The 56,861-nt window shown below is 66.9% G+C and carries 50 protein-coding genes and 2 tRNA genes (1 of these 52 cut by a window edge); 34 read left to right on the top strand and 18 right to left on the bottom strand.

Translation table 11 applies throughout. The annotated features are described in order from the left end of the window. A protein-coding gene (hpt, locus tag AAF481_11690; GenBank protein MEM7481828.1) for a hypoxanthine phosphoribosyltransferase crosses the window boundary here: on the bottom strand, positions 1–67 show its 5' portion. The gene continues 509 nt to the left of window position 1, outside the view; 67 of the gene's 576 nt are visible here — the first part of the coding sequence; it begins with the start codon at positions 65–67; its stop codon lies beyond the left edge, outside the window. Positions 68–88: 21 nt separating this feature from the next. On the opposite strand from hpt, the gene AAF481_11695 reads away from it, so the two are divergent. Continuing rightward, complete coding sequence (locus AAF481_11695) at positions 89–1,711, top strand: hypothetical protein (GenBank protein MEM7481829.1); 1,623 nt, start codon at positions 89–91, stop codon at positions 1,709–1,711. A 9-nt stretch (positions 1,712–1,720) separates the two neighbouring features. Here the strand turns inward: AAF481_11695 and AAF481_11700 are convergent, their stop codons facing one another. Then, entirely contained in the window at positions 1,721–2,581 is an 861-nt protein-coding gene (locus AAF481_11700) for a purine-nucleoside phosphorylase (GenBank protein ID MEM7481830.1), read from the bottom strand. Between the two features lie 137 nt (positions 2,582–2,718). Here AAF481_11700 and AAF481_11705 point away from each other — a divergent pair, with 137 nt between their 5' ends. From AAF481_11705 to AAF481_11775, 15 genes are all read left to right on the top strand, one after another. Then, the gene (locus tag AAF481_11705; GenBank protein ID MEM7481831.1) at positions 2,719–3,876 is read left to right on the top strand and encodes an FtsX-like permease family protein; all 1,158 of its coding nucleotides are present in this window, start codon (positions 2,719–2,721) and stop codon (positions 3,874–3,876) included. Between the two features lie 42 nt (positions 3,877–3,918). Continuing rightward, entirely contained in the window at positions 3,919–4,611 is a 693-nt protein-coding gene (locus AAF481_11710; GenBank protein ID MEM7481832.1) for an ABC transporter ATP-binding protein, read from the top strand. A 138-nt stretch (positions 4,612–4,749) separates the two neighbouring features. Next, positions 4,750–7,173 carry an ATP-dependent Clp protease ATP-binding subunit gene (locus AAF481_11715; protein ID MEM7481833.1) on the top strand — a complete coding sequence of 808 codons (2,424 nt, stop codon included), beginning with the start codon at positions 4,750–4,752 and terminating at the stop codon, positions 7,171–7,173. 473 nt (positions 7,174–7,646) lie between these two features. Next, positions 7,647–10,079, top strand: coding sequence for an outer membrane protein assembly factor BamA (bamA, locus tag AAF481_11720; protein ID MEM7481834.1), 2,433 nt, complete (start codon positions 7,647–7,649; stop codon positions 10,077–10,079). A 17-nt stretch (positions 10,080–10,096) separates the two neighbouring features. Then, positions 10,097–10,630, top strand: coding sequence for an OmpH family outer membrane protein (locus AAF481_11725; GenBank protein MEM7481835.1), 534 nt, complete (start codon positions 10,097–10,099; stop codon positions 10,628–10,630). Between the two features lie 184 nt (positions 10,631–10,814). Then, positions 10,815–11,894 (top strand): UDP-3-O-(3-hydroxymyristoyl)glucosamine N-acyltransferase, encoded by a 1,080-nt coding sequence (lpxD, locus tag AAF481_11730; protein MEM7481836.1) that lies wholly within the window; start codon positions 10,815–10,817, stop codon positions 11,892–11,894. Then, positions 11,891–12,340 (top strand): 3-hydroxyacyl-ACP dehydratase FabZ, encoded by a 450-nt coding sequence (fabZ, locus tag AAF481_11735; GenBank protein MEM7481837.1) that lies wholly within the window; start codon positions 11,891–11,893, stop codon positions 12,338–12,340. Before lpxD ends, fabZ begins: the two co-directional genes overlap by 4 nt. 12 nt (positions 12,341–12,352) lie before the next feature. Further along, positions 12,353–13,246 (top strand): acyl-ACP--UDP-N-acetylglucosamine O-acyltransferase, encoded by an 894-nt coding sequence (gene lpxA / locus AAF481_11740; GenBank protein MEM7481838.1) that lies wholly within the window; start codon positions 12,353–12,355, stop codon positions 13,244–13,246. Between the two features lie 4 nt (positions 13,247–13,250). Beyond that, a complete protein-coding gene (locus AAF481_11745; protein MEM7481839.1) occupies positions 13,251–14,183 on the top strand; it encodes a Gfo/Idh/MocA family oxidoreductase in 933 nt (310 codons plus the stop codon). Next, positions 14,180–15,058, top strand: a complete 879-nt coding sequence (gene mtnP / locus AAF481_11750; protein ID MEM7481840.1) for an S-methyl-5'-thioadenosine phosphorylase — start codon at positions 14,180–14,182, stop codon at positions 15,056–15,058. The genes AAF481_11745 and mtnP overlap by 4 nt, the downstream gene beginning before the upstream one ends. Before the next feature lie 22 nt (positions 15,059–15,080). Further along, entirely contained in the window at positions 15,081–15,890 is an 810-nt protein-coding gene (gene surE, locus AAF481_11755; protein ID MEM7481841.1) for a 5'/3'-nucleotidase SurE, read from the top strand. Further along, positions 15,890–16,558 (top strand): protein-L-isoaspartate(D-aspartate) O-methyltransferase, encoded by a 669-nt coding sequence (locus AAF481_11760; GenBank protein MEM7481842.1) that lies wholly within the window; start codon positions 15,890–15,892, stop codon positions 16,556–16,558. The genes surE and AAF481_11760 overlap by 1 nt, the downstream gene beginning before the upstream one ends. A 1-nt stretch (position 16,559) precedes the next feature. After that, positions 16,560–17,231: a YqaA family protein gene (locus tag AAF481_11765; GenBank protein MEM7481843.1), complete on the top strand. Its 672-nt coding sequence runs from the start codon at positions 16,560–16,562 to the stop codon at positions 17,229–17,231. Next, complete coding sequence (locus AAF481_11770; GenBank protein ID MEM7481844.1) at positions 17,228–17,524, top strand: acylphosphatase; 297 nt, start codon at positions 17,228–17,230, stop codon at positions 17,522–17,524. Before AAF481_11765 ends, AAF481_11770 begins: the two co-directional genes overlap by 4 nt. A 41-nt stretch (positions 17,525–17,565) precedes the next feature. Next, entirely contained in the window at positions 17,566–18,087 is a 522-nt protein-coding gene (locus AAF481_11775) for an adenine phosphoribosyltransferase (GenBank protein ID MEM7481845.1), read from the top strand. Between the two features lie 9 nt (positions 18,088–18,096). Here the strand turns inward: AAF481_11775 and AAF481_11780 are convergent, their stop codons facing one another. The 4 genes from AAF481_11780 to AAF481_11795 are packed head-to-tail and all read right to left on the bottom strand — an operon-like array spanning position 18,097 to position 25,524. Next, positions 18,097–20,145: an asparagine synthase-related protein gene (locus AAF481_11780; protein MEM7481846.1), complete on the bottom strand. Its 2,049-nt coding sequence runs from the start codon at positions 20,143–20,145 to the stop codon at positions 18,097–18,099. Continuing rightward, positions 20,142–24,341 (bottom strand): C25 family cysteine peptidase, encoded by a 4,200-nt coding sequence (locus AAF481_11785; GenBank protein MEM7481847.1) that lies wholly within the window; start codon positions 24,339–24,341, stop codon positions 20,142–20,144. Before AAF481_11785 ends, AAF481_11780 begins: the two co-directional genes overlap by 4 nt. Before the next feature lie 11 nt (positions 24,342–24,352). After that, positions 24,353–24,805 (bottom strand): PqqD family protein, encoded by a 453-nt coding sequence (locus AAF481_11790; protein ID MEM7481848.1) that lies wholly within the window; start codon positions 24,803–24,805, stop codon positions 24,353–24,355. After that, positions 24,802–25,524 (bottom strand): hypothetical protein, encoded by a 723-nt coding sequence (locus tag AAF481_11795; GenBank protein MEM7481849.1) that lies wholly within the window; start codon positions 25,522–25,524, stop codon positions 24,802–24,804. The genes AAF481_11790 and AAF481_11795 overlap by 4 nt, the downstream gene beginning before the upstream one ends. Positions 25,525–25,787: 263 nt before the next feature. Between AAF481_11795 and AAF481_11800 the strand changes: the two genes are divergently transcribed. The 4 genes from AAF481_11800 (at position 25,788) to AAF481_11815 (ending at position 29,361) form a co-directional block, all read left to right on the top strand. Next, positions 25,788–25,864 (top strand) — tRNA-Lys (locus AAF481_11800). A 145-nt stretch (positions 25,865–26,009) separates the two neighbouring features. Then, on the top strand, positions 26,010–26,195 hold the full coding sequence (locus AAF481_11805) for an aroma-sacti cluster domain-containing protein (protein ID MEM7481850.1): 186 nt from the start codon (positions 26,010–26,012) through the stop codon (positions 26,193–26,195). Positions 26,196–26,333: 138 nt separating this feature from the next. After that, a complete protein-coding gene (locus tag AAF481_11810) occupies positions 26,334–27,047 on the top strand; it encodes an iron-containing redox enzyme family protein (protein ID MEM7481851.1) in 714 nt (237 codons plus the stop codon). Further along, positions 27,010–29,361 carry a protein kinase gene (locus tag AAF481_11815; protein MEM7481852.1) on the top strand — a complete coding sequence of 784 codons (2,352 nt, stop codon included), beginning with the start codon at positions 27,010–27,012 and terminating at the stop codon, positions 29,359–29,361. The genes AAF481_11810 and AAF481_11815 overlap by 38 nt, the downstream gene beginning before the upstream one ends. Positions 29,362–29,399: 38 nt before the next feature. Here AAF481_11815 and AAF481_11820 read toward each other — a convergent pair whose 3' ends face one another. The 3 genes from AAF481_11820 to epmB all read right to left on the bottom strand — a co-directional run bounded on the left by AAF481_11820 (position 29,400) and on the right by epmB (position 32,162). Then, the gene (locus AAF481_11820; GenBank protein ID MEM7481853.1) at positions 29,400–29,963 is read right to left on the bottom strand and encodes a helix-turn-helix transcriptional regulator; all 564 of its coding nucleotides are present in this window, start codon (positions 29,961–29,963) and stop codon (positions 29,400–29,402) included. A 382-nt stretch (positions 29,964–30,345) separates the two neighbouring features. Continuing rightward, entirely contained in the window at positions 30,346–31,098 is a 753-nt protein-coding gene (locus AAF481_11825; GenBank protein MEM7481854.1) for a thioesterase domain-containing protein, read from the bottom strand. Positions 31,099–31,103: 5 nt separating this feature from the next. Beyond that, positions 31,104–32,162, bottom strand: a complete 1,059-nt coding sequence (gene epmB / locus AAF481_11830) for an EF-P beta-lysylation protein EpmB (GenBank protein MEM7481855.1) — start codon at positions 32,160–32,162, stop codon at positions 31,104–31,106. A 61-nt stretch (positions 32,163–32,223) separates the two neighbouring features. On the opposite strand from epmB, the gene efp reads away from it, so the two are divergent. The 3 genes from efp (at position 32,224) to AAF481_11845 (ending at position 35,010) form a co-directional block, all read left to right on the top strand. Next, positions 32,224–32,793, top strand: a complete 570-nt coding sequence (efp, locus tag AAF481_11835) for an elongation factor P (GenBank protein ID MEM7481856.1) — start codon at positions 32,224–32,226, stop codon at positions 32,791–32,793. Positions 32,794–32,985: 192 nt separating this feature from the next. Beyond that, positions 32,986–33,843 carry a metallophosphoesterase gene (locus AAF481_11840; protein MEM7481857.1) on the top strand — a complete coding sequence of 286 codons (858 nt, stop codon included), beginning with the start codon at positions 32,986–32,988 and terminating at the stop codon, positions 33,841–33,843. Positions 33,844–33,969: 126 nt separating this feature from the next. After that, positions 33,970–35,010 carry a putative sulfate exporter family transporter gene (locus AAF481_11845; protein MEM7481858.1) on the top strand — a complete coding sequence of 347 codons (1,041 nt, stop codon included), beginning with the start codon at positions 33,970–33,972 and terminating at the stop codon, positions 35,008–35,010. On the opposite strand, the gene aroC is transcribed toward AAF481_11845, so the two are convergent. Next, positions 35,007–36,188, bottom strand: a complete 1,182-nt coding sequence (gene aroC / locus AAF481_11850) for a chorismate synthase (protein ID MEM7481859.1) — start codon at positions 36,186–36,188, stop codon at positions 35,007–35,009. The genes AAF481_11845 and aroC overlap by 4 nt on opposite strands. A gap of 82 nt (positions 36,189–36,270) precedes the next feature. Between aroC and AAF481_11855 the strand changes: the two genes are divergently transcribed. After that, on the top strand, positions 36,271–36,726 hold the full coding sequence (locus AAF481_11855; GenBank protein ID MEM7481860.1) for a DUF6572 domain-containing protein: 456 nt from the start codon (positions 36,271–36,273) through the stop codon (positions 36,724–36,726). Here the strand turns inward: AAF481_11855 and AAF481_11860 are convergent. The 3 genes from AAF481_11860 to AAF481_11870 are packed head-to-tail and all read right to left on the bottom strand — an operon-like array spanning position 36,723 to position 40,461. Then, on the bottom strand, positions 36,723–39,257 hold the full coding sequence (locus tag AAF481_11860; protein ID MEM7481861.1) for a hypothetical protein: 2,535 nt from the start codon (positions 39,255–39,257) through the stop codon (positions 36,723–36,725). The genes AAF481_11855 and AAF481_11860 overlap by 4 nt on opposite strands. Then, complete coding sequence (locus AAF481_11865; GenBank protein ID MEM7481862.1) at positions 39,254–39,703, bottom strand: thioesterase family protein; 450 nt, start codon at positions 39,701–39,703, stop codon at positions 39,254–39,256. Before AAF481_11865 ends, AAF481_11860 begins: the two co-directional genes overlap by 4 nt. Beyond that, positions 39,700–40,461 (bottom strand): glycosyltransferase family 2 protein, encoded by a 762-nt coding sequence (locus tag AAF481_11870; protein ID MEM7481863.1) that lies wholly within the window; start codon positions 40,459–40,461, stop codon positions 39,700–39,702. Before AAF481_11870 ends, AAF481_11865 begins: the two co-directional genes overlap by 4 nt. 65 nt (positions 40,462–40,526) lie before the next feature. Here AAF481_11870 and AAF481_11875 point away from each other — a divergent pair, with 65 nt between their 5' ends. The 7 genes from AAF481_11875 to AAF481_11905 all read left to right on the top strand — a co-directional run bounded on the left by AAF481_11875 (position 40,527) and on the right by AAF481_11905 (position 48,278). Next, entirely contained in the window at positions 40,527–41,069 is a 543-nt protein-coding gene (locus AAF481_11875; GenBank protein MEM7481864.1) for a gamma carbonic anhydrase family protein, read from the top strand. Continuing rightward, on the top strand, positions 41,066–42,340 hold the full coding sequence (hisS, locus tag AAF481_11880; GenBank protein MEM7481865.1) for a histidine--tRNA ligase: 1,275 nt from the start codon (positions 41,066–41,068) through the stop codon (positions 42,338–42,340). The genes AAF481_11875 and hisS overlap by 4 nt, the downstream gene beginning before the upstream one ends. Next, positions 42,337–43,446, top strand: a complete 1,110-nt coding sequence (gene aroB, locus AAF481_11885; GenBank protein ID MEM7481866.1) for a 3-dehydroquinate synthase — start codon at positions 42,337–42,339, stop codon at positions 43,444–43,446. The genes hisS and aroB overlap by 4 nt, the downstream gene beginning before the upstream one ends. Before the next feature lie 162 nt (positions 43,447–43,608). Beyond that, positions 43,609–45,474, top strand: coding sequence for an HD domain-containing phosphohydrolase (locus AAF481_11890; GenBank protein MEM7481867.1), 1,866 nt, complete (start codon positions 43,609–43,611; stop codon positions 45,472–45,474). Positions 45,475–45,661: 187 nt separating this feature from the next. Further along, a complete protein-coding gene (locus AAF481_11895; GenBank protein ID MEM7481868.1) occupies positions 45,662–46,033 on the top strand; it encodes a hypothetical protein in 372 nt (123 codons plus the stop codon). Positions 46,034–46,043: 10 nt separating this feature from the next. Then, positions 46,044–46,670, top strand: a complete 627-nt coding sequence (locus AAF481_11900; protein MEM7481869.1) for a hypothetical protein — start codon at positions 46,044–46,046, stop codon at positions 46,668–46,670. Between the two features lie 48 nt (positions 46,671–46,718). Beyond that, positions 46,719–48,278, top strand: coding sequence for an AbgT family transporter (locus AAF481_11905; GenBank protein ID MEM7481870.1), 1,560 nt, complete (start codon positions 46,719–46,721; stop codon positions 48,276–48,278). Between the two features lie 109 nt (positions 48,279–48,387). On the opposite strand, the gene AAF481_11910 is transcribed toward AAF481_11905, so the two are convergent. From AAF481_11910 to ccsA, 5 genes are all read right to left on the bottom strand, one after another. Beyond that, positions 48,388–49,131, bottom strand: a complete 744-nt coding sequence (locus AAF481_11910) for a formate/nitrite transporter family protein (GenBank protein ID MEM7481871.1) — start codon at positions 49,129–49,131, stop codon at positions 48,388–48,390. Between the two features lie 274 nt (positions 49,132–49,405). After that, entirely contained in the window at positions 49,406–50,170 is a 765-nt protein-coding gene (locus tag AAF481_11915) for a uroporphyrinogen-III synthase (protein ID MEM7481872.1), read from the bottom strand. After that, complete coding sequence (gene hemC, locus AAF481_11920) at positions 50,167–51,120, bottom strand: hydroxymethylbilane synthase (GenBank protein ID MEM7481873.1); 954 nt, start codon at positions 51,118–51,120, stop codon at positions 50,167–50,169. Before hemC ends, AAF481_11915 begins: the two co-directional genes overlap by 4 nt. Positions 51,121–51,186: 66 nt before the next feature. Beyond that, positions 51,187–52,440 (bottom strand): glutamyl-tRNA reductase, encoded by a 1,254-nt coding sequence (gene hemA / locus AAF481_11925; GenBank protein MEM7481874.1) that lies wholly within the window; start codon positions 52,438–52,440, stop codon positions 51,187–51,189. Between the two features lie 12 nt (positions 52,441–52,452). Then, positions 52,453–53,238, bottom strand: a complete 786-nt coding sequence (ccsA, locus tag AAF481_11930) for a cytochrome c biogenesis protein CcsA (GenBank protein ID MEM7481875.1) — start codon at positions 53,236–53,238, stop codon at positions 52,453–52,455. 378 nt (positions 53,239–53,616) lie between these two features. Between ccsA and AAF481_11935 the strand changes: the two genes are divergently transcribed. The 3 genes from AAF481_11935 (at position 53,617) to AAF481_11945 (ending at position 56,274) form a co-directional block, all read left to right on the top strand. Then, positions 53,617–54,960, top strand: a complete 1,344-nt coding sequence (locus AAF481_11935) for an adenylosuccinate synthase (protein MEM7481876.1) — start codon at positions 53,617–53,619, stop codon at positions 54,958–54,960. Between the two features lie 164 nt (positions 54,961–55,124). Next, positions 55,125–56,126: a hypothetical protein gene (locus AAF481_11940; GenBank protein MEM7481877.1), complete on the top strand. Its 1,002-nt coding sequence runs from the start codon at positions 55,125–55,127 to the stop codon at positions 56,124–56,126. 71 nt (positions 56,127–56,197) lie between these two features. Next, positions 56,198–56,274 (top strand) — tRNA-Arg (locus AAF481_11945). Positions 56,275–56,861: the final 587 nt, after the last annotated feature.

A 56,861-nucleotide genomic window follows, 5' to 3' on the forward strand; every position in this document is an offset into this window, starting at 1 on the left:
CGCGGGCTTCCAGCCGCTCCCGGGAGATGAGGACTCGGGGACTCGAATTCGGGTTTTGGTCAGCCATCATCTAGAATGGGCCTCTCCTATGAAGGTCGAAGACAGCATGTCCGTCGAGCAACTCAATGTGCTTCACCGGCGCTACGTATCGCTCTCTCAGCGCTTCCGGGCCGCCTGGGTTTTTCATCAGTTCTTGCAGAGTCTTGCGAAGCTGTTCTTCGAAGGCTTCGACGATCGGTATCCGGCGGAATTCCAGCACCTTTACGGCCGATTGAAGGACATTTCCCAGAACCTCAACGCCTCCGAGGCGGGAGGCCTGGCGAACCAGATGGACGCCGTGGATCGGCAGCTTCGGGAGCTGATGGGTGCGCTGCTGGCGGAGGATAGCAGAGTCGATCCGTCCTTCCTGCGGCAGTTCTTCATGCGCTTCCGGAAGTACGACGAGAAGATTCTGATGCAGCTCGTGCGGTTCTACCTCTATTCCCATCCGGGGGAGGCCTGGCAGGCGGACCGCATCGACAAGATCGACTTTCTCTTGAGCCGCATGGGCGAAGAAGAGTCGGACGGCAAGGGGCCCGTGCGGCTGCGCGATCGCCGCCGCCTGGAAGAGGTCTATCGCAATCTGCGCAGCCTGCTGCCGGGTTCGCCCAAGGACCCGGAGGTGGTGGTCAAGCGGCGCCAGCGGATTCAGGATCTGGCGGAAGAGGTGACCGCCATCGATGATCTCGACAAGCTCAACGAAGAGCGTCTGGTGCAGCGCTATCGCACCTTGAAGCACAGCCTGGGTGAATTGTTCTTCGAGCCGGAGATGTTGATGGCAATGGTCGAGGCCAATCTCGCTTTCAAGAATAAAGTGCGCGACCTCTACAGCCGCGAGGAGCGGCGCATCTTCACGGACTACCAGCAGATCTTCGATCTCGAACGGCAGGTGGAGACGGACGCCTCGATGGAGTCGGATCTCGATCAGCTACGCAGCGAAGTCGAGCGCTTCGAAGAGCATCTGCAGCGGGACGACCTGCGCCTCGACGACCTGGCGCACATTCGCAAGCGGGTGCGGTCCCTGATGCCGCGCCTGTCGCCGTCCCAAGCGGAGGCGCCGGACCTCGACGCCGTCGCCCTCGACCCCTTCGGCCGGGACGAAGAGGATTCCGCCGCGGCGCAGCCCGATCTCGCTCCGGCGGAGGCGGTGGACGACGACGGCCAGTGGGTTGCCGAACACCTGGAGCGGCTGATCGAGGCTTTGAGCGGCACCACCCTGGGCGCGCCGCCGAAGGCGGTGAGCCTGACGCCGGACGTCTTCCACCTGGCCCTCGAAGAGCGCGAGGTGGTCGCCTTCCGCAACCTGCTGCAGGCGGACCGCCTGCATGCTCGGTCCGGCGGCGGCGGGGATGCCCAGATGGACCGATTCATCCTGCGCGCCGCAGCCTTGCGGCAGCGTTTGGCGGAGGAGCTGGAACGCGTGCGCGAGACCCTCGACGACACGGTGGTGGACGGCACCTCGCCGGTGGCCATCGCCCGCACCAGCGTGCGCATCGCCGACGAAATGCTCGGGCGCTTCGAGTCCATCGGCCGCAACCTCGTCCGCCAGGGAAGGGCGCAGGAGGCGCGCGGCGTGGAGTTGCTCAAAATGCGCTTGATGCGCGAGTACGTCTCGCTCTGGCTGCTGGTCTACCGGGACGGGGCGTCGAATAGCGCCGCGACGGAGTCCTAACCGCCGAGCCTACCCAGGGATCAAGTCGGGATCCGCGATCATCGCTGCCAGCAGTCGCGACACGTCCCGGGCGGCGACCTTGCCGGCTTCCACCACCTCGTCGTGATCCAAGGCCTCACCGGTATCGCCGGCGGCGGCGTTGGTGACCAGCGACATGACGAAGCAGCGGCACCCCAGGTGGTTCGCCGCGATCACCTCCAGCACCGACGACATTCCCACCAAGTCCGCTCCCAGGGCGCGCAGCATGCGCACTTCTGCCGGCGTTTCGTAGCTCGGACCGGGTAGGCCGGCGTAGGTGCCGCTCGTCAGCTCGATACCCAACTCCTCGCCGTGATGCCGGGCGAGGGCCCGTAGGGCTGGGTCGTAGGCCTGGGTCATGTCCGGGAACTGCGGTCCCCAGGCCGCCGGTAGGGCGCCACGGAGGGGATTCATACCGATCAGGTTGAGGTGATCCTCGACCACCACCAGGTCACCCGGCGCCAGGCCGCGCCGCAGTCCGCCGGCGGCGTTGGTCATCAACAGTGCCCGGGCACCGAGGAACCAGCCCAGGCGGGTCATGAACACCGTTTGATGGGCATCGAATCCCTGGTAGCTGTGCAATCGCCCGCGCACGTACAGCACGTGGCGTTCAGGCGCCGGTTGCAGCAGCTCGATGGAGAGCGGGTGGCCCTCGATCGCCGCCACCTCGAAGGGCAGTAGGCGGGTCAACGGCTGCGGCCCGTACACCACCTCGCCGAGGTCCACCGCCAGACCGGATCCGGACACCACCAGGGCGTCCGGCCGGGGCCAGCCGAGGGCGTCGTAGCGGGCGACTCCTCGGTCGATGGCCTGCTCGGCGGAGAGTTCGCCAGTGTGGCTGGGCTCGTTCATGGGAGGGGTATCGTAGCAGTCCGGGGAGCTGCTATGTTTCCCATCGGAGGCACCCCATCGGATGCCCGTTTTCGTCTGCTCGCCCTGATTCAGCTTCCATTCATGGAGATGCCCTGATCGAAGCTTCGTTTCCCTGGTTGCTCGCCCGGCGCTACCTGAGGAGCACACGCCGCGACGCCTTCGTGCGCTTTCTGTCGCGGGTGGCCTCCTGGGGGATCGCTGTCGGTGTGGCGGCGCTGGTGCTTTCCTTGGCCGCTCTCTCCGGGCTGCAGCGGGTGCTGCGGACGGAGGTGCTGGCGCGCACTCCCCAAATCGAGATTGAGCTGCCGGCGTCGGCCGAACCGGTGGCCGTCGAGCAAGCGGTCTCCGACCATCCCGAGGTGGTGGACGCGCAGATCACCGCCGAGGGCCGCGGCTGGCTGGTCTCCGAATCCGGCCTGGTGGAGGCGGTGCAGGTAGTGGGCTTCGCCGGCTCCGTGCCGGCCTCCTTCCCGCAGGCCGCCGGTGGTCCGGAGGGTCTCTATGTGGACACCTTTCTGGCCAACGGCTGGGGCCTGGAGGTCGGCGACATCGCCCGGGTGGTGTCGCCCAAACCCACCCTCATGCCCTTCGGGCCGCCGCAGCCGCGGGTGCGCAGCCTGCCGCTCGCCGGCACCTTTCCGAAACCCCGCACCCAGGAAGACCGCAGCCGTATCGCGGTACCGGTGGCGGTGGCCGAGGCGCTCTTCGGAGTGCGGGCCCGGCGCCTACAGGTGGATGCCGGCGGTCTCGAAGAGGCCATCGACCTCGCGTCCCGCCTCACACCGCTGCTGCCCGAGGGCAACCGGTTGCGCACCTGGCGCGAGATCAACCGGCCGCTTTTTTTCGTCCTGCGGCTGGAGAAGGCGATGATGTTCGTCGCCGTGTCGCTGGTGGTGCTGGTGGCTTCCTTGTCGCTGGTGTCGTCCCTGTCGCTGGTGATCGCGAACAAGAAGGGGGAGATCGGCATGCTCGGTGCGATGGGGGCGTCCGGCCCCTCGCTCTCCCGCGCCTTTTTGCTTCTCGGCGGTTTGCTCGCCGGTCGCGGCTTGCTGGCGGGCACCCTGTGCGGGGTGGTGGGCGCTTGGCTACTCGATCGCTTCCGGATGATCCGCATGCCCGGCGACGTCTTCGTGTTCGACTACATTCCGTTTCTGGTGCGCTCCGCCGATGTGGCGGCGGTTGTGGGGCTGACCCTGTTCCTCGCGCTGACCTTCTCGTTGATCGCGGCGCGCCGGGCGGCGGCGGTGCAGCCGGTGGCGGCCCTGACCCAATAGCGCGATGGACGATTTCTCGATTCCTCGGCCGGTGGACCCCCGATGAGCGTCGGCCTCACTGCCCGCGCTCTCGCGAAGAGCTACCGCGATGGCTTCCGTCAGGTGGAGGTTCTGCGCGGCGCCGATCTCGACGTCGCGGCCGGCGAACTGGTGGCGGTGGTGGGGCCATCCGGCTCCGGCAAGTCCACCCTACTGCATCTCTTGGGCACCCTCGACCGACCGGACTCCGGGGTACTCGAAATCGGTGGGCTGGATCCCACCCAGTTCTCCGGCAAGCGGTTGGCGGCCTTCCGCAACCGCTCCATTGGTTTTGTCTTCCAGTTCTATCAGTTGCTGCCGGACTTCACGGCGCTCGAAAACGTGATGATGCCCGGGCGCATCGCCGGTGAGGCGCCGGGCACTTTGGCTGGGCGCGCCCGCGCGCTGCTCGACGAGGTGGGGCTGTCGCATCGCCTGGAGCACTTCCCATCGCAGCTCTCCGGCGGCGAGCGGCAGCGGGTAGCCCTGTGCCGCGCTCTCCTCCTCGAACCGCCGCTGCTGCTGGCCGACGAGCCGACGGGCAATCTCGACCCGGAGTCGAGCGAGCAGGTTTTCGATCTGCTGCTGGAACTTCGGGAACGCCGGGGAACGACCGCCGTGCTGGTCACCCACAACCCGTCCCTGGCCGCTCGATGTGGTAGGATTTTATCCCTCGACGGCGGTGTTCTCGAAGAGACTAAGTCCATTCTTTACTAGGGCTTGGCTCCGTTCTTGAGGGCTCTGATCGACGAACCCGCAGCCGAAGCAAGAGTGCCCCGGGGTCTCTTCCGTGAGGGAGGGGCCAGATGCCCGAACCGCACGAGGCCCTGAACTGCAAGAGGCTAGAATCGCGCAATGTTTGAGAAGTACAACGAGAAGGCCCGCCGAGCTCTGTTCTTTGCCCGCTACGAGGCGTCGAAGCTCGGCAGCCGGGTGATCGAGTCGGAGCACATCCTGCTGGGCATCCTGCGCGAAGGTGAAGAGACCGTCAATGAACTCTTTCGGCGCTTCCAGATCAAGGCCGACGACGTCCGCAAAGAGATCGAGGGCGAGCGGGTGTTCGTCGAGCGCATCTCCTCGACGGCGGAGCTGCCGCTGTCCGAGGAGTCCAAAAAGATTCTGGCCTACGCCGCTCACGAGTCCGAGAGCATGCTGCATCAGGCGGTGGGCTCCGAACACCTGCTGATCGGCATTCTGCGGGTCGAGGGCTCCCTCGCCATGCGCATCCTGGCGCAGCACGGTTTGGACGTGTACACCGTGCGCGAGGAGGTGTTGACCATCGCCAAGGAACAAGAGGCGACCCAGCAAAAGAAGGAGATGCCGTTTCTCGCCGAATACAGCCGCGATTTGACAGCGCTGGCGGCGGAGGGCACCTTCGATCCGCTGATCGGTCGCGAAGATGAGGTCGACCGCATCATCCAGATCCTGTCGCGGCGCACCAAGAACAATCCCATCCTGCTCGGCGAACCGGGGGTGGGGAAGACCGCCATCGTCGAAGGGCTGGCGCAACGCATCGTGGCCGGGGAAGTGCCGATTTTCCTGGCGAGCCGGCGCATCGTCGCTCTCGACCTGTCGCTGATCGTCGCCGGCACCAAGTACCGCGGCCAGTTTGAGGAGCGTTTGAAGGGCATCCTCAAAGAGCTGCGCGACTGTCAGGACGTGATCGTCTTCATCGACGAGATCCATTCGCTGATCGGCGCCGGCTCCGCCGAGGGTTCGCTGGACGCCGCCAACATCCTGAAGCCGGCGCTGTCCCGCGGCGAGATCTCGTGCATTGGGGCGACCACCCTCAAGGAGTACCGCAAGTACATCGAGAAGGACCGCTCGTTGCTGCGGCGCTTCCAGTCGATCCAGGTGGCGCCGCCGACCAACGAAGAGACGCTGGCGATTCTCGAAGGGGTCAAGGACCGCTACGAAGACTTCCACAAGGTGCGCTACTCGGCGGATTCGCTGCGCTCGGCGATCTACCAGTCCTCCCGCTACATCACCGACCGCCATCACCCGGACAAGGCGATCGACGTGATCGACGAGGCCGGCGCCCGGGTGAAGCTGCGGCGGGTGCGCGACACCCAGAACCTGCGGCGCCTGGAGGCGGAGATCCGCCAGGTGGTGCGCGACATGAAAACGGCGATTTCGGACAAGGACTTCGAGAAAGCTGTCTATCTGCGCGAGCGGGAGATCGAGCTGCGCGAGGACCTGGAGTCGATGGGCGTGCCGGAAGACGGTGCAGACCTGGTGGTCCGCCGCCTGGACATCGAGCAGGTGATCTCCTCCTGGACCGGCATTCCGGTGTCCAGCCTGGCGACCATCGAAGCCGAGAAGCTGATGAACATGGAGGCCAGCCTGCGCCGCTGGGTGGTGGGGCAGGATCGCGCCATCAGTTCCATCAGCCGGGCCATCCGCCGCTCCCGCCTGGGGGTGAGCAACCCGCAGCGGCCGGTGGGCTCGTTCATCTTCCTGGGCCCCTCCGGGGTGGGCAAGACGGAGGTCTCCCGGCGGCTGTCGGAATTCCTCTTCGGCTCGCAGAAGGCCCTGCTGCGCTTCGACATGAGCGAGTACATGGAGAAGCATGCGGTGTCCAAGCTGATCGGTTCGCCACCGGGCTATGTCGGCCACGAGGAGGGCGGTCAACTCACCGAGCAGGTGCGCCGCCACCCGTATTCGCTGATCCTCTTCGACGAGATCGAGAAGGCGCACCCGGATGTCGCCAATCTGCTGCTGCAGATCCTCGAGGACGGCACTTTGACGGACTCCTACGGCAACCACGTCGACTTCAAGAACACGCTGGTGCTGATGACTTCGAATCTAGGCAGCAAACTGGTGCTGCGCGGCGGCCGCATGGGGTTCGGCGAGGGCGACGCCGATGCGAGCTTCGACCGCCTACAGGAAGAGATCCTGGCGGAGTTGCGGCGCGGATTCAGCCCGGAGTTCATCAACCGCCTGGACGAGGTGATCGTCTTCCGGCCGCTGTCCCGGGAGAGCCTGCGGGAGATCGTCGACATCTTGCTCGTCGACGTCAATGAAACCCTCGCCGAACGCCGCTTGCGGGTGCGGGTGGACGCTCCCGCCAAGGACTGGCTGCTCGACCAGGCGGGCATCGATCCGTCGACCGGCGCCCGTCCGCTGCGCCGGACGATCCAGCGCCACATTCAGGACGCCATCTCCGAGATCCTCATCCATCAGCACGGTGAACCGATCGAAGAGATCGCGGTGACCCTGGCCGATGGCGAACTCGACTTCCAGACCCGGAAGCCCGAAATGGCGGCTCAGGAGCACTAGCCCGCCTTTCTGACCGGCGACCTACTGCGAGTCCATATGCCACTGAATCTGCTGCTTTATCCGCAGAACCTGTTCCTCAACGTACTGCCGGTACGCCTTCGTCTCAGGAGCTGCGGATGCCTTGCATCTTCAGCGACCTATGGCCTCTCGCTACGGTCGCTGGTGAGAAAGGCAGGCTCAGCCACGATCTGAGAACAATCCTTGCATCCCAGGGGTGAGGGGCGCCGTACCTGTGCAGGAGGGTAGGGACGGCGGCGGGGTCCCTTGTCGGGGCCGAGCGGACTCTTGTGGATGAAGGTCGCGGCACGGCCGCGCGTTGCGTGAAGCCCGAAAAGAGCATACTTTTGGCAGCCGCGCACCGCTGAGGGCGGGTCCCGCTGGATTCCCGAGTCCCGACGACACCGCAAACGAGCCGGTACGACGCAATGAATGGGAAACGGGTCTGATGAAAAATGACTTCAAGGGGTGCTGACATGACACCAACCCGCCGATCTGGCCGCGCCCGAGGCGTGGTTCGCTCCTTCGCGGTGCTGCCGGCGCTGATGTGGCTCGCTCTATCGTGGATCGCCGGGCCGCCGCTCGCGGCGCAGCTTCGGATTCCCGACAGTCAGGTGATCCGGTCGATCGAGATCCAAGGCCTCCAGTCCTTGACTCCCGAGACGGTGCGCTACTACCTGGGGGTGGAAGAAGGGCAAGAGCTCGATCAGGAAGAACTGAACCGAAATATCCAAGCCCTTTGGCAGCGCGACCTGATCGGCGACATCGAGATCGACAGCGTGGCCGAAGGCGACGGCATTCGCTTGATCGTGAAGATCGAAGAGCGGCCGGTCCTGCGCTCCATCGACTACCAGGGCCTCAAGAAGCTCAAACGCGGCGACATTCGCGAAGTGATCGTCACCGAGCGCATCGATGTGCGCGAGGGCGGTCCGCTGAAGCGCGGCGAGCTGAATCGCCTGGCGGCGGCCATCCAGCAGGCCTACAAGGACAAGGGCTATCGCTTCGCGGCGGTGCGCTTCGAGATCGAGGAGATCTCGCCGGGAGAGCGCCGGGCGGTTTACACCATCGACGAAGGAGATCGCGTCCGCATCCAGGAGATCGACTTCGAGGGCAACACCGTCTACAGCGACCTGCGGCTACGCTCCCGCATGCGCAAGGTGCGCGAGAGCGGTCCCCTGTCGCGCCTGTTGCGGCGAGACATCTACAACCCTGCGGGCCTCGAAGAAGACCTCGACAAAGTCAAGACCCTCTACCGCAACTCCGGTTACAAGAACGTGCTGCTGGGCGAGCCTGAGATCCGGGTGGACGAGGTCGGCGGCAACGAGGATAAACGGCGCATTTTTCTGACCGTGCCGGTGGAGGAAGGGGAGCGTTGGCGCTTCGGCGAGATCACCATCGAGGGCAACGAAACCTACTCCGATCAGGCGCTCCTCAGGGTGTTCCAGAACAAATCCGGCAGTTGGTTGAAGGCCAATCTGATCGACGACGGAATCGAGTCGGTGACGGACCTTTACAAGAACACCGGCTACATGTTCGCTTCCATCGAGCCGGAACTGCGCGAGCGCGACAACAACGTCGCGGACGTGCGGGTGAAAATCGACGAAGGCGAGCAGTTCACCGTCGGCCGGGTGGAATTCAAGGGCAACACCCGCACCAAGGACAAGGTGCTGCGGCGCGAGGTGCGGCTACAGGAAGGCTTCGTAATGAACCTCGGCGCCTTGCGTTCCAGCGTCTACAAGGTCAACCAGCTCGGCTACTTCCAGCTCGACGAGGAAGACCCGGTGCAGGTGGACGTGGACTCCGAAGAGCAGAAAGTCAATCTGACCTTCGAAGGCGAAGAGGCGGACCGCACGGAGCTACAGTTCGGTGGCGGTTGGAGCGAGTTCGACGGCTTCTTTGGCCAGTTCGCCATCCGCACCCAGAACTTCCTCGGCCGCGGCGAGTCGGTACAGGCCTCGTTCCAGTCCGGCCGCCTGCGCACCCAGTTCGACCTCGGTTATTTCGTGCCCTACTTCCTCGACAAGCCGCAGACGGTGGGTATCCGGATCTTCAAGAGCGAGCAGGACTTCAGCTCCCTGTCGGAGTTTCGTGACTTCCGGCAGGATCAGGAGGGCATCCAGCTCACCTACGGCCGCAACCTGAGCCTCTTCCAGTCCTTCGCCGTCAACTACACCTTCGCCACCTTCGAGGACACCCAGTCCTTTTTCGTCCCCGGCAACCCGGACGGCGATCCGCCGACGGAGGACGAATTCATCACCCTCGACCGCGATATCGAGAGTTCCTCCATCCGGCCGGTCTGGTCCTTCAACAGCATCGACAACCGCTTCGAACCGACCCGCGGCCGGCGGATCTCGTTCTCCACTGAATATTCCGGTGGCGCCCTCGGCGGCAACAACGAATTCGTGCGCCCGGAGGCGTCTTTCAGCCTGTTCAAGCCGCTCAACGACTATCCGACCAAGCACGTCTTCGCGATGAACGCCGAGATCGGCTACATCGAACCCTTCGGTGACGGCCTGCTGTCGGTCTTCGAGTACTACGTCCTCGGCGGCGAACGCTCGATCCGCGGCCACGCCCGGCGCTCGCTGTTTCCGCGCGACGAAACCGGCAACCTGTTCCGCGACAGCTCCGGCCTGGTCATCGGCGGGGATCGCTTCGCCCAGCTCAACCTGGAGTACCACTACCTCGCCGGCGGTCCGTTCCGGATGATCTTGTTCGCCGACGCGGCTCAGGCCTGGGCGCCGGGTGCGACCATCGACGCCGGCGATCTGCGCTACACGGCCGGCGCCGAACTGCGCGTGCTGGTGCCGGTGTTCGGTGCCCCGCTGCGCTTTATCTACGCCTTCAATCTCAACCCCGAACCGTTCGACCAGTTCGAATCGTTCCAGTTCACCATTGGAAGTAGCTTCTAGCCATGAAGGAGAATCCCATGTCTTCTACCCGTACCCAAGTTCGTCGCCTGCTGCTCGCGGCGCTCATCGTTGCTCTCGTTGTTCCTGTTGCGGCGAGCGCGCAGGAGATGAAGTACGCCGTCATCGATACCGAAGAAGTTCTTCGATCCTCCGCCGTCGGCAAGGCCGCTCTGGCCGAGTTGCAGACCCTGCAGGAGGCCAAGCAGACTGAGGGTGAGGCGCTGGCAAAAGAGATTCAGGACCTCCAGAAGCGCATCACCGAGGGTCAGCTCTCCCTAGCCGATGACAAGCTGGCGGAGTTGGAGACGGAGTTCGAGCAAAAGGGCATCGCCCTGCGCCGTTTCCAGGACGACGCCAACCGCGAACTCAACAAGAAGCGCGAAGAGGTGCTCGGCAAGATCGACCAGCAGGTGATGCCGCTGATTGCCTCCTACGGCCAGGAGCAGGGCTACGCGATGATCTTCCGGAAGTACGAAAGCGGCTTGGTCTTCGCCTCGGACGAGGTCGACATCACCCAAGACATCATTCAGCGGCTCGACTCGGCGAACTAGCAGGCCGCTGAAGAAGCGCCTAGCGCATGCTTTCAGTAGGCCTGCTAGTTTCTCGTTCGAGGGGGGCTGGGCGCCCCCCTCGAACGAGAACTATGTTCTCAGCCTCACCGCCATCCACGGCGACCACGTCGCCGCCTCGCCCTTTGGGCTCGGGGTCCGTTACCCAAGGTAGATTCTTCGGTCTATGAGTCGGCCCACAGAGAGATCGTTACGGGAGCTGGCGGAGAGGATCGGTGCCCGCGTTGAAGGGGATGGAGCGGTGCGGGTGACGGATCTGCACAGTCTGGAGGCTGCTGGGCCGGAGCACATCGCACCGCTGTTGGACCGCCGTTTCCGCGCCCGGCTGCAGGATTGCCGGGCCGGCGCCCTGCTGCTGGACGAAGGCCTCGCCAAGGAGATCTCCGAGTCCGACGAGCGGCCGCGACTAGTGGCCGACAAGGCGCGCCTGGCGATGGTGCGGCTGCTCGAGACCTTCCATCCCACGCCTCGGCCCGCTCCGGGGATTCACCCCACGGCGGTCCTCGGCGACGGCTGCGAGATCGATCCCGCGGCCACCGTCGGACCCTATGTGGTGGTGGGGGAGGGCAGTCGCCTGGCCGCCGGAGTGTGGCTGGAAGCGCACTCCGTGGTGGGACGCCACTGCGACCTCGGCGAGGGTTGCCGCCTCCATCCGCAGGCGGTGCTCTACGACGAAACGGTGCTCGAAGCGGGGTGCGAGATCCACTCCGGGGCGGTGATCGGCGCCGACGGTTTCGGCTATGCCACCGACGGCGGGACGCACCACAAAGTTCCGCAGGTCGGCCGGGTGGTGCTCGAAGCCGGAGTCGAGGTGGGGGCCAATGCCGCCATCGACCGCGCCACCCTTGGGGAAACGCGCATCGGCGTCGGCTCCAAGGTTGACAACCTGGTGCAGATCGGGCACAACTGCCAGACCGGCCGAGCGTGTATCCTGTCCGGCCAGGTCGGCCTGGCCGGCAGCACGACCCTGGGGGACGGAGTGGTCCTGGCCGGGCAATCCGGCGCCAGCGGCCACATCCGCCTGGGCGACGGAGTGCAGGTGGCCGCCAAATCGGCGGTATTGAATTCCATTCCCGACGGCCAAAAGGTGGCGGGGATCCCGGCGGTCGAGTTGAGCCTGTGGAAGCGCCGGGTGGTGCTTTTCGGAAAGTTGCAGAAGCTGGTTCAGCGCCTGCGCGGAGTCGAAGACCGCCTGGCCGCGGTGGAAGAGGCGGCACCGGTGAAGGACGAGGAGGGACGAGATTGAGCACAGCAGGCCCCCCGTGGGACATTCGTTGGATCCTGTCGATGCTGCCGCATCGCTACCCTTTTCTGTTGGTCGACCGCATCCTCGAGATGGAGGCCGGCAAGCGGGTGGTGGGGATCAAGAACGTCACCTTCAATGAACCGTTTTTCGCCGGCCATTTTCCCGGCCATCCGGTGGTGCCGGGAGTGTTGCTGATCGAGGGCTTGGCCCAGGCCGGTGGCTGTCTGGTGCTGCACGACCATCCGGACCGGGACAACAAGTTGCTCTACTTCACCTCCATCGAGAAAGCGAAGTTCCGCCGCCCGGTGGTGCCCGGCGACCAGGTGCGTTACGAGGTGGAAATCCTGCGCTTCAAACCGCGCTTTTGCCGACTCGCCGGCCGGGCGCTGGTGGATGGTCAATTGGCCACCGAAGCGGTCCTCTCCTCGGCAATGGTCGATCGGTAGGGGGCGCTCGCCATGACAACTCACATTCATCCCACCGCCGTCGTCGATCCGTCGGCGGAGCTGGCGGTCGGCGTGCGCGTCGGCCCCCTGGCGGTGATCGGTCCGCGGGTGGTGGTCGGCGAGGGTACCGAGATCGGCGCCTCGGCCTGTGTCGAAGGCCCCACCCGTCTCGGCAAGGGCAACCACATCTTTTCCCACGCCTGCATCGGTTTCGAGCCGCAGGATCTCAAGTTCGAAGGCGAAGAGGTCTTTCTCGAGGTCGGGGACAACAATCACTTCCGCGAGTTCTCGACCGTCCACCGGGGCACCGGGGTGGGTGGCGGCACCACCCGCATCGGCGACGACAACCTGTTCATGGCCTACAGCCACGTCGCCCACGATTCGCAGGTCGGCAGCCGCTGCGTGTTGGTCAACGGCGCCACCCTGGCCGGTCACGTCGAGGTGCAGGACGATGCCACCATCGGCGCCAACAGCGCCATCCATCAGTTCTGCCGGGTTGGCCGCCATGCCTACATCGGCGGCTACTCGGTGATCACCATGGACGCCCTGCCCTTTGTCAAGACGGTGGGCCTGAAGGCGGTGACCTACGGCGTGAACAATGTCGGCCTACGCCGCAAAGGGGTGCCCCGGGAGTCCATCAAGCACTTGCGGCGGGCGCTCCGCTTGCTGCTCCAGAAGGGGCTCAACACCTCGCAGGCGGTGGAGGCGATGCGCGCCGAGCTGGCCGGCGATCCGGAGGTGGATTTCTTGATCGAATTTGTTCTCTCCGCCAAGCGCGGCTTCGTCAAGGCCTTGCCCGGACGGCGCGGTGAGCGGGGCGGCAGTGACCCGGACGGCGAATCGGGCGGCGCCTCGGCCTCTGGGGTCTCGGGAGAGCCGGGGGGATCGGGGGCTGACGATGGGTAGGGCGATGCGCGTCGGCGTTGCCGGAGTCGGTTCGTTGGGTTACCACCACGCCCGCATCCTGGCGTCGATGACCGGCGTCGAGCTGGTCGGGGTGTTCGACCAGCAGGCCGAGGCGGCGCGGCGGGCGGTGGAGGACCACGGCACCCGCGCCTTCGATCGCCTGGCAGACCTCGCCGGGGAGGTGGAGGCGATGGTGTTGGCGGTGCCCACCGTCGCCCACGCGGAGCTGGGCTGCCCATTGCTCGAGTGCGGGGTTCACACGCTGGTCGAGAAACCGATGGCGACCAGCCTCGAAGAGGCCGATGCCCTACTGGCGGCGGCCGCCGGATCGGCTGAGCGGCCGGTACTGGCGGTGGGCCATGTCGAGTTTTACAACCCGGCGGTGCAGGCGCTCCTCTCCGTGGGCGAACCGTCGCGCTACATCGAGGTGCAGCGCCTGTCGACCTTTTCGCCGCGAAGCCTGGACGTGGACGTGGTGCTGGATCTGATGATCCACGATCTGCAGATCCTCCATGCTCTAGACGGCAGCCCGGTGGCGGAGATCCGCGCCACGGGCATCGACGTGCTGTCGCCGCGTATCGACATCGCCAACGTGCGGGTAGCCTTCGAGTCCGGCGCCGTGGCGACGCTCACCGCCTCGCGGGTGTCGTCGGAGCGGATTCGCAAACTGCGGGTCTTTCAGACGCGTAGCTACTTCTCCCTCGATTACCAGAAGCAGGAGATCCGGGGCTACCGTCTCGAAGGCGACGACGAGGGCCGAGAGATCGTGCCGAACGACCTACCGACGGAGTACCGTGAGCCGCTGCGGGCGGAACTGGAAGCCTTCGTCGCCGCGTGCCGCGGCGAACCGGTCGCCTACGTGGACGGCATGGAGGGCCGCCAAGCCCTCGCCTCCGCCCTGGCGGTGACCGAAGCGATGGAAAGAGGGAATCGATGAACGGCGACGACATTCGCATTGGGGTGGTCGGTGGCAGCGGTCTCTACGACATGGAGGGGCTTCAAGATCTCGAAGAGCGGCGCCTGTCGACTCCCTTCGGCGAGCCGTCGGACGCCTACTTGGTCGGCCGGCTGGACGATGTGCCGGTGGCGTTTCTGCCGCGCCACGGGCGCGGCCACCGGCTGCTGCCGACGGAGGTCAACTACCGGGCCAATGTCTTCGGATTCAAGCTGCTGGGGGTCGAGTGGCTGATTTCGGTGAGCGCCGTCGGCTCGATGCGACAGCGCTATGAACCCGGCCAGGTGGTGGTGCCGGATCAGTTCTTCGACCGCACCCGCCACCGGGCGGACACCTTCTTTGGCGAAGGTCTGGTGGCCCACGTTTCGCTGGCCGATCCGGTGAGCGCCGCCCTCGCCGAGGTGCTCGGCGACGCCTGCGAGGCGGTCGGCGGCACGGTGCACCGCGGCGGCACCTACTTGTGCATGGAAGGGCCACAGTTCTCGACCCGCGCCGAGTCGCTGGTCTACCGAGGCTGGAATGTGGACGTCATCGGCATGACCAACCTGCAGGAAGCGCGGCTGGCCCGGGAGGCGGAAATCTCCTACGCCACCCTCGCCATGGTGACGGACTACGACTGCTGGCACGAGAGCGAAGAGGACGTGCAGGTGGAGGCGGTGATGGCGGTGCTCAAGGCCAACGCCGTCCTCGGTCAGCAGACGGTGCGCCGGGCGGTCGGGCGTTTGGCGGCGGTGGACGCCCCGCGGCCGGACTGTTCCGACGCGTTGCGCTACGCTTTGCTGACGGATCCGGCGGCGATCCCGGCGGCCACCCGTGAGAAGCTAGGGCCTCTGATCGAGAAATACCTCGATCGCTAGTCCCCCTCAGGAAACCGAATCCATGAAGCGTGTACTCGTCACGAACGATGACGGGGTCTTCTCGGAAGGCATCCGTCAGCTCGCCAAGTCTCTGGAAGGACTGGCGGAGGTCCTGGTGGTGGCGCCGGACCGCGAGCAGAGCGCCACCGGCCACTCCCTCACTCTGCACCGCCCGCTGCGCCTGCGCAAGCTGGAGGAGGGTTGGTACACGGTGGACGGTACGCCCACGGACTGCGTCAACCTCGGGGTGCTCCACCTGTTCAAGGATCACCGGCCGGACCTGATCGTTTCGGGCATCAACTTCGGCGTCAATCTGGGCGACGATGTGACTTACTCGGGCACCGTCAGTGCCACCTTCGAGGGGGCTTTGCTGGGCATTCCGTCGGTGGCCTTCAGCCAGACCATCAGTGAGCCCTTCTCCTTCTCCCATGGCGCCGCCTTTGCCCGCAGGATGGTCCGCCAACTGCTGTCGCAACGGCTCGCCAAAGACCTGCTGCTCAACGTCAACTTTCCCTCCGGACCGCTGCGCGGCGTGCGCATGACCCGCCTCGGCAACCGCAGCTACGAGGAAACCGTCGTGCGCGAGACGGATCCGCGCGGCCGCGAGCATTTCTGGATTGCCGGCACTCCGGTGTGGGAGGACGAAGAGGGCACGGACCACGCGGCGCTGGTGGACGGCTGCGTTTCGATCACGCCTCTGCACCTGGACTTGACCGACTACGGCGGCATCGATCGCTTCGCCGGCCTGGCCGCCGTTTTGGCCGAGACGGTCGCCGAATCGGCTTCGCCGGCCGCCGCCGATGAAACGTCTCCCCCTGGGACTGAGGACTGATGCCCGACTACGACTACCTTCGCCGGCGGATGGTGGACAAGCACCTGAAGCGGCGGGGCATCGAGGACCCGCGGGTGCTCGATGCCCTGGGCACCATTCCCCGGCAGGACTTCGTTCCGGGGGAATTGGCGGCACAGGCCTACGGCGATCACGCCCTACCGATCGGCGCTGACCAGACCATCTCGCAACCGTGGGTGGTCGCCCGCATGACCGAAGTGCTCGACCTCGACGCGGAACACTCGGTTTTGGAGATCGGCACCGGCTCCGGCTACCAGACGGCGATCCTGTCGCTCCTTGCGCGGCGGGTTTACAGCCTGGAGCGGGTGGCGGAGCTGGCCCGCCGGGCGATCCGCCGCATCCGCGCCCTCGGCCGGATCAACGTCAAGATCCAGATCTTCGACGGCACCGTCGGCTGGAGCGAGGTGGCGCCTTTCGACCGCATCATGGTCACCGCCGGCGCGCCGGCGGTGCCCAAGCCGCTTCTCGACCAGCTCGCGCCGGGAGGCAAGCTGTTGATTCCCGAGGGGGGGCGCGAAGGACAGCGGCTCACTCTCTATGTCAAAAACGCCAAGGGGCAAGTTTCCCGCCAGACCGGCGACGCGGTGACCTTTGTACCCCTCGTCGGCCGCCATGGCTGGCCTGACGGCAAGAACCCACGGAATACCTGAGATGGACACCCTACGCTCCTGGATCGGTGGCCTGAAGGCCATGCTGATGGACCTGTGGCATTGGATGGAGGGCTTCGCGGATAGCCCTCACGGCGGCAGCGCGCTGTTTCTCTTCGCCTTCGCCGAGTCGAGCTTCTTCCCCATTCCGCCGGATGTTCTCCTCATCCCTCTGTGCCTGGGGGATCCGAGCCGCGCCTTCTGGTTCGCCGCTCTGTGCTCGGCCGGCTCCGTCCTTGGCGGCATGGCCGGCTACGGCATCGGGCGCTGGGGCGGCCGGCCGCTTCTGCTGCGCATGTTCAAGGCGGAGCGCGTCCGCGCCGTCGAGGCCTACTTCGACCGCTACAACGCCTGGGCGACCGGCATCGCCGGCCTGACTCCCATTCCCTACAAGGTGTTCACCCTCTCCGGCGGCGCCTTCGCCATCAACTTCAAGGTGTTCGTCATCGCCTCGGTGTTGTCTCGCAGCCTGCGGTTCTTCAGCCTCGCGACGCTGATCTATTTTTTCGGCGAGCCGATCCGCGACTTCATCGACCACTACCTGGACTGGCTGAGCCTGGCCTTCGTGGTGTTGCTGATCGTCGGCTTCTGGTTTGTCAGTCGCCGGGCCCGGGCGGTGGCGCGGCAGGGTGAGGCGCCGCCGGTTTCCGACCCGGGCGAGACGCCGACCTCATGAGCGATTCCTCGGCGCGGGAACAGCGAACCGTGCGCTGGATCATCGAGGGGCGGGTGCAGCGGGTGGCCTTTCGCGCCTTCACCCAGCGGACCGCCCGCGAACTCGGCGTGGTCGGGGCGGTCAAGAATCTGCCCGATGGCACCGTCGAGGCGTTGGTTCGAGGTACTCCCGAGGCCCTGGCGACGTTGCGCGCCCAGGTGGATCGGGGACCGCGTCTAGCGCGGGTCGATCGAGTGACCGAATCGCCGGCGGTGCTGCCGGAGGACCATCGGACCTTCGAAATCGTTCGGTAGCGTTCGATTTCGTCGTTTCAACCCATCGAAGGACACCCATCATGAACGACCTCAAGGCCCTGATCCGCGAGATCCCGGACTTCCCGAAGCCGGGGATCCTTTACTACGACATCACTACCCTGATCGCCGACCCGCTGGGCCTGCGCAAGACCATCGACCGGTTTACCTGGCGGTTCGCCGGCCAGCGGGTGGACAAAGTGGTGGCGATGGAGTCGCGCGGCTTCCTCTTTGGCCCGAGCCTCGCCTATAGCCTCCACGCCGGCTTCGTGCCGGTGCGCAAGGCCGGCAAGCTACCGGCGACGACGGTAGGGGAGAGCTACGCCCTGGAATACGGGGAAGACCGACTGGAGATCCACGAGGATGCGGTGCACGAGGGCGAGCGGGTTCTGATCATCGACGACCTCCTGGCCACCGGCGGAACGGCGGCGGCGACGGTGCGGCTGATCGAGTCCCAGGGCGCCGAAGTCGCCGGCTTGGGATTCATCGTCGAACTCGAGTTCCTGGCCGGGCGAGGGAAACTCGACGGCTTCCAGGTCGAGTCTCTGATCACCTATTCCGAGTAGCGCGGCACCTCACCGCCGCCGGACCATTCCTTTGGCCCGGCGTAGGCTGGTGAGGGCCGTTTCCCACCACCAGCCGAAGCTCACGGCGAGCCACAGGCCGACGGCGTCCGCCGGATCGCGCCGGCGCCGGGCGCGGTCGAGCCAGGATCGGTCCAGCCAGGGTTCCGAGGCATCCCCGAAGCGTTCGAGCAGTCGGTCGAGACGGTCGCCTTCCAAGGACCGCCAGAACAGCGGTGCGAAGCTGGTCTTGCCCGGCCGCTCGAGGATCGCGGCCGGCAGATGGTGGCGGAGTGCCCGGCGGTGCAGGGGGCGAGAGAGCTCGCCACCCCGCAGGTCTTCCACCGGCAGACGGAGCACCAGCTCGATCAGCCGCCGATCGCGATACGGGTAGCGGACTTCCAGGCCGTGTCGCGCCGCGAACCAACGCTCCACCCCGAAGCCGTGGCCCGGCCCGGCGCCGAGGAGGGCGGCGAACTGCGTCGGCCGGCGAGCGCGTCGGCCGCTTGGGGGCCAGGGCGTGGTGGCGCGATAGAGCGCCCAGGGCGGCGGCGACGGGGGTCGCCAGCGAGCCGCCCAGCGGGGCGGCAGCAGCGCCCGGGCGAGTGGGCGGGCGGAATTCGACAGATGAGTTCCGAGGGAGAGGCCCGGGGCCGGTTGCAGGTGCGCCGCGAGACTCGCGCCGGCGGTTCGCAGGCGGCCTTCCCGCAACTGTTCCCACAGCCACCGCTCGCCACCGCTCCACAACTGATCCCCGAGCATGCCGGAGAGCAGCACTCGGGCGCCCTTGTCGGCGACGGCGCGGTAGGTCCGCTGGTGGAACCGGCGGTAGGGGTTCTGTTCCGGCGTGGCCGGATGGAGAGGCCAGGAACCCAGGTCGAGGGGACCCTTCGGCGGCCCGGCCCGGTCACAGGACACCGGCAGCAGTTCGATCCTCGGGTCGGCAACGAGTGCCGGCAGATACTGGCGTTCATCACAGCCCGGGTACTGGTCGAAGGCCCAGGTGGCGGCGAGGAGCGATCGCCGCGAGGCCTCTGCGGCGAGGGCGGCGATGGCCGTCGAGTCCAGTCCACCGCGGAGGGAGATGGCGGTGCGGGAGTTCGCCGCCAGGCGGCAGCGCACGGCTTCGGCAAGGACCTCCCGGTAGCGCTCCGCGCGCTCGTCGGCGCTGCCCCGGAGGAGGCGCGGCCTCGCCTCGAAAGGCCAGAATCGATGGATCCGTCGACCTGCCGCTGGACCGTGGGCGGTGAAGGCGCGGACCTCGCCCGCTGCTACCTGCTCGATGCCGCGGAAGAAGGTGCGCCGGCCGTCCGGTTCGGCGAGGGCGAAGAGCTGGGCCAGGCGGTCCGGATCCGGATTGGCCGCGACGTGCGGATGGAGGAGAAGGGCGATTTCCTCCGACGCCACCAGAGTGCGCTCGTCGGTCGGGTGGAAGAACAGATTACGCCCGCCGAGAGGATCCCGCGCCAGCAGCAGCCGGTGGCGGCGGCGATCCCACAGAACTACCGCCAGCGGTCCGAGGAGGTGGTCGAGGAACGTCTCCTGCCACCGATGGTAGGCGGCGAGCAGCAGGTCGCCGATGGCCGCGTCGTTTTGCAGATCCAAGGCCGCGGCCAGTTCCCTTCGGTTGTCGACCCGCCCTTGCCAAAGGACGATCGCCGCGCGGTCTTCGGCCGGATGAGGGTGGCCCTCGGCGGTTCCGCGGGGGAAAACCTGGCCGGCGGCGAGCCGGCCGTCGCGCCAGATCGCCTGCTTCCGGTGGCGGCGCTGGAACGACCGATGACCGCCGCCAAGGGCATGAAGCATCGCGGCCAGCTCGTCGGTGACCGCTCGCGGACCGGAGGCGAGGGCGTTGGCGCGGTGCAGCACCAGGGCGAGCGCCCGGCGACGGATGGACGGGGCCTGGGCGAACGGATCCGAAGCGTGCCGAAGGACCTCCTGCGGCGCCGCCGCGGAACGGACTTCAGGAGGCGCCGAAGGAGAGTCGCCCGCGGCATCCGTGGGCGAGGGAATGGCGATGCCGTGCCGCTGCGCAAGGGAAGTGGGCGCCGGCTTGCTCAACGATCGCCGACGGAGAGGGCCGGATCCCCCAGCAGCGTCCAGCCGAGGAGGATGTCCGCCTGTCCCGGCCGCCTCGCCGCCAGCTCTCGCTTCGCCAGGATCAACGCTTCGCCCACCGTTCGGCCGGGCTTCTGGAAGAGTTGCTCGACCAGGAAGGGGGCCAGGTCCCGTTCGACCCCGCTCTCGGTGAGAGTGGCGGCGCCGAGCACCGCGGCGGCCCCCTGACCGCCGGCGAGCAGGAAACGGTGGCCGAGGGTGTCGAAGCGGGGCGCGACATGGTAGGTGTTCCAGCAACCCCATTGAGCCACCACCATCGGCCATTGATTTTCCAGATGGTCCAGATCGGCGGCCCGGAAGAGGCCGTCGAAGGTCCAGGCGGTGGGTCCCGAGTGACCGATATAGGTCACTAGCGCCGGGCCGGCGTCGAGGCCGTCGAGCAGGCGGGTGCGGGCCTCGCCGACGGCTTGGTCATCGAGCAGGACCCTCTCCGTCGGCCAGTCGGTGGGCAGCCGTCCGGCCGTCCGGTCGGTGGCGTCGGCGAACGCGCCGGAAGGCTCGGAGTCGGCCGCCAGCAGGGCGCCGGCGGGGGTCTGGGGATAGGCCAGGGTCTTGGCGAGGACCGTCGCCAGCTCCTCCTCGGAGCGCACCGGCAAGCGGCCGACGGGAATCTCCGGAACACCGTCGCCGTCGAGATCGCCGTACACCGAGTCCACCGGAGCGAAGGTCACCAGCGCGTCCGTTCGCCGGTAGGGCGTGGGAATGAAACTGAGGCTGCCGAGGCCCAGGTGGTCCAGGTAGTCGTAGGTGTCGCCACCGATCAGCAACACGTAGCGCACTCCGAGGGCCGGAACCGCCTCGGTCAGGTACCGCTCGATCGCCGCCGGATCCACCACGCCGCCGGTGTACTCCTGGTAGAGGTCGAAGACATCGACCACCTTGGTGTCGAGTCCCTCCCCCTGGCGCGCGGCGAGTAGATCGTTCAGGCCGGTTCCGGCGGGGTCGGCTAGGAACGCCGGGTGGGCGATGGCGATCCAATCGGCTCGACCGGTCAACAGGTCGTCCACCGCCGAGCGGGCGGCGGTGACGGCGGGGGTCTTGAAGGTTCGCGGGCTGATGGCGAGGAATTCCTGCCGGCTCCCGCGGGAGTTGCCGAACACCACCCGGTGGCCGTCGAGGGCCGCTTCGATGCGCACGCCGACGAGCTGCGCCAACTCCCCGTCCTGCCAAGTGAAGACCTCGATGTCCGGCGAGGAGAAGCCGCTGACGGCGAGCGCTTCCCCGGCACTGTCGGGGGCGCTTTCGAGGCGAAGGAGATCTTGCCGCGCCCGCAGATTGCGGCGGTAGCGGAGGGCGTAGCCGTCGATGTGGATCAGATCGAAGTCGAATCCGGTGTCGCCCGGCAGCGCCACGGTCAGCAAGTTGGCGCCTTCACGGACGCTACCTGGGGACAGTGGAATCTCGTAGCGGCGTGCTCTGAGGCCGTCGAAGCGGTCCTCGGCCACCACCTCACCGTTGAAGGAGAGCACGAGATGGTGATCGAGGGCATCCCCCGGCCAGTCGGTGACGCCCCACAGATCGACCTCCAGGGTCGCTCGCCGGTTGGGGACGAGGGAATCCACCGGCAACTCGAAGGTCGCCTCCGCCGGCGCCCGGCGGGCGAGGAGAGCGGTTTCGAACCACGGATCGCCGTTGGGCGAAGCGAAGCTGTACTGGCGCTGCCGCTCGATGGCGACTCGCTCGCTGGCCTCCTCCGTTGGCCGGCGTGGGTGGGGAACTCCCCGCAGGCGCGGCAGCACACGCGCCCGGCGTGGCTCCTGGCCGACGAAATAGACGTTGGTGTCGGTGTAGAGGCTGTCGTCGATCGCTTCCCCCCAGAAGACAATGGACGAGCCCGGGCCGAACGAGGAACCGCCGTCCACCCGGCGCGGCACGGCGCCGTCTCGGGCGCTCCACACGGCGAGATCTGAGGCCGGTACGCCGGACAGGTCGACCCCAGCGCGATGCAGATCCTCGAAGGTTACCCGGTAGATTCCGGTCTCGGAAAGACGCAGTTCGGCGCGCTTCTCGCTGGCCTTCCGGGAGCCGGCCCGGACCGCGTTCTCTGCACCGCTGCGTACGGCGGCCCAGTCGATCGGCCGGGGGTGGACCTTCTCGCCGTAGCTTTGGCCGATCTCGAAGGGACCGAACCAGGACTCCTTGCCGGTATGACCGACCTCCGCCAGGAAGACCCAGTCGCTCACCGGTGCCGAGGTTTCGAAGCGGTAGAGGGTCGGTTCCAGGCGGTCGAGGCCGGCCGCCGGGATGAGGGCCGGATCGAGACGGTTGCCGTTCTCGTCATAGAGATGAAATCCGACGTTGCCGGTTTCCGTTTCGGTCTGCCATTCGAAGGTGGTGAGGGTACCGCCGCGATCGCTGGCGAAGGCCGCCAGGGTCACCGGTAGGGAAGAGATGGTGACGCGATAGTCCTCCACCTCCCCATCGTCCTTGCGACCGGTCGGCTCACCGGTGCCGAGGCTGTCGGTGGTGACGCGGAAGCGGAAGTAGAAGTCGCCGCTGTTCGCGCGGTCCGCCACCGGCACCGTGAAGGTGAGGAGGCAGTTGAAGACGCCGCCGCCGGTGTCCGTGCAGGCCGCGTTGCTGCCCGCCGCGGGGACCGTCACGCAAACCGCCTCGTCGGAATCGAAGGCGCCGTCTTGGCCGGAATCGAACCAGCCGCACAGGTTGGCCGCCGCGCCGCTGTTGTTGGTCGCTGTCACCGGTACGATGTAGACACCGTCCGCAGTGGAAGCCGGTGGGAAGGCCGCTACGCCGTCCTCGTCGAGGCCGTCGCCGTTGGCGCCGTTGTTGTCCGTGCCGGCGGCCACCGGCTGGCCGTCGCCTTCGCCGTCCGGTGGCGTGGCGCCGAGGTAGAGTTCCCGATCGCCCAAAACATGCCGTGCCCCGCCGGCCAGAGCCGTCGTGTAGCTGGCCGGAGCGTCGCCGAAGTCGTAGGCACAGAGCACGAAGTCGGCGATGCCGATGAACTGGTCGGCGGCGAAGTTGGGGAAGTCGCCGGAGAAGTACTCGAGGGTGAGCTCGCTCAGCGGCCCGGCGATAAAGAAGCGCGGGTTGTTGGTGGTCGCCGTCGGGGCGGCGGTGACGTCGCCCTCCCAGATCTCGCCCACCAGGTCCGGGTCGGTACCGGCGTCGGCGTCCTGGGTCTGGTAGGGGATGAGGTCGCCGTTGGCGTCCCTTGGCCGGATGCGGACCAGGTCTTCGAAGCCGCCGTCTCCGTCGTTGGCGCCGGTCAGGAAGTCGACGTCGAGCAGGTCGAAGGTCAGGTCGCGGATCGGGGGATCAAATGTGAACACCGCCACCTGGCCGCCGCTCTCGTCGCCGTTGGTGTCCGGCGCCACCGCCGCTCCGACATCGAAGCCAAACCCGTAGTAGCCGGCATGGCCGCCCTGGGAGGATGTCCGGGTGACGAAGGCCCGATCGGCGATGGCGTAACCGAAGTAGTCGGTTGCTGAGGTTTCGGTCAGGGTGATGTCCGAGAAGGTCGCCGAGGTGAAGGCCGCGATGTCGCCGTTGGTTCCCCAGTCGTAGGTGGTGGTGGTACTGCACGCCGTCGGTTGGGTGGTGCTCTCCTGGAGAACCAGGCGGGACGACAGGAAAGTGCCGTCGTCGGCGGCGAAGTCGTCACATAAGTACAGCGTCCAGGTGCCGTTCGAGGATTCACCGGCGAAGGCGGCCAAGCCGTTGGCGTCCACCTCTCGGTGGTAGAAGGGCGCCCCGGTGTTGTCGCCATCGCCATCGTCGACGGCGGTGACCTCGGCGTTCGGCGCGAACAGTACGTCGAGGTTGTCGTCGGGGTCGGCGGCGGTGTTGTTGAGGACCGTCGCGCGAGTGCCGGCCGGCGATTCGAGAACCGCCACCACATCTTCCCGAAAGGTGTGCGTATAGCGCAGGCCGAGGGCGACCCCGGCGAGGGTGAAGGTGTCCGCTACCGTGAAGGTGCGGGTGAGCGCCGGACCCGGTGGACAGTTGACCGTTGGATTGTCGTCCACGGTGGCGCTGGTGAAGGGAATCGTGCCGGTGGTGGTGTTGTCATAGGTCCGGATGACGGTCTGCCCTTGCACCGAGCTGGCGAGGAAAGCGAAGGCGAGCAACGCGATGGTGCAGATGAACCTTCGAGGAACCGCAAGCAAAGTCCACATGAGAATCCCTCCTAGGATCGAAACACCAAGGGATTTCCGCTCTCGCCGACGCCGGCCGACGGTCCGAGAGTGAGGGAACGGATGTCGCCGTGGCGCAGCAGACAGGCCTCTCGCTGACTTCGTCCCGAGGCCATGAAGCGCGTCACCTCGTCTCCTTCGAGCCAGGGCCTTGCCGGCGAATCCTCGGGCGGGTAGGCGGACGGCGGCAAGGCACCGGAAAGGAGGCCCGCTCGCTCGAGACACTGGAGGAATTTCTCCACCTCGGCGCGGTCGACCGTGCCCTCTAGGGCCGCTTCGGCGACGCCGGCTTCGCCCGTCCACAGGCCATCCCACAGGCGAGCCGCCAGGCCGACAAAACCGAAAAAGGAGCCCGATTCGAGATCCAGAACCACCCGTTCGTCCACCCCAAGCTGCTGCACCAAGAGATCCGCTCGAGGCCGAGGAGCTGAAGCCGGTATTTTCATGAAGCCTCCAAGTAAGCCTGATCGAGACAGTCCGGGCGATGGGGATAGATCCACCGCGACACCAGGACTTCCGGTTGTTGGACCACCTCGCACAGCGTTGAGAACCAAACCCGGCTCAATTCGAAGCTGAGCAACGACCACGGCACCGTAGCTAGCAAGAGGGCCGAAAGGGCGGCGGCGGGCGGGAGTTGCATGGTGCGGAGGTCTCCTCCTGCTCGACCCTCCGGTTTGAGGACGTAGGCTCGCCGCAGGGCGAATGGCCGTTCCCCGGCAGCAACTCCGGCGGGCCGCGGCGGAGTTGCCGAGACCTTGAGCTGTGGAAAATCAACTAGCGCCTCGAGGTCGCCGTGGGGAGTTTGCCGGAAGGGCAGCAGGTCGTCCGCCAGGCGGCGCCAACCGCGGCGGGCGAAGCTCGCCGCAAGGGTCGACTTGCCCGCCCCGCTCTCGCCGAGAAACAGGACCATCTCGTCATTGCGGAAGACCGCGCTCGTGTGCAGGCAGAAGACCCCGTGAAGGGCCAAGGTCAAGAGCAAGGGAGGTCCCAGGAAAGCGGCTTCGAGGCTGCGCTCTTGGGCTCCGGGTTCGGGACCCAGCAGGGAGGTTTCGGCGGCGCCCCTTCGGCCGGTGAAGGAACCGACCCCTTCGATCCACAACTCGAAGGACCGGCGGGATGTCCAGCGAGCCCGGCAGTGGCGAAGGCGTCCGTCGACCAGACCCATACACGCTCGCTCCTCGGGGCTCGGCGAGATGTCACCTCGACCTAGAGGCGCCGTTTCCCTGGTGGCTGGCCGCGCTTCATCTCCCCTGGCAAGGGACGGCAGTTCCAGGTTGCTTCGAAAAGCGACTCCCGCAACTTCGTATCTCAAGTGAGGAGATCCCCATGGGATAGACTTCATGTTAGCAATCATAGCGTAAGGCATTAAAAATAGAACTACTAGAGAAAGCTTACATACTCACCTCCATCGTTCGGCTATACTACCGCGGGCCGTTAGCTCAGCCAGGTAGAGCACCGGACTTTTAATCCGATGGTCGTGGGTTCGATTCCCTCACGGCCCACCATCGCCGGATCGTCGCATCGAGTTCTCAAAACCACCGCCGGGCAGGCGCTGGACTGCTTCGTGTTACAATTAAGAAGTCCATTTTCCGCCCCAGGGAGGCAATTCTCTTGGGCATTCTGCGGGTATTTATGGGTAGGAGAGAGGCTATGGAATCCCACGTTGACCGACTCGAAGCGGCGGGTGTGATGAACGCACAGGTTCTCACCGACAAGGAGAAATCGCTGATCAACGACCTGTCCGATCAGGAGGTGGAGACCCTCATCAACATTCATCGCAAGCTCGGCCCTCTGGTCAAGGGGCGAGATGACGCCCAGCCAGCGATTCCGATCTAGCGAACTCGGAACTCCGTTTTCACCGCTGCAGCTCTCGCCGGCGCTCAGCCCGGAGAGGATGCTCTCGGTAGTCGTCGCCCTGTCGTCGTTTGTTTAGGTTCGCGTCGAGTGGACGTATTGTCTCTTGGGGAGATCGACTTGAATCAGGAGGAAGCATCCATCGACCGAAGTGCGGCGCATGGAGCGGTGCTGCGGCAAAAGATCCGCCTCGCCGAACCTTGGCTGGCGGCGGTGACCGAGGAATTCTGGAACCACCCGGACCTCAAGCAGATGCTGCCGGAGTTCTTCGCGCGGGTTTACGCCTCTTCGACGTCGAGCATCGAAGCGATGCGCGTCGCTCTCGAGCGGAGCGAGGTTCTGGCGGCGCGCGGCGATTCCATCGCCGCAGTGCTCGCGACCTACCTGGAAAAGCACATCGAGGAAGAGGTAGAGCATCCGGAGTGGTTGCTGGCGGATCTGGCGGTGCTGGGCTACGATGAGCCGGCCGTTCGGGAGCGTTTTCGCTCTGCCGCCATCGCCTCCCTCATCGGCCCTCAGCTCTACTGGATTCGGCACGTCCATCCGCTGGCCCTGCTCGGCTTTTTCGCCGTGCTGGAGGGCCTCCCACCCACCCTGGAGCACATGGACGAGGTCGAGGAACGGACCGGTTATCCGCGCTCCGCCTTTCGCATGATGCGGTCCCACGCCACCCTCGACCTCGAGCATGCAGATGAGCTTTTCGACCTGCTTGACTCCTTGCCCTTGTCCTCGGACCAGGGGTCGCTGCTCGCGATGAGTTCCTTCACCACCCTGGAGAGAGTCTGCGGAGTGTTCCATGAAGTCCTTCAGCTTCGGAACCATGGAGGAGACTGAAGGCATACCGATAGCGCGGCCGCCGGACGAAGGCCAGCGCACGATGGTGGGCCGAACGGTCGCCCACTACCGAGTGGCCGAGCGGATCGGCAAGGGCGGCATGAGCGTGGTTTACCGCGCCGAGGACATCGACCTCGGGCGTTCCGTCGCGATCAAATTCATTTCCAGCCGCTTGACCACCGACGAGGCGGCCAAGCAGCGCTTCACCCAAGAGGCACGAGCCGCTTCCGCCCTCGACCACCAGAATATCTGCACTATTCATCAGATCGGTGAATACGAGGGGCGTCTCTACCTGGTGATGGGGCACTACGGGGGGCAGACTCTAGGGCAGAAGCTGCGCCGAGGGTCGGTGACCGTCGACCAAGCCCTCAATATCGCTTACCAGGTGGCTTCGGGCCTCTCCCGGGCGCACGAGGAAGGCATCGTCCACCGCGACGTCAAGCCGGGAAATCTGATGATCACGGAGCGGGATGAGGTCAAGATCCTCGACTTCGGCATCGCCAAGCTGGCGCGCTCCCAGCCGGGCCTCGACGCCCTGACCCAGACCGGCATGGTCCTCGGGACGGCCGCCTACATGTCGCCGGAGCAGGCCTCCGGTCAAGAGGTCAACGAGCAGACCGACATTTGGGCCACCGGAGTGGTGTTGTTCGAGATGTTGACCGGCCAGAAGCCCTTCCAGGGTCCCCACCCGGCGAAGGTGATCCACTCGATCCTGTACGACCTACCGGACGACTCTCTGCTGCCGTCTCAGCTCTCGCCGGCGGTGAAGAGGATCCTGGGGCGCGCCCTGGCGAAGGAACTCGGCCACCGCTACGGCCGGATGAAGGACCTGCAGGCGGACCTCGCCCTGGCGATGAACGAGGGTACGGTCGATCCGACGGCCGGTCTGCCGGCGACCCAGGCTTTCCCCAACGTCAACCGGTCGATCGTCGTTCTGCCCTTCGAGAACCTGTCGGCGGATCGCGACAGCGACTATTTCAGCGACGGTCTGACGGATGAGGTGATCACCGACCTGTCGAATATTCGCGCGCTGCGGGTGATCTCCCGCACCTCGACCAATCGACTCAAGGCGAGTACCGACGACCTGCGCACCATCGCCCGCTCGCTGAACGTCCAATATGTACTCGAAGGCGGCGTTCGGCGGGCCGGCGACAGCCTGCGGGTGACCGCCAAGCTGATCGACGCCACCACCGAATCGCTGCTGTGGGCGGAGAAGTATTCCGGCACTCTGGAGGATGTTTTCGCCATCCAGGAGTCCCTCTCTCGCAAGATCGTCGAGGCTCTTCGGGTGACCCTGAGCGTCGAGGAAGACCGCAAACTGTCAGAGCAGCCGATCAGCGACGTCGAGGCCTACGAGTTCTACCTGCGCGGCAAGCAGGAAGGCCATCGCTACACCGAGGAAGCGCTGGATCGAGCTTTGGCCTACCTGCAGAGCGGCCTGGCGATCGACGAGACCAATCCACTGCTCGTCGCCACCCTGGGGCACGTCTACTTCACCTTTGTCAATGCCGGGATCAGCTCCGATCCGATCTACCTGCAAAAGGCTGAGGAGTGCGCCAAGCGCTCTTTCGAGCTGGAACCGGAGTTTTCCCACGGCAGCCGTCTCCTGGGGGTGATCCGGATTCTCCAGGGCAAGACCTTGGAAGGGGTCGAGTTGCTGCGCTCCAGCCTGCGGGCGAGCCCCAACGATACGGACGCCTTGGCCTATCTCGCCTCGTGCTACGGCGTTATGGGCCGGATCGAGGCGGCGGAAACGCTGGTTCGCCGGCTGCTCGAGATCGATCCGCTGACTCCGGCCTATCGCTGCTGGCCGGGAATTTTGTCGCTGATGAAGGGCGAGTTCGAGGCTGCGGTCGCGCCCTTTGCCACCAGCGTGCGGATGGATCCCAGCCAGCCAATGGTGCGGTGCCTCTACGGCCAGGCGGTGGCTCTCGCCGGCGACCGGGAGCGGGCGACGGAGATCTTCGAGGGACTGAGCCAGAGTATGCCGGAGAGTTTCTTCGCGTACATGGCTCAGCTTTACCTCCATGCTTTTCGCGGCGAGTCCGCCGAAGGCGCAAGGATCGTGCAAGAAGAGCTCAAGCCGATCGCCAGCGTTTCGGCTTTCTATTCCTGGAATCTCTCCGAGGGCTTGTCCCTCCTGGGGGAGCACGATCTGGCTTTGGAGTGGTTGGATCAGGCGCTCGCCAACGGTTTTATGAACTACACCTTGATCGGCGAGAAGGATCCGTTCCTCGAATCTCTGCGAGGCGACGAGCGCTTCGACGATCTGGTGGGCCGGATGCGCGAAGCCTGGGGAAACTTCGAGCTCTAGAAGGCTGCTGAGACGCCGCTTCCGTCTCTTCGCTGCCGCTAGAAACTCTCCCTGTTACGACGCCGATCCCCCTCCGCCGCCCTTTTCGCCTGTTGCAGGTGCAGATAGCGCAGCAGCTTGTGAAAGCCGCCGAGCATTTCCGTCATCGCCAGCTCTTCGGCCGGCGGTAGCGGGGCCTGCACTCCGAGCACTCGATACACGTCCGTTCCTTCCGCCACGCCGCGTGCCGGCAGGTGCCGGGGATAGGCCGTCGACGGCCCAAGATCGGACCGAGTGCCGGACAGGAGATGGTGGTCCCGCTGCTCCGCCAACAGCGCCCGGTGGAGATCCGCCAGGTCGGCGCCGAGGGCATCGAGAAGCTGCGACAGGGTATTGAGCGAAGGTCGTCGCTTGGACGTTTCGTACGCTGAGAGCATCGCCTTGGTGATTCCCGCTTCACGAGCCATTTCAAACTGCTTGAAGCCGCGATGTACCCGCAGTCGGCGCAGGGCCTTGCCGATGCCTTCGAAGTGAGAGGGCTCCGGATGAGCTTCGCCGGCCCCTCGGGCTTCCGCCGTCCCTTCGGTGCCGGATTTCGGTGGATCTGTCGGCCTCTGTCCCATGCTGATTCTCCTGATGTCTCTCTCCCGCTCTAGCCTGCCTTTCTCACCGGCAACCTTCTGCGAGTCCGTATGCCACCGAATCTGCTGCGTTATCCGCGGAACCTGCTTCTCGACGTACTGAAAGTACGCCTTCGGCGCAGAACCCACGGATGCCTTGCATCTTCAGCGACCTACGGCCTCTCGTTACGGTCGCCGGTGAGAAATCCAGGCTAGCGGGATGGTGGGGAGGCCTTTTCCGTGTTCGATCTTGCGAATCGGGACTCGGGGCTGGTTTCAGAGGCTGGTCGCCCACCGTGTTCTCGACTGTCTGAATTGTAGGCGTAAACAAGGCGTAAGTCAAGAGCGTAAACGAGCGGAAAACTCGGTTCCCCGCGAACCTCCATCAGCGGGTGTCGAGAAGGACCGCGGCGATGCGGCGGCGTAGCTCGCCGCCGCCTTCTTCGGTCTGTAGAAAGAAGTGGTCGCCGGGGAAGAGGCGGGTCTGGAAGGGCCCGGTGGTGTGCTGTCCCCAGGCTTTGAGGTCGGCGGCTTCGACGTCCGGATCCTCAACCCCGCCGTAGGCCGTCAAGGGAATGTCCAGAGGCGGTTCCGATCGGCACTCATAGCGCTCGTTGACGGCGAAGTCGGCGCGTAGCAGAGGCTCTAGGAGTTCCATCAACTCCGGGTGCTGAAGCACCGCTTCGGGGGTGCCGTTGAGGCGTCGGAGGCGGTTTCGGAACTCGGCGTCCGGTAGGGCGTAGATCGGCGGCTCACGCAGCGGCTGATGTGGTGCACGGTGGGCGGACATGAACAGGTGCCGGGGTGCCGGCAGGCCTTCGCGGCGCAGCCAGCGGGCCAATTCGAAGGCGATCAGGCTCCCCATGCTGTGCCCGAAGAAGGCGAAGGGCAGATCCCGGAACCAGTCGCGGTGACTCTCGGCGAAGCTTTCGACCAGTGGATCGAGGGCGTCGAAGGGTATTTCCTGGATGCGGTTCTCTCGTCCCGGAAGCTGCACCGGACAGAGGTCGACCTCCGGTGGAAAGTCGTCCGGCCAGCGGCGGTAGGTGGAAGCTCCGCCGCCGGCGAAGGGAAAGCAGAACAGACGCAGCCGGGCCGAAGGCCGGGACCGGCGGTAGGTGATCCAGGAAGGGCTCATGAGAATCAGGACTCCTGCAGGAAAGCTCGATGGAGGTCAACGGGTACTTTGGTCCGGGCGCCGGGTACTTCGCGCACCAGCCGCGGCACCAAGTAACCCGGCAATCGCGCCGCCATCGCGGCGACCAGGCCTTGGCCTTCGGCCTCCGGGACGTCGAAATGTGCCGCCCCGTCCACCGGATCGAGCAGATGCAAATAGTAGGGCAGGACGCCGCTCTCAAAAAGCCTCTCGGACAGCTCACTCAAGGTGTCGGTGTGGTCGTTGACGCCGCGCAGGAGGACCGATTGATTGAGGAGCGTGATTCCCCGTTGCCGAACGCCCTGAAGGGCTTGGGACACCTCATCGTCGATCTCCCGCGGGTGGTTGGCGTGGATCACCACCACCGGTTGCAGGCGCCGGTCTGCTCCGGCCAGCCAGTCGAGGAGGGCGTCGTCCACTCGCTCCGGTAATACCACCGGTAGCCGGGTGTGGACGCGCAACCGTTGGAGGTGAGGGATGGCGGCCAATTCTTCGGCCAGGTCGGCCAACCGCTCGTCCGGCAGCGACAGGGGGTCGCCGCCGGAGAGAATCACTTCGTGGATGGAAGGGTCGCCGGCGAGGTAGGCGACCGCCTCTTTCCAGGCGGCGCGTCCGATGCCGTGTTCGACATAGGGGAAGTGGCGCCGGAAGCAGTAGCGACAGTGGACGGCACAGGCCCCGGTCAGGGTCAACAGGGCGCGGTGGCGGTATTTGTGGAGCACTCCCGGGGCGGGACCGGAACCGATTTCGGCCAACGGGTCTTGGCCGTAGCCCGGCGCCGCGTGGTGTTCCCTCCGCACCGGCAGCACCTGGAGAAGCAGGGGATCCCGCGGGTTGCCCGCTTCCATGCGATCGACGAATCCACGCGGCACGCGCAGGGGAAACCCCGCATCCTTCGCCGCCAGGCCGACGTCCTCCGGCGACAGATCGAGCAGGGCGCACAGCTCCACCGGATCGGATACCGCCTCGGCGAGCAGGCGGCGCCAGCGGGGGAGCCGGTGCGGCCGGAGATTGGAGGTTGGGCGAGGTGTCCTTCGCGGTATCATCGGCAGAAAGTACCCTTTCGACTCAATCCTTTCAAGATCGTTTCTAGTAGGCGAGGAGAGTATGCCGAGTTACAGCACCAACGAGTTCCGGTCGGGACTCAAGATCCTGATCGATGGGGACCCCTGCACCATCGTCGAGAACCAGTTCGTCAAACCCGGAAAGGGCCAGGCCTTCGTGCGGGTGAAGTACCGCAACCTGCTGACCGGCCGGGTGATCGAGAAGACCTTCAAATCCGGAGAATCCGTGGACGCGGCGGATGTCCACGAGACGGACATGCAGTACCTCTACAGCGACGGCGAGAAGTGGTACTTCATGGTGCCCGACACCTTCGAACAGTTCGAGGCGACGGAGCGTTCGATGGCCGATGCGGCGCCCTGGATCAAGGAGCAGGACATGTGCTCGGTGACCATCTACAACGGTCAGCCGATTTCTGTGTTGCCGCCGAACTTCGTCGTTCTCAAAGTGACCGAGACAGATCCCGGGTTGAAGGGCGACACCTCCGGCGGCGGCAACAAGCCGGCCACCCTGGAAACCGGCGCGGTGGTGCGAGTGCCGCTCTTCATTCAGGAAGGAGAGTTGCTCAAGGTCGACACCCGCAACGGAACCTACGTTTCCCGCTCTAAAGAGTAGCAGCGCCGCTGAATGGGCGCTTTCGCGGATGATGTCACCGGCGCTGCAACTTGTTTATTTTCAGGGTTCTGGGCGCCCCCTCGCGCCTCCGGCGCTCACCCCATCCTCGGCGGCTCCGCCGCCGCCTCACCCTTCGGGTTCGGGATCTTGGTTCGAAGGGTCTTCTGAATCCGTGCCGCTGGGAGGCGGACCATGAGGTTGCTTGCCATCGCGGATCTTCATCTCCGCCATCAGACCACCCGCGAGGCGCTCGAAGCGCTTCCCGCCTTTCCGGATGACTGGCTGATCGTCGCTGGCGATGTCGGCGAGTCGGCGGACCTGATGCGCTGGACCTGGCGGGTGCTAGCGCCCAAGTTCGCCCGGCTGATCTGGGTTCCCGGCAACCACGATCTGTGGACCCTGCCGAACGATCCGGACACCCGCCGGGGCGAGGAGAAGTACCTTCACCTGGTGTCCCTCTGCCGCGAAGCCGGCGTTCTAACCCCGGAGGATCCCTTCCCGGTGTGGGAAGGCGACGGCCGGCGCTGTACCCTGGCGCCGCTCTTTCTGCTCTACGACTACACCTTTCGGCCCGACGACGTAGCGGCGGAGGATGCTGTCGACTGGGCAGCGGAAGCGGAGATCGTCTGCGCCGACGAACTGCTCCTCCACCCGGATCCTTACCCCTCGCGCCCGGCCTGGTGCGCCGCGCGCTGTGCCGCGGCGGAGAAGCGCCTGGCGGAGATCGAGGGACCCACGGTGCTGATCAACCACTGGCCTCTGCGCCAGGACATCCTCACCATCAAGCGGGTGCCGCGGTTCTCCATCTGGTGCGGTACCCGTCGCACCGAGGACTGGCACCGGCGCTTCGACGCCATCGCCGAAGTCCACGGACACCTGCACGTGCGCTCCACCCACCGCCGCGACGGCGTGTCCTTCGAAGAGGTCTCCCTCGGCTATCCGCGGGACTGGCAGCAGGAGCGCGGCATCGCCCCCTACCTGCGCCAGATCCTGCCGGTACCGGAAGGGTATGCCGATCTCCCGCCGCGCACCTTCCGTCACAAGGACTAGCCCTCCGGCCCGAAGGGTGCACCGCCCACCGGCAGCCGCATCCGACTCGGCCGGAAGGTGGTGGTGAAGATCGGGAAAACGGCGAGCCTATTGGTCCGGTCGCCTCCTCTCTGGTAGCTTCCGCCGATGTTCCTTTCTCTGAGCAAGATCCTTCCCGGAGTGCTGGTGGCGGTGGCGGTGGCGGCGATCGCCTCATTCCTCCACGGCCTCTTGCCGGTTGCCTTTGGGGACGTGCTGGGGGCGGTCATCCTGGCGGTGCTGCTCGGTCTCCTGGTCGGTAATAGCGGGTTCTTGCCCTGCTGGACCCAGCCCGGCCTTCGCTTCAGCTTCCATACCCTGCTGCGCATCGCCATCGTCCTGTTGGGGGCGCGTCTGTCCTTTCAGCAGGTGGCCGCCATCGGCGGCCGGGCGGTGCTGTTGATCATCTGCCTGATGACCCTCGCCCTCGTCGCCTGTTGGGGGCTCGGGCGCGCCGTCGGAGTTTCCCGCCGCCTGGCGACCCTGATCGGAGTGGGTACTGCCGTCTGCGGCAACTCGGCCATCGCGGCGGTGGCGCCGGTGATCGGCGCCGAAGACGACGAGGTGAGCTTCGCCGTGGCCACCAACACCCTGTTCGGCACTCTAGCGGTGTTCGTCTATCCGCTCCTCGGAGTGTGGGTGGGGCTCTCCGACGCGGCCTTCGGTACCTGGGCCGGCACCGCCGTCAACGACACCTCTCAAGTGGTCGCCGCCGGCTTCGCCGTCTCGCCGGAGGCCGGCCAGGTCGCGACCGCCGTCAAGCTCACCCGCAACGCCTTGATGGGGCCGGTGATCGTCGCCATGGGGCTGATGTTCAGGGCGGCGGCGGGAGCCGGTGAGGCGTCCTGGACAAAGCGGGTGAAACAGTCCTTGCCGCCCTTCGTGCTGGGCTTCGTGGCGATGGCGCTACTCTCCACCTTCGGAGCCTTCGATGCGCTCACCGCCGCCACCGGGTTCGACTGGGTGGTGGTCTTCACCGGCGCCTCCAAACTGCTCATTCTGGTCGCCTTGGCCGGAGTAGGCCTCTCCACCCGCTTCGCCGCCATGCGGCGCACCGGACCCGGGCCGCTGCTGGTCGGCTTCGCGGCGGCGACGGTCACTTCGCTGGCGGCGCTCGCCTGGATTTCCTGGATCGGCCCGGTGGGCTAGGACCCTGGCGGCCAGTCCCGCTGCAGTTCGCGGGTCGCCGTGAGGTGGGCCAGCAGCTCCGCGAAGGAATCCCCGCCCAGCTTCTCGATCAACGCGTCCGCCAACACCAGAGCGACCATCGCTTCGGCGATGACGCCGGCCGCCGGTAGGGCGGTGACGTCGCTCCTCTCGTACTGCGAGGTGTGCGGCTCCATGGTGTCGATATCGACGGAGGGCAGGCCGGTGCGCAGGGTGGCGATGGGCTTCTTATAGGCGGTGACGACGATGTCGGCGCCGTTGGTGACGCCGCCTTCGGTGCCGCCGGCGCGGTTGGTGGGGCGGTGCCAGCCGTCTTCGGTGCGCTCGATGGCGTCGTGGGCCTGGCTGCCGGGTCCGGCGCTGGCCGCCAGGGCGGAGCCGATCTCCACCGCCTTCACCGCGGGCACGGACATCACCGCCTGAGCCAGGCGGCCATCGAGCTTCTCGTTCCACTGCACGTGGGAGCCGAGGCCGATGGGAACGCCCCGGGCGATTACCGTGACGGCGCCGCCCAGGGTGTCGCCCTCCCCCTTGGTGCGGTCGACCAAGGCGACCATCTCGTCTTCGAGGTGGCGGTCGATGGCGCGGAGCGGCGATTCGTCGTCCACCCGGCAGATCTCTTCCCAGGTCGGCGTCGGCCGGCCGGCGCCGATCGGCCCGAGGGAGCGCACCCCGCTCTTGATCTCGATCCCTAGCTGCGAGAGGAGCATGCGGGCGAAGGCGCCGGCGGCCACCCGGCCGGCGGTTTCCCGGGCGGAGGCCCGCTCCAGTACGTCGCGCAGGTCGCGCCGGTGGTATTTGATACCGCCGGCCAGGTCCACATGGCCTGGCCGCGGCGAGTGCAGCCGCCGCTTGCCGGACATGTGCGGGTCCGTCGCGCCTGGGTTCATGATGGTCTGCCAGTTCTTCCAGTCGCGGTTCTCGATCCACAGGGCGATCGGCGAGCCCAGGGTTTCGGAATTGCGCACCCCGCCGCGGATCTCCGCCCGGTCCACCTCGATCTGCATGCGGCGGCCGCGGCCGTAGCCGTGCATGCGGCGGCGCATGTCCGACTCGAGAATGGCGAGGTCCACCGGCACGCCGGCGGGCATGCCGGTCAGCAGCACGGTCAGGCCGGGGCCGTGGCTTTCGCCGCCGGTGGTGAGCTGGAGTCGGCGCATGGCGGGGAAGGATATCCGCGCCGCGCGGCGCTCGCGTGGGCGACCGGCCGGGGTGAGATAGCATCCGCCGAGGAGGAAGATCGTGGTCGATTCGGAAGGTCCAAAGAAGTCCCTGGAGATCGTCGGCGAGGAAGCTGCCGGCGAGCCCGAGTACGAGGCCCGCGGGGTCCAGAACCCGCGCATCGTGGACCTCATTGGCCTAGATCACGAACTGGGCGAGGTGATGCTGTCGATCCTCGAAGGGCGTCCCTGGGAATCCGCCGACCCGGACGCCGTCAAGAACCAGCTCCAGCAGCTTGAGGACAAGCTCAACAGCTACTTCGACTACGTGCTCGATGGCCATCTCGGGCAGCAGTATCCGGACTACGCCGGCCTGCCGGTGGGTATTCGCCTGGACTGCGCCGACGAGCCCGGCGAGCCCCAGGCTCCCTTCCTGGAGGCCGCTGGCCGCTTTGCCGCCTCCCGCGGTATCCGTTTCGTGGTGCGCGCGGTGGGTGACCCCTTCGCCCGCTCGGCGGCCTGGGAAACGAACCGCTAGCCACTGCTGCCGCGAATCAGCTCGAAGGCCGCCCAGGCGACCGGTGAGTGCCGGGACGACAGTTCCCGCAGGGCGGCGCCGTGGGCTTGCGGCAAGGAGCGGCCGGCGGCGAGGGCGCGGTAGAAGGCATCGGCGTGTTCCCGTACCAGGGTCTCACCGGCGCCGGCGCCGGCGGTGCCGCGTTTCGCCAGCACCCAGGGCACCCCTTCGCGCGCCAGGGCGAGGGCCGCGCCGAGGGTATCGCCGCCGCCCGGGCGGTCCGCGTTCTGGTGGACTTCCGCCAGATAGGCGAACGGCAGGTTGCTGACGCCGAGGTCGGTGAAGGGCAGGGTGCCTTCGGCTGCTCGCAGGCGGCTGAGCCATGGAGCGGCGGCTTCGAACTCCAGCGGGGCGACCGCGTGCAGGGCGCGGCCGCGGCGCAGCTCGCCGAAGACCGCCGCCACGGTCGCCCGCTCGCCGCCGAGGACGATCGCCGTCGGCACGCCGCGACGGTAGTGGGCGGCACGGTAATCGGCGTCCTCCAGGTCCCCCGTGGGGTCGATCACGAACAGCAGTTCCGGTGAGCCGGATCGGCGATCGGAGTCCGGAGAGAAGGAGGAGTTGCCGGTTCGCTGGAGGATCGGCACGGTGCGCTCGAACAACCAACGCTCGTCGCCGCCGACCACCGGCAGGCCGGCTAGCGGCACCCGCGCCAGCACGCCGTGCAGCCGCCAGGTGGTGACCGGCGGCAGATCCGCCGCGGCAGCCGGCGACAGGGCCTCGGCAAAGGGCAGGGTTCGCTCGATCCAGTCGGCGTCCGGCAGAGAACCGACGGCCAAGGCTCGATCGACCTCGTCGGCGCTACGCACCAGCTCCCGCCGGATCTGCGGCGACTGGCGACGAACCACCTTCGAGCCGTCCGAGAGATGTTGGAGGACCAACACTTCCTCCGGCAGAGCGATGGCCCGGAAGTCGACCTCGGCCAGTTCCGTGACGGGCCGGCAGCGGTCCACCGAACCGGGCTCCTCGCGGCAGCGGTAGGCCCGGCGTTCATTCTCTTCCAGGCGATCCAGGCGCTCCAAGAAGTCCCAGCTCTCGGCGGCGTTTCCCAGCTCCGCCGCCTGGCGAGCGGCGCGGGCGAAGTCGTCCGCTCGCTGCCGCGGCCCAAGGCGCGGTGCACGGCCCGCCGCGGCGGCGAATTCGTGGCCGGCGACGGCGTCGGCAAACGCGCTGTAGGCGGCTCGTGGGTCGCCTTCGGCCCGCAGTGCCCGACCCACGCAGTCGTGAGCCCTCGCCGCGAGATCCGGATCGGCGCTTTCCTTGATCCGCTGGCAGAGGGTGAGGGCGCGCTCCGAGCGGCCCAGGATGAGGGCCTGGAGCGCCTCGATCCAGTCCGTTTCGTCCTCCAGCGCTCGATCTCGCGGCTCCAGTTCGGCAAGCATCCGACGCGCGCGATCGAGGACCGGCTCCGGGTCCCTCCCCAAGCGAATCTGCAGCCGGGCCAGGCCGAGCACCCACTCGATGGCGAGGCGCGGTTGCTCGCGCGCCGCAAGGCCGGCGAGCGCCCGGGCGAGCTTGCGTTCGGCATCGCGCAGGGCGGCGTCGTCGGCGTCCGGATCGGCCAGCAGGAGGGCGCCGAGCTGGCCCTGGGTCCGCTGGTAGCGCGCCGCGTCGCAGGGCGAGGAGGCGCAGTCTTCAACGGCGGTGCCGAGCAGGTGCGACGCCTCGCCGAGGGCGCCGGCGCGTCTCAACAGGGTGGTGCGGTGTGCGGCGACGGCGATGCGCTGGACGGAGGCGATGCGCAGGGCTCGGCGCTCGGCATCGGCCAGCAGCGGCAGGGCTCGGCCGGGCCGATCCAATTCGCTCTCTGCCTGGCGCAGCAGTAGGTCGACGGCCACCTCGTCCGCTATCGGATGATCGAGCCAGTCGGGCAGGGAATCCGCCGGCAGAACCGGATCGCCGGCGGCGGCCGCCGCCGCAGCGCGGAAACGCAGGGCGAGGAGCGGGAAGCCGAGGTCTCGCGCCTCATCGCTGGAGGCTGCGAAATCCGTCGCCACGGCATTCGCATCTCCTGGGTGAGCGCTGGGGATGGCGCGCAGCCGGCGGTGGAGATCCTGCCAGATGTCGTCGTCGCCTTCGAAGAGGAGGGACTGACAGGGCAACAGCCAGCGCTGTTCAGTGCGCTGGTCGACCACCTGTCCGCAGACCTGCAGGGTGCGTCCGGCGTCGAGAGCCGAAGGCATCGGGTCCTCGAAGCAGGCGGTGTTTCCCATCACCGCCACCGGTGGGCGCGCCGTGCTGCCGGCGGTCCGACCGTCAAAGGTGAGGTAGCCCTGCCGATCGGTGACCCCGCCGATCTCCCGAGCGTCGAAGCACAGGCTGAGGGCGGGGCGGCCGAAGGCCCGCGGCAGCACCGTGCCGTCCGGCTGGACGGCGATCTCCTGATGGCCGCGCAGAAAGGCCTCGGGGATCGCCGGAATCACCGCTTCGGCGCAGCCGCCGAGGGCGAGCGGCAGCCAGAGGACGGTGAGGATCCGGCGGGGGGCGGTCACGGCACTGGCTGGCCGGCGAGGCGGGCGAAGGGCGCGCGCAGCTCCTCGGGCGTGCGGCAGGGGCGGCCGGAGGCGGCCTCCACCCAGATGTGATGGGTGGTGCCCGTCGCCAGTCGCTCTCCCCGGTGGTGGATGTCGTAGGAAAAACGCAAGCCGCGGCTCGCCTGGCGGGTCAGGCGGCATCGGATTTCCACCGTCATGCCGTAGCGGGCCGGTCGTCGGTAGGAGATCTCGACGCCGGTGACCATCAACAGATAGCCGAGCTTTTCGATCTCGGCATAGTGCCATCCGCTCCGGGCGCACAGGCCGGTGCGGGCCAGCTCGAACCAGACGATGTACTCGGCGTGGTGGACCACCCCCATCTGGTCCGTCTCGGCGTAGCGCACTTCGACCTCGGTCGTGTGCTCGACCGCCGCGGGCCGGTCTCGGGGTTGGGGGTCGGTCATCGAGAAGGTCCTCCTTTCTCGGCTCTGCGGCCGGCGTGGCGCATCACCGTCCACAGGATCTTGTAGCCGGCCATCACCGTGCCCTTGACGGTACCGGTGATCTTCGACCGGCCCACTCGCCGCCGGTAGCTGACCGGCACGTCGGCGGTGCGGAGTCCCCGGCGTACCGCCTTGACCTGCATCTCGGCCGTCCAACCGAAGTCCGGGTCACTCATCTCGAGGCGTTCGAGGGCGGACCAGCGGATCGCCCGGAAGGGGCCGAGATCCGTGTAGCGGTGCCCGTAGAGCAGGCGGATCAGGCCGCAGGCGATGAGGTTGCCGGCCCGCGCCTGGGGCAGCAGCGCACCGCGCTCCCGCTCGCCCAGCGCCCGAGAGCCGATCACCAGATCCGCATCGCCGGCGAGGATCGGCGCCACCACGGTGGGGAGTTCGTCCGGGTGGTCGGAGTAATCGGCGTCGAGAAACACCACGATGTCCGGTGGGTCGTTCGCCCGCAGGTAGGAGAGGCCCGCCAGGCAGGCGCTGCCGTAGCCCGGCCGGGGAGCCGGCACCACCGTCGCCCCGGCCTCCCGGGCGACCCGTGCGGTACCGTCCGTTGAGCCGTTGTCGGCCACCACCACCCGCCGCGGCGGCTCCGCCAGCGCCGCCAGGTCGGCGAGCACGAGGGGCAGCGAAGGCTCTTCGTTGAGGGCGGGAATGACGATGTCCAGGGTTGCCACCACGCTGGCGATTGTACGGTACGGTTGGCCCTGCCGCATGTTAGGATCTGCTCTCCCATAATCTGTCAAAAGCTTCTAGATCCGCCTTCAGGAACCACCCGGAAATGCCCGTCTATCCCTATGCCGGCCGGATGCCCAGCCTGGGGGAGGGCGCCTTCGTCGCCCCCACCGCCGAGGTGATGGGCGATGTCGAAGCCGGCGAAGATTGCTCCTTTTGGTTTCAGACGGTGGTGCGCGGCGACGTCAACTTCATCCGCATCGGCGCGCGCACCAATCTGCAGGACGGGGTGATCGTCCACGTCACCCACGAAACGCACCCGACGCACATCGGTTCCGGAGTGGTGGTGGGCCACGGCGCGGTGCTCCACGGCTGCACCGTCGAGGACGGCGCGTTGATCGGTATCGGCGCGCGGGTGCTCGACGGCGCGGTGGTCGAGGCCGGCGCCCAGATCGGCGCCGGCGCCCTGGTGGCGCCGGGGCACCGTATTCCGTCCGGCCATCTTGCCCTGGGCATGCCGGCGCGGGTGACCCGCCCGCTGTCGGACCGTGAGCGGGAGCAGATTCCGGCGATCGCGGAGCGCTACGTCCAGCTCAAGGAGCGTTACCGGCGGCTGGAAGAGTCCGCCAAGAGAGTGCCGACCCGATGAGTCAGATCCCGCGCACCGTCAAGGGCACCCGCGACCTCCTGCCGCCAGAAACGGCCCTGTGGTCCGCCGTCGAGGAGATCGCCCGCCGGGTGTTCACGGCCTACGGCTTCGGCGAGATCCGCACTCCGATTCTCGAGTCCACGGAGCTTTTCGTGCGCGGCGTTGGCGAGTCGACGGACATCGTCGGCAAGGAGATGTTCACCTTCGAGGACAAGAAGGGCCGCTCGGTGACCCTGCGGCCGGAGAACACCGCCGCCGTCGCCCGCGCCTTTATCGAACACGGTATGGCCTCCTGGCCGTCGCCGGTGCGGCTGTTCTACCTCGGTCCGCAGTTTCGCTACGAGCGGCCGCAAAAGGGCCGCTATCGGCAGTTCCATCAGCTCGGTGCAGAGACCCTGGGGGACGACGGCCCGCTGTCCGACGCGGAAATCCTCCTGCTGCTCCTGCGCTTCTTCTCGCAGCTCGGTTTCCGGGATCTGGAGGTGCGCCTCAACACCGTCGGCGATGCGGCCTCGCGACAGGCCTACGGCGAGGCTCTACGGAGCTACTTCGGGCCCCACCGGGAGCGCCTCGGGGCCGACAGCCGTCGACGCCTGGGGGAGAACCCGCTGCGCATTCTCGACACCAAGGTGCCGCAGGAGCGGGAGCTGGTGGCCGGTGCGCCGCCGCTGGCGGGTTTTTTGACGGCTGAGTCCCGTCAGCACTTTTCTGACCTCTGCGGCCTACTCGATCGCTTCGGCGCCGCCTATCAAGTGGACGATCGGTTGGTGCGCGGCCTCGACTACTACACCCGCACGGTGTTCGAGATCGTCTCCGGCGACCTCGGCGCCCAGAACGCGGTGTGCGGCGGCGGGCGCTACGACCGCTTGATCTCCGACCTTGGTGGTCCCGAGGTGCCGGGCATCGGCTTCGCCGTCGGTCTCGATCGGTTGATCGATATCTTGCCGGAGGACTTCAGGCGTTCCGCCACCGCCTCGCCGCCGGTCTATGTACTGCCGATCGGCGGGGTGGAGCCGGACGAAGCCCTGGTGGTGGCCGAGGGCCTGCGCGCGGCCGGGGTCGAGGCCGTTCCGGAGCTCGCTGCGCGGTCGATGAAGAGCGCCCTCAAACGGGCCGCCCGGGCCGGCGCCCGCTATGTGGTGCTGCTCGGCGAACAGGAACTGGGGAGCGGCCGTCTGACGATCAAGGATCTGGAGACCCGAGAGCAGTTCCGGGACACCGCCGAGGGCCTCGCCGAGCGCCTGACCCTGCCGGAAGATTCGGCCTCGTGATCGCGCCGCGGCGCCTGAAGCTGCGCCATCCCGGCGGCACGACCCGGCTGGTGGTCGGCGCCGGAGAGCTGGAGCGCGGCGCCGACCATCTGGCCGAGTGGCTGGAGGGACGCACGGTGTTCGTGATCACCTCGCCGCGGGTGCGCGGACTCCACGGCGGCCGGCTGCGCTGGCTCGACCGCCGGGTCGCGCGGCGCATCGACCTGGAGGTTCCCGAGGGAGAAGCGGCCAAGGCCGTCTCCGTGGCCGACGGACTGTGGAACCGCATGCTCGAAGCCGGCGGCAAGCGCGACAGCCGGCTGATCGCCTTCGGCGGCGGTTCCGTCGGAGACCTCGGAGGGTTCCTGGCGGGCACTTTCCTGCGCGGCATCGAGTTCGTGCAGTTTCCGACCACCCTGCTGGCGCAGGTCGATGCGTCGATCGGCGGCAAGACCGGGATCGACCTCGCCGGCGGCAAGAACACCGTGGGGTTGTTCCATCATCCGGCGGCGGTGGTCAGCGACACGGCGGTGTTGTCGACCCTGCCGCCGGCGGAGCTCCGCTCCGGCCTGGTCGAAGTGGTGAAGATGGCCTACCTGCTCGATCCACCCCTGCTCCAGCAGGTGGAGGAGGGGCTACCGGAACTGCTGACGGGCCGTCCGGAGCGCTTGGTGGAGGTGGTGGCCGGTGCCGCCGCCGCCAAGATCCAGGTGGTGGAGCGGGATCCCGCCGAGGGCGGGTTGCGGCGCCTGCTCAACTTCGGCCACACCCTCGGCCATGCCCTCGAAGGCGCCCTTGGCTACCGTGGCCTGCGCCACGGCGAGGCGGTGGCCTACGGCATGCTCTTCGCCCTTCGCCTGGCCCGCCATCGGGGGCTGCCGGAGGAGGATGCGGCCAGGCTGCGCTCGCTGCTCGCGACCTTCGATCTACCGGATTTGCCGTCCGGAGGACGCCTGGTGACGTCGGATCTGATGCGCCGGATGGGGCGCGACAAGAAGGCCGTCGAAGGCGGCCTGGTGTGGGTGCTGCCGCGGCGCATCGGTCGCGGCGAGGCGGTGGCGGATCTGCCGAGTGCCCTGGTCGAAAGTGAGTTGGAAAACTTTCTCGCCAGTCCCCTTTCGGGCTAGAAACCTTTCCTTCGCAGAGATTTGCGAAGACCCGGAGGGCTCGGTGGGCGCCCCGAGGGCAGCCGCCGATGCGGTATCATTAGGGATCATGAAGGGATCCGTCTTGACGGCGATGGTGGTGGGGTTCAGGGGTAGCACGCGGTGTGACTTCCGGGGGCGATGTTGAGCGAATCTTCGGATCCCGCGCCACAGGTGCCGCCGAAGGCCCGACGCCTCAAACTGGGGCAGGTTCTGTTCCTGGCGCTACTGCTCTCCGGCAGCATCCCCCTCCTCCTCAACAGCGCCTGGCTGATCCGGCAGAACCGCAGCGTTCTCGAATCGCAAGAGCGGGTGGCCGTGGCCTCCTCCGGACGACTGCTGTCGCAACGTGTGGATTCCTCCCTGAGCGGCCTCCGCCAGCAACTGACCCAGCTCGGTGCCGGCTTGCTGGCGGCGGAGCGCCAGGGGACCGACGAGACCCTGCGACAGGGTTGGGTGCGGGCCTACCTGCGCGGCTTGACGGATCGGCGGCCGGAGATCCTCGCCCTGCGGGTGCTCGACGAGCAGGGCGGCGGACCGAGCTTCGCCAGTGGCGATCTGCCGCTGGGAGTGGAAGACGCCTTCCGCGCTACCTTCCGCCGGGTACGTAGCCGCTCCGAGGTGGTCTACGAGCTGGTGCGCCTGCCCGGCGAGGACGTTCCGGCGGCGGTCCTCGGCGTGCCGATTCTGCGCGACGCGGCCGAGCCGGCGCTGGTGGTCGAAGCGTTGATCCGCCTGGACGCGCTGCGGGAGGTCTACGGATCCGACGAACTCGACGACTTGAGCGCCGACCGGCCGGCGGGCTCGAGCGTTTTTCTGATCGGCTCCGCCGGTGACATCCTGTGGTCCCGCGGCGCCACGCCGGCGATGGAAGAGGCCCTTGCTCGCTCCCAGCCGGTGGCGGACTTTCGCGACGTGCCGATGGCCTTGTCTTCAGAGTACTCGGCGGAGATCGATGGCGCAGGGCAGGATCTCCTGGTGCGGATGAGCCCGATCGAAGAAGCCGGCTGGGCGCTGGTGACCCAGCGCCCGCTGGGCCGGGCTTTCGATTCGGTGGATCGCATGATCCTGCGCACCGCCCTCTCGTCCCTGGTGCTGATCCTGCTGGCGATCTTCTTCGGCTGGCGCTTCTCGCGCCGCTTCGGCCCGCCCATCGAGCGGATGGCGGCGGCGACGGCGGAGATTGCCGACGGCCGCTTCGACGAACGCATCGCGGTCGACGGACTGTCCTTCGAGTTTGAGGATCTCGGGCGCAATTTCAATCGCATGGCCCAGGGGATGGAAGTCTACGTCGGCCAGCTACGGCGGGCGGCGAAAGTCCATCGCGATCTCTTCATCGGCACCGTAAAGGCCCTCACGGCGGCGATCGACGCCAAGGATCCCTACACCCGGGGCCACTCCGAACGGGTCGCCCAGGTGAGCCGCATCATCGCCCGCCACCTCGGCATGTCCGACGAGCGGCGCCATGCGGTATGGATCGGCGCCCTGGTCCACGACGTGGGGAAGATCGGCATCGACGACTCCATCCTGACCAAGGGCGGCGTGTTGACGGAAGACGAGTTCGAAGTGATGAAGCGCCATCCGGTGATCGGAGCGGAGATCATGGCGCCGATCGAGCAGCTGCGCGATGCGGTGCCCACCATCCGCTGGCACCACGAAGCGTGGAACGGCTCCGGCTATCCGGACGGTCTGCGGGGCGAAGAGATTCCGCTGGAGGCGCGTATCGTGTGCGTCGCCGACACCTTCGACGCCATCACCACCAACCGGCCCTACCAGCAGGCCTACACCCTCGAGTTCGCGATGGAAACGATCACCCGGCTGGCCGGTTCGCGCTTCGACGCCAAGGTGGTAACGGCGTTCTTGAAGGCCCACAAACTGGGTGAGATCCCGCGCCCCGGCGGGACCTGGGATCGGCCCGACTCGGGAGCCTTTGCGCCGGTGAGGGCGCCGGAGATCTGGACGCCTCAGGACATCGACGACGCGGACGAGACCATCGCGACGATTAGCTAAAGTTCCATCTCACCGACCTTCTGCTACGAGGACGTATGCACCCACATCTGCTGTGTTTTTCGGCCCCTCCGCTCCTCAACGGACTGCAGGGACGCTTGCGTCGCTTCGCAACTCGAAATCCTTGCATCTGCAGGCGCCTACGCCCTCTCGCGACGAAGTCGGTGAGAAGGAAGGACTGAGCTGACCCATGCCCTTCGAGTACACCATGGCCAACCTGTTGGCGAACGTGGATAGCGCCGTCGGCGTGCTGTTTCTGGACGAGAGCGGCGAGACGGTGGATCTCGCCTGCGCCGAGTACTCGCCCTACGACATGAAAATCGTCGCCGCCTATCTCGGCATCTACCTGCGGCAGCTTCGGCAGACCCTCACCGGCGCCGAGATCGGCGATTTGAGAATCCTCCACATCGCTCGCGGCGGTCTGCACATCCACGCCTGCCTGCTGCCGGACGACTATGCCCTGGCGTTGATCCAGAAACCGCCGGTGCTGGTGGCGCCGGCGCGGCGGGCCCTGGCCGTGGCCGCCGAAGAAGTGCGCCGCGAAGTCTTCGTCGAGCGCTAGCGGTCCGTCAATGACCTTCGTCGGCGTTCTGCTGTTCCTGTTCATCCCGCTGGTGCTATACCTGTTCGTGGCCCATCCGGAGCCGCTGGGTGGCAGCCTCGCCGCCGGTGTCTTGCTGATGATCGGCCACCGCTTCCTGGCGCGGCCCTACATGGCCCGGGTGCGGCCGCACCAATGCCTGTGGTGCAACCGCCTTGACGAGGGAAACGCCAGGGAGGGCGGCGCCGAGCCCGAGGCTCTGCCGATCGCCGCCGGCGGCAACCCCTTCCGGGCGGTTTTCTGCGCCGGCCACCGGCGGCCGGCGGAGCGCTTCCTGCGCTGGGTCGAGCGCTTCCGCTGGCCGCTGCGGCTGGGCATCTTTCTGCCGCTGCTGTTCTTGCTCGGCAGCTTGCTCTTCGCCGCCCTCGGTTACCCGGCGCCGGTCGAGCGGGCGACGGCGGTGTTCCGCCTGGTGGTGGGGCTGACAGTGCAGTTCGCGGCCTTGGGAGCCTGGTGGGGCGAGGAGGGGGAGGGGGTCGTCACGGTGCCGTTCCCGGCCCACAACTTCTACTTGCTCGGCATCCGTATTCTGCTGTGGATCTTCCGCTTGGTCGGTGTCTGGTGGATCGTCGCCGGAGCGAGAGCGCTTTTCCGTTGACGGTGTCGATCGACGCCGATGGCTCCTTTGAGCTATCCTCCGGGCACCATGACAGATAACAATCCCGCCAAGCCCGCGGCTCGGCCGTCGGGGCTCGTCCGTGTCCTGAACTGGATCGAAGTGGCCGGCAACAAGCTGCCCGATCCCGCGCTGATCTTCGTCTTCGGTCTGTTCATCGTTTGGATCGCCTCGTGGTTCTTGTCGGGAACCCAGTTCGCGGACATCGATCCCCGCACCGGCGAGTCGATCATCATCAACAACCTGCTCACCGGCCCGGCCCTGGCGGCCTTCCTCGCCAACATGGTCGCGACCTTTGCCAGTTTCCCTCCGCTGGGGGTGGTGCTGGTGGCGCTTCTGGGCGTCGGCGTGGCGGAGCACACCGGCTTCATCAACGCCGGTTTGAAGGGGCTCCTGGGCTTCACCCCGAAGATGCTGCTGACGCCGATGCTCATCCTGGTGGCCTGCGTCAGCCACACGGCGGCGGACGCCGGCTATGTGCTGGTGATCCCGCTGGGGGGCGTCATCTTCTACGCCGCCGGCCGCCATCCGCTGGCCGGAATCGCCGCCGCATTCGCTGGCGTGTCCGGCGGGTTCAGCGCCAATTTCATCCCCTCCGGTATCGATCCGCTGCTCCAGGAACTGACCCAGGCGGCGGCTCAGATCATCGACCCGGCGCGCGAGGTCAACCCGATGTGCAACTGGGCCTTCACCGCCGCTTCCACGGTGCTGGTGGTGCTCGTCGGCTGGTTCCTGACGGACAAGGTGGTGGAACCGCGCCTCGCTTCGACGCCGGTGGAGCTGGAGGAGGGCGACGACATACCGCAGATGGAGCGGCTGGACGCCAAGGAGCGCAAGGGCCTGCTGGTGGCCCTCGCCTCGGTCTTCTTGGGATGCGTCTTGCTCTTCCTGTGGGTGCTGCCGGTGACCTCGTCGATGCGCTCGCCGGACGGTGATATCACCGCCTTTACGGCGCCGCTGATGCAGTCCATCGTGCCGCTGATCTTTTTGTTCTTTCTGCTGCCCGGCGTGATCTACGGCTACGTCGCCGGCACCGTCGAGAGCAGCCGCGACATCATCGAGGGAATGAGCAAGGCGATGGGCACGATGAGCTACTACATCGTGATGGTGTTCTTCGCCGCCCTCTTCATCGCCGCCTTCGGGAGTTCGAACTTGGGCGCCCTGGTCGCCCTGAAGGGTGCCTCATTCCTGCAGGCTCTCGGCTTGCCGACGCAGGTCACCATCGTCGGCATCATCCTGCTGGCGGCGGTGGTCAATCTACTGGTGGGATCCTCCTCCGCCAAGTGGGCATTGCTGGCGCCGATCTTCGTGCCGATGCTGATGCAGCTCGGCATTTCGCCGGAACTGACCCAGGCGGCCTACCGGGTGGGTGATTCGACCACCAACATCATCACCCCGCTGATGCCCTATTTCCCACTGGTGGTGGTGTTCTGCCAGCGCTGGGTGAAGAACACCGGAATCGGCACGATGGTCTCGATGATGCTGCCGTACTCGGTGGTCTTCTTGATCACCTGGACGGTCTTCCTGCTGGTCTACTGGGGTATTTTCGGCCTACCCCTCGGCCTGCAGGCGCCTTACACCTATCCGTAGGGCACAGGGACGATTGGGCTGAGGCGTTTCGAGGCGAACCCGCCGGTGGGTTCGCCTCGATTCTTTTGGGGGATGGCCTAGGCTGGCCGGCTAGGAGTTGGCGATCTTCTCAGCTCGCCGCCGCGGCGCGCGGCTGGTCCCGGCGTCCGAAAAACGCCGCCACCATCGCCGCACCCATCAGGTTGCCCCACATCACCGGGAAGAGGCTGGGAATCCACTGCGCCGAGTGGATGCTGCCCTCCATCAGCAGGGTCATCGGCAGCACCAGCAGGTCCACCGCCACCAGCGAAAAGCCCAGCAACACCATCGGCAGGATCGCCAGCAGAAAACCGCCGAGGCGGTCGATCAGGCGTTCGCCCGCTCGCCAGTTCTCGAGACCGATCGCCATCAGGGCGCCGCACAGAGTGGCGCGCAGCAGGAGACTTTCGAAGGGCGGATCGCTACGCGCCTCGGCGAGGGTGGCGAGGGTGGCCTCCAGGCCGCCTCCGGCAAAGGCCATGCGAAGCAGCAAACCGGCCGGAACCGCCACCAGTAAGGCGCCGCAGGCGTTGCCGAGGAGATCGCCCAGGCCGTCGATCAGCTCGGTGGGCCGGTCGTCTTCATTGCACGACCGGCCGAACAGGCGACCGCCGGCCGCCAGAACGGGCGCCAGGACGAGGCCGAAGGCGAGGGCCGACGCCAGCCGCAGGGCACCCGCCGGCAGCAGGCCGGCGCCCCAGCCCTGGATCGCGCAGGCTAAAAGCGTCGCTCCGCCGAGGGCCGCTCCGCCGAGCAGGGCGGCTGCCCACCGGTCGGTGGTCTGCTCCATCGGTGTGCGAGTCGAAACGAAGCGATCTACAAGCGGCTGAGACATCAGGCTCTCCCTCCAAAAGATCACGAGCAAGAACCAGGAAGTGTTCAAGGACCCCGCCTCCGGTTGATGCAGGGGATCCAGAGCTCCGGTATGTACCTGGTCCGCTGGGAGTATCTCATGATCTGGGAAGAAATGCACGGACCCGCTTAGCAAAGCGCGAAAGATAGGAAATATCGACCAATTTCGATTCTTGATCGTGGTATATTTGTAATTGTTGCAATCATCGATGTGTGCGCGTCGTCCCGCCCAAGGCGGCGGCGAACCGAAGGGCTGTTTAGCGGTGGGCGGCGACGACGGCGGCGACCAGGCCGGCGGCGCTGGGCTCCACCGCCTGTGCCGCCGGATCCAGGCCGAGGTCGCGGAGAGCGGCGCTGGTCCGCGGACCGATGGACGCCGCCCGCAGGGTGGAGCGACCCTCATGCCAGCGCTCGCCGAGCACCCGCCGTAGGTGGCGCGCCAGGCGCGGGCTGGTGACGGTGACCCAACCCCATGGTGGTGAGGCGAAGAGGCGCGCCGCCTGGGCACCGGCATCGGCGGGCATTGTCTTGCGATAGGCCACCACCGGCAAGACCTCTGCACCGGCCCGCTGCAGGCCGTCGACCATCGTCGGGCGAGCATCCTCCGCCAGGGGCACCAGGACCCGTTTCCCGGCGACCCGCGGGGCCAGCGCCCGGACGAGTCCTTCGGCGTGGGACCGATCCGTTGCCGGTCGGCAGTCAACGCCGATTCCGGCCGCCTCCAGAGCTTCTTCGGTGGCCGGCCCAACGGCGGCGCAGAGGGCTGAGCGCGGGACCTCCGGAGACAGCAGGGGAAGGAACGCCCGCACCGCGTTGGCGGAGGTGAACACCCACCAGTCGAAGGGAGCCCGCCGGGCTAGGTCGGCGGCCGCTGCGAGTTCTGCCGGGTTTGCCGGCGGCAGGATTTCCAGCAGGGGCAAGGCTGCGACTTCGGCGCCGGCCCGCCGGAAGGCCGCGACCCATTCAGCGGACTGCGAAGCGGCCCGGGTGACGACGACGCGAACGCCGGCGAGAGGCTTCACGAAGGTTGCAGGGGGGCTCGGCCGAGGGCGCGCAACACGTCTTCCGCGCCGTCTTTCCGCAGGGCGGCGACACAGGCGTCGGCCAGGGTGGCGAGGTCGAGCGATGCGGGATCGACCGCGGCGGTCGAAGCGCCGCCTCGCGCCTCGCGCCGGCCGTCCGGGGTGGTCAAGCGGGCGTCGAGGCGGAAAGTGCTCTCCTCGCGGCGAGCCCAGGCCGACAGCGGCAGGGTGCAGTCGCCGCCGAAGGCCGCCACCACGGCCCGCTCGGCGGCGGCGGCGAGGGCCGTTTCTGGATCGTTCAGGCGTCGGCAAAGGTCTTCCGCCGGGGAGCCGGCGCGCACCTCGATGGCGAGGGTGCCCTGGCCCGGCGCCGGTTGCACCACTGCCGGAGGGAGGGGGTGGGCAGGGATTCCGCCAACGCCTAGCCGGGCAAGGCCGGCGGCGGCGAGAATGACTCCAGCCGCTTTCTGGCTGCGCCACTTTTCGAGCCGCGTGTCGACATTTCCCCGCACCGGTTCGACCACCAGATCGGGCCGATGGCGGAGGATCTGGGCGCGCCGGCGCAGCGAACCGGTGAGCAAGACCGATCCCGCCGGCAGGCCGGCGAGATCATCCGCCAGGTCGCTCACCAGTACATCCCGTGCATCCGCCCGTGGCGGAAACGCGGCGATCGCCAGGCCCTGCGGCAGGGTGACCGGTAGATCCTTGAGGCTGTGGACGGCGAGGTCCAGCCGGTCGGCGAGGAGGTCCGCCTCCAGCTCTTCGGTGAACCATCCCTTGCCGCCGACTTCGGCGAGGTCGCCGGGCCAGCGATCGCCGCGCGTGACGATCGGCACCAGCTCGACGTTCAAGCCCGCGATGCGCCCTTCCAACGCCCTCGCCACTAGACCCGACTGGGCCAGAGCGAGAGCGCTTTGGCGGGTACCCAAACGAAGTTGGCGTGGCGGCATTCAGACGTTGTCCTTGAGATTAGGCAAGGCGAGAGAGCGCAGATGCAGGCACATACGCTCTCGCAGCTATTCGTCGCCGTCGAGGCGGAACAACTCTCGAATCAACTCCAGCTCACCCTCGGTGCGCCCCTGGCCGCGCAGGTGAGCGCTCGGGTTGTGGAGGATCTTGCGGACCAGGGAGCGGGTGAGGCGGTCCACTTCGTCATGCAGCTCCGTCGGGAAACGGGCCTGGGCGACGAGGAGTTCCCGCTGGCGAATCGCCTCGGCCTTCTTCTGGAGTTGCTCGATCATCGGCTCGGCGGCCAACCCCCTAGCCCAGCCGAGGTATTGCGCCAGCTCCTCCTCGATCAACTCTTCGACTTTGGCGACCTCTTCGCGCCGCCGCTTGAGGTTCTTTTGGATGAGAGTTTCCAGGGAATCCACCGTGTGGAGGAAGACGTTTTCCAGGCGGCCGACGGCGGGTTCCACATTGCGCGGCACCCCGAGGTCGACCACCAGCAACGGCCGCGAGCGGCGCACCGGCAGGTCCTCCTGGGAGAGCAGCGATTCGTCCGCCGAGGTGGTGGTCACCAGCAGGTCCGAGTCATTGGCCTGGGCGGCGAGGTCCCCGAAGGGTACGATCTCGATCGTCGGCAACTCGGCCCGGAGGGCCGCGGCGCGTTCCTGGCCGCGGTTGGCGAGGCGCACCCGGGAAGCTCCCTTGTCGATCAGATTGCGGGCCACTAGGCGCGCTGTCTCGCCGGCACCGACGATCAGAATGCGCAGATCGCCCAGCCGATCGAAGATGACTCTCGCCAGCTCCACGGTGGCGTAGCCGAGGGAGACGGCGCCGGTTCCGATCGCCGTTTCGGACCGCGCCCGGGCGCCGGCGCGGGCGGCGTAGCGCTGGAGCTTCTGGAGCAGCGGTCCGGCGGCGCCGATGGACTCGGCCAAACCGGCGGCGGTCTTCACCTGGCCGAGGATCTCCGGTTCGCCGAGCACCATCGATTCCAGCCCGCTCGCCACCCGCAGCAGGTGACGGGCCGCCTGGTCGCCCCGCTGGACATAGAGATGGCCCAGTTCTTCAAGCTGTGCCTCGCGCTTCACAAACACCACCTCGGCGGCGGTCCGGTAGGCGGAATCGTAGCCCTGGGCGACAACGTAGACCTCCGTACGGTTGCAGGTGGAGAGCAGGTAGGCCTCGGCGATTTCCTCGCGAGCGAGCAGGTGGACCAGGGTTCTTTCGGCCTCGTCGGCGCCGTAGCTGACCTTTTCGCGCAGTTCGATGGGCGCGTTGCGGTGGTCGGTGCCGACCAGCAGGATGGGGAGGGAAGAAGCCACCGTGCGAGATCCCTAAAGAGTGCCGTGGAAGTCCGACAGGAACAGCCGAACGGCGAGGAGCGACGACAGGATAGCGACAAACCCGATGAGACTGCCGATGGCGGTCTGGCGACCCTGCCAGCGGCCCAATCGGCGCAGCAACAGCACGACCCCGTAGAACGCCCAGGTGGCGATGGTGGTGAGGATCTGCGGATCCTGGATCCAGCTCACCTGAAGGCGCTGCTCGGCCCAGAACACGCCCAGACCGACGGCGCCGGTGAAGGCCATGAAGCCCACCGCCAGGGCGCCGGCCATCATCGTCTCCAGCACTTCGAGGGGCGGCAGCTTGCCGAAGAAAGTGGAGAAGCGGCCGATTTTGAGTTCTCGGTACAGACGCAGAAAGAGAAAGCCATAGCCGGCGGCGACGACGAAGGCGGCGTAGCCCAGGAGCGCCAGGGAGACATGGGTGGCGAAGAGCGGATTGTGGAACAGCTCGCGATCCGGCGGCGCCGGATCCCGCAAGAGCGAGGCGAGAAGCTGGAACAGGAAGGCCAGGGACACCAGCCAGAAGCCCGTCGACCGCTCGCGTCCGCGCCACTCGACAAACAGGTACACCGCCGCCACCGCGAAGGCGATGATCGACAGCACCTGTGCCACGGTGACCGCCGGCAGTTGCCGCCAGCGCAGGGTCACCACGATCAAGGTCACCAGGTGCAGACCCACGGTGGCGCGCAGCGCCGGTGCCGCCAGGGCCTCGAATCTCCGATCGGCGGAGAAGAAGAGGTCGCCGTAGGTCGCCGCGGCGAGCAGATAGGCCACCGGCAGGAGAACGGTCGAGGCGTCGAGGAACAGGTTCAGAGTCGGCTCCTAGTGTCCCCCCCAGAAGGTGCCGGTAGGGGACCTCAAGGCCGGACATGTCGGCCCTGCTGGCATGCTAGCAGGTTGCTGAAAAAGGCCTTCGGCCTATTGTTTCGGTTTCCCTGCTAGCTGGCTCTCTTGGGGGCTGAGCGCCCCCTCGTCCGAAAGAAAGTACTGACTTTCGGGCTCACCCCGTCCTCGGCGCCTCCGGCGCCGCCTCGCTCCGGGGACGCCCAGCCTTCGGGCTCGGAGCAGGCTGTCGAAAAGGTAGCCTAGGTTTTCAGCAACCTGCTAGCATCCGCGTTTCGCGAAAAGTGGTTGAGTCTTCCGAGGAGATCCATGGCCAACGTCGTCATCATCGGCATGCAGTGGGGGGACGAAGGGAAGGGCAAGATCGTCGATCTGATCTGCCCGGCCTTCGATACGGTGGCCCGCTTCCAGGGCGGCCACAACGCCGGCCACACGGTGAAGTTCGGGGATCAGCACTTCTCTCTGCACCTGATTCCCTCGGGCATCCTGCATGCGGACACCCGCTGCGTCCTCGGCAGCGGCATGGTCATCGCCCCGGACGCCTTCTTCAGCGAGCTGGAAAAACTGCGCGCCGGTGGCATCGAGGATGCCGGCCGTTTGTTTCTGTCGAATCGCGCGACGGCCCTCTTGCCCTGCCACGCGCGCCTCGATCAGGCGCGCGAGCGGGCGCGCGGCGAACGGGCCATCGGCACCACCTCGCGCGGCATCGGTCCCGCCTACGAGAGCCGGGCCGGTCGCTATGGCCTACGGCTGATCGATCTGCTGGCGCCGGATCTCGAAGACCTCCTCGGCTTGCTGCTGGATCGGGTGGACGGGCAACTGGCGGACCTGGGAGATACGGCGAAGTCCGACGCTTCGGCGTTGCTCGATCAATGCCGGAGTTGGGGAGAGCGGCTGGCCCCTCGCCTCGCAGATACGGAGCAACTCCTCGGGGATTGGCTGGCTGCGGGCTCGTCCGTGCTCTTCGAAGGGGCGCAGGGCACCCTGCTCGATCTGGCCCACGGCACCTATCCGTTCGTCACCAGTTCGAGCTGCACCACCGGCGCTGCGGCCACCGGCGCCGGGGTCGCGCCGACCGCCCTCAACGGCGCTATCGGCGTGCTCAAGGCCTACACCACCCGCGTCGGCGCGGGTCCCTTCGTGACGGAACTCCATGACGACTCCGGCGAGTTCCTGCGCTCCCGGGGCAACGAATTCGGCACCACCACCGGTCGCCCTCGGCGCTGCGGTTGGCTGGATCTGGTGGCTGGCCGCTACAGCCGGATGCTCAACGGCATCGAGTCCATCGCCCTGACCAAGCTCGACGTGCTCGACGATCTCGACGAGATCAAGGTGTGCACCGCCTACCGGATCGACGGCGAGCAACGGCGAGGTTTCCCGTCCGGGCAGCGCGACCTGGAGAGGGCCGAACCGGTGTACCGCAGCTTCCCGGGATGGCGGCAGAGAACCGTCGGCATTCTGTGCCGCGAAGATCTGCCCGCCGCGGCGCAGGAGTACATCGCCTTCATCGAGGAAGATCTCAATGCCCGCGTCGATCTCATCTCCACCGGCCCCCGCCGGGAAGAGACCATCGTCGACCAGCAGGGCAGGCTCGCCGGCTGGTTCGGCGAGGGCCTGGCGGCCGTTCTCGCTCAGCGCACCGTCGGCGAATAAGCCTCCGTTTTCCCTTCGAGCTGTCGAATTTTCAACCAATTGGGATTTTATGATTGGACCGATAGAAGAATTGACACTTGGATCTAAATTCGATAGGAAGAGAGTCCTGATTTTTCGCTCGATGGTCTGCCAAGGAGGAGACCTGAAGGACAAGGAGCGATTTTATGATCCGAAGTTCGCCGTCAGTACCGGCGCCGCCCTCGCCAACGGGCGCCGCGCCGGAACGTGTAGATCCCTTCGACGTTGCCCCCCGGGCCGTCAGCCGGGAAGTCTTGGCCGATCTGAGGCGTGCCGGGGGCTTCGAACCGGTTTCGGCCAGCCCTCTGGCGTCCTTCGCCGCTGGCGGAGGAGGGCTACCCGTCTCCGATGCGAGTCCGGCCGAGGATCTCGCCGATCAAGACTTTTTGGCCTCGCTACACCTGCTCGCGAATCCCGAGTTGCGCCTGCGGGTGGGGCTCGCTTCGCCCGGAGCAGTGGCGCGCGAGGGCGGCCCATCGATTCGGCTGGCCCATCTCTATGTCCGCGGGTCCCGGGTGGTGCGCTGTGAAGAAAGTGCCGACCGGGTGTGGATCGGTCCGCCCTTGCGGTTGAACGATCTGGTCGAAACCCTCAAGGAACTCCTCTCGAGCCGTCCCTTGGTCGAGTCAGCTGGCGAGCCGGCGGTGTTGGCCCTCTGGCCGATCATCGCCGATCTCGCGAAGATCCTCTGGCCCAGCGGCCGGGGCCATCCCATCCGGCGGCGTCACGCCCTCCTCCGGCTGGACCATGCGGTGCACGATCCGGCCCTGGCTCGGCGGTTGCTCGGCGCCCTCGGCGAAAGCGGGATCGTCCTGGAAGCGGCGGGCCGGATCTCCCTCTCCAGCGCCTATCGGCCCTGGATCGAAGCCCTCTTTTCGGGCCACCGCGTAGAGATCGAGCGCGTGGAGCTGCTGTCCGAAGCTCCGCGCTCGGAGGAGCGGGCACTATTCGTGGGTTGGCCCGGGCGAAGGGTCCAGCTGGAGGAAGTCTCCCATCAGGACCTCGAGGCCCTCGCCGTGCCGGGTGTGGCGGGTCCCGCGGGACTGTCCGAAGACTGCCTGCTGCTGACCCATCTCCCGGATCCGGCCCTGGAAGCCCGACTGATCGAATTGGTCACGGTCCCATCGAGCCGCGATCCCGCCGGTTGACGGCCTCGCTGCCGGGCGGCTGCCGTCGGCCCGGGACACTGCCGATGACACCGCATATAATCGGCGCCCTTGCGGCTATAGCTCAGGTGGATAGAGCGGGAGTTTCCTAAACTCTAGGTCGGGGGTTCGAGTCCTCCTAGCCGCACCACTGTAAGTCTATTTCTTTTAGATGCTTGACGTAACATTGCGACGTGATGATTTGGGCGTCTATGGGGAATTGGTAAGCAAATGGTAAGCAGTTGGCTCTGATTCGGCTTCCCGACTTCTGACTGCAGCGCCGCTTCTAGTTCCGTCCCTTCTCCTCCCAGCCTACCGGCCAACTCGTCGATCCAGTCGGCGCCGTCGAACAGCTTCGCCGGGGGCCAGTCGGCCCGAGCCGAGGACAACACCACCAGAGCGCCGCATGCATCGATCGTCACCTGGCTCGTCACATCGGGCCACAGGAACCCGAGAGTCCCTGTGACGCCGTTGGCGAAGGACAGGGCGGCGGACGGTGATCCGAACAGGTAGCCCGCCAGGATGCCTTCCTCGCCCGTGGTCGCCTCGGTCTGCGCCCATCCTCTCCGCTGGTCCAAGGCGGCTGCAAGGGCCACTTTACTGAGAGGGCGACTACGCCTGCCAAAGCGGCGTTTCGGTTTCCTTCAGGTGTTTCCCAGAAAGCCGTCTTTGGGCGTGGATCGACGGATCGCATGGTGGAGAAGGAAGGCGCTCCAACCCTCGTCCAGGGTTATTCCG

It is taken from the genome of Acidobacteriota bacterium (genome assembly GCA_039030395.1).
In the GTDB taxonomy this organism is placed as follows: Bacteria; Acidobacteriota; Thermoanaerobaculia; order Multivoradales; family JBCCEF01; genus JBCCEF01.

Excerpts from the sequence above, each read along its gene's own strand:
- hisS (MEM7481865.1), top strand. The coding sequence starts at position 41,066 with ATGAGTCAGATCCCGCGCACCGTCAAGGGCACCCGCGACCTCCTGCCG.
- AAF481_11710 (MEM7481832.1), top strand. The coding sequence starts at position 3,919 with ATGAGCGTCGGCCTCACTGCCCGCGCTCTCGCGAAGAGCTACCGCGAT.
- AAF481_11715 (MEM7481833.1), top strand. The coding sequence starts at position 4,750 with ATGTTTGAGAAGTACAACGAGAAGGCCCGCCGAGCTCTGTTCTTTGCC.
- efp (MEM7481856.1), top strand. The coding sequence starts at position 32,224 with ATGCCGAGTTACAGCACCAACGAGTTCCGGTCGGGACTCAAGATCCTG.
- AAF481_11875 (MEM7481864.1), top strand. The coding sequence starts at position 40,527 with ATGCCCGTCTATCCCTATGCCGGCCGGATGCCCAGCCTGGGGGAGGGC.
- AAF481_11765 (MEM7481843.1), top strand. The coding sequence starts at position 16,560 with ATGGACACCCTACGCTCCTGGATCGGTGGCCTGAAGGCCATGCTGATG.
- AAF481_11815 (MEM7481852.1), top strand. The coding sequence starts at position 27,010 with ATGAAGTCCTTCAGCTTCGGAACCATGGAGGAGACTGAAGGCATACCG.
- bamA (MEM7481834.1), top strand. The coding sequence starts at position 7,647 with ATGACACCAACCCGCCGATCTGGCCGCGCCCGAGGCGTGGTTCGCTCC.
- AAF481_11775 (MEM7481845.1), top strand. The coding sequence starts at position 17,566 with ATGAACGACCTCAAGGCCCTGATCCGCGAGATCCCGGACTTCCCGAAG.
- epmB (MEM7481855.1), bottom strand. The coding sequence starts at position 32,162 with ATGATACCGCGAAGGACACCTCGCCCAACCTCCAATCTCCGGCCGCAC.
- lpxA (MEM7481838.1), top strand. The coding sequence starts at position 12,353 with ATGACAACTCACATTCATCCCACCGCCGTCGTCGATCCGTCGGCGGAG.
- surE (MEM7481841.1), top strand. The coding sequence starts at position 15,081 with ATGAAGCGTGTACTCGTCACGAACGATGACGGGGTCTTCTCGGAAGGC.
- AAF481_11870 (MEM7481863.1), bottom strand. The coding sequence starts at position 40,461 with ATGCGGCAGGGCCAACCGTACCGTACAATCGCCAGCGTGGTGGCAACC.
- lpxD (MEM7481836.1), top strand. The coding sequence starts at position 10,815 with ATGAGTCGGCCCACAGAGAGATCGTTACGGGAGCTGGCGGAGAGGATC.
- mtnP (MEM7481840.1), top strand. The coding sequence starts at position 14,180 with ATGAACGGCGACGACATTCGCATTGGGGTGGTCGGTGGCAGCGGTCTC.
- AAF481_11745 (MEM7481839.1), top strand. The coding sequence starts at position 13,251 with ATGCGCGTCGGCGTTGCCGGAGTCGGTTCGTTGGGTTACCACCACGCC.
- hemC (MEM7481873.1), bottom strand. The coding sequence starts at position 51,120 with ATGCCGCCACGCCAACTTCGTTTGGGTACCCGCCAAAGCGCTCTCGCT.
- AAF481_11900 (MEM7481869.1), top strand. The coding sequence starts at position 46,044 with ATGACCTTCGTCGGCGTTCTGCTGTTCCTGTTCATCCCGCTGGTGCTA.
- AAF481_11905 (MEM7481870.1), top strand. The coding sequence starts at position 46,719 with ATGACAGATAACAATCCCGCCAAGCCCGCGGCTCGGCCGTCGGGGCTC.
- AAF481_11840 (MEM7481857.1), top strand. The coding sequence starts at position 32,986 with ATGAGGTTGCTTGCCATCGCGGATCTTCATCTCCGCCATCAGACCACC.
- AAF481_11845 (MEM7481858.1), top strand. The coding sequence starts at position 33,970 with ATGTTCCTTTCTCTGAGCAAGATCCTTCCCGGAGTGCTGGTGGCGGTG.
- AAF481_11805 (MEM7481850.1), top strand. The coding sequence starts at position 26,010 with ATGGAATCCCACGTTGACCGACTCGAAGCGGCGGGTGTGATGAACGCA.
- AAF481_11935 (MEM7481876.1), top strand. The coding sequence starts at position 53,617 with ATGGCCAACGTCGTCATCATCGGCATGCAGTGGGGGGACGAAGGGAAG.
- AAF481_11820 (MEM7481853.1), bottom strand. The coding sequence starts at position 29,963 with ATGGGACAGAGGCCGACAGATCCACCGAAATCCGGCACCGAAGGGACG.
- AAF481_11940 (MEM7481877.1), top strand. The coding sequence starts at position 55,125 with ATGATCCGAAGTTCGCCGTCAGTACCGGCGCCGCCCTCGCCAACGGGC.
- AAF481_11825 (MEM7481854.1), bottom strand. The coding sequence starts at position 31,098 with ATGAGCCCTTCCTGGATCACCTACCGCCGGTCCCGGCCTTCGGCCCGG.
- AAF481_11725 (MEM7481835.1), top strand. The coding sequence starts at position 10,097 with ATGTCTTCTACCCGTACCCAAGTTCGTCGCCTGCTGCTCGCGGCGCTC.
- AAF481_11700 (MEM7481830.1), bottom strand. The coding sequence starts at position 2,581 with ATGAACGAGCCCAGCCACACTGGCGAACTCTCCGCCGAGCAGGCCATC.
- AAF481_11790 (MEM7481848.1), bottom strand. The coding sequence starts at position 24,805 with ATGAAAATACCGGCTTCAGCTCCTCGGCCTCGAGCGGATCTCTTGGTG.
- AAF481_11695 (MEM7481829.1), top strand. The coding sequence starts at position 89 with ATGAAGGTCGAAGACAGCATGTCCGTCGAGCAACTCAATGTGCTTCAC.
- AAF481_11910 (MEM7481871.1), bottom strand. The coding sequence starts at position 49,131 with ATGTCTCAGCCGCTTGTAGATCGCTTCGTTTCGACTCGCACACCGATG.
- AAF481_11770 (MEM7481844.1), top strand. The coding sequence starts at position 17,228 with ATGAGCGATTCCTCGGCGCGGGAACAGCGAACCGTGCGCTGGATCATC.
- AAF481_11785 (MEM7481847.1), bottom strand. The coding sequence starts at position 24,341 with ATGTGGACTTTGCTTGCGGTTCCTCGAAGGTTCATCTGCACCATCGCG.
- aroC (MEM7481859.1), bottom strand. The coding sequence starts at position 36,188 with ATGCGCCGACTCCAGCTCACCACCGGCGGCGAAAGCCACGGCCCCGGC.
- AAF481_11865 (MEM7481862.1), bottom strand. The coding sequence starts at position 39,703 with ATGACCGACCCCCAACCCCGAGACCGGCCCGCGGCGGTCGAGCACACG.
- AAF481_11895 (MEM7481868.1), top strand. The coding sequence starts at position 45,662 with ATGCCCTTCGAGTACACCATGGCCAACCTGTTGGCGAACGTGGATAGC.
- AAF481_11760 (MEM7481842.1), top strand. The coding sequence starts at position 15,890 with ATGCCCGACTACGACTACCTTCGCCGGCGGATGGTGGACAAGCACCTG.
- AAF481_11795 (MEM7481849.1), bottom strand. The coding sequence starts at position 25,524 with ATGGGTCTGGTCGACGGACGCCTTCGCCACTGCCGGGCTCGCTGGACA.